Genomic DNA, 57671 nt, shown 5'->3' with positions numbered 1-57671 from the left:
AGGGTGTATCTACAAGAACAGTTGCCTTCTTATATGGTTCCTAACCATTTTGTTGTTATAGGATCAGTTCCACTAACCCCTAATGGAAAAATAAACAAAAAAGCTTTACCAGAAATTACCGAAGGAGATATTACCAGAAAAGAGTATGTAGCGCCCAGAGATCAAACAGAACAAACCTTGATTACAATTTGGGAAGAGGTAATAGGGGTTAAAAATGTAGGTGTAAAAGATCATTTTTTTGAACTAGGAGGGCATAGTTTAATGATTTCTCAAATAATTAATAGAATTCATAAACAACTAAACAAAAGTGTACCATTAAAAACTTTCTATACCAATCCTACTGTAGAAAGCTTAAGAGATGTTTTAAAAGACCAGGAATTTTTTGCTATAGATCGTGTAACCAAATCAGATTGTTATGTAACGACTCCTTCTCAACAACGATTATGGCTTTTAAGCCAATTAGAAGATAATCAAGCCTATCAAATTACAGGAGCTGTAGAAATAAATGGAAACGTTATAAAGGATGACTTTATAAAAGCTTTTGGATATGTGATTGAAAGGCATGAGATATTACGAACATATTTTAAAAACAACGAGCAAGGAGTTCTGCATCAATATATAATTTCAAAATTAGATATCGATTTCAACCTTTGTTTTGAAGACTTTTCAAAATCTCAGTTTCCAGATCAATCTGCAGAAAACTATATAAAGGAACAGCAAAACAAAGGCTTTAATTTATCTAATGCTCCTTTGTTTAGGGCAGCACTTTTAAAAGTAGAAGAAAATAAATATATTTTCTTTTTAGCAATGCATCATATTATAAGCGATGGATGGTCATTAGAGGTTTTAACATCAGAGATTATAGAAAGTTATATTCAGTTAAAGAAAAACAATACTATATCCTTACCAGACCTACAAATACAATTTAAAGATTATGCTGCATGGTTAACAAAAGCTAATCTCGAAGATTCACAAAAACTATCCAGAGAGTATTGGTTGAATACTTTTCAAGGAGAATTGCCAGTATTGGAACTACCAAGCTTTAAAAACAGACCATTAATAAAAACCTATACAGGTAAAGAATTAAATTATGAATTTCCAATAAAAGTTTTATCGCAATTAAAAGCATTTTCGCAACAACAGCAAGTAACTTTATTTATGACATTAATGTCAGCGATCAAGACTTTGCTTTACAGATACACCAACCAAACAGATATTATTATAGGTACTCCTATAGCAGGAAGAGAACACTCAGACCTGGAGTCTCAAATAGGATTATATCTTAATACATTAGCAATACGAACGCAGTTAGATAATAAGGATAATTTTATAGAGGTACTTCAAAAAGAAAAGCAGCAATTATTAGATGCCTATACACATCAAAATTTCCCTTTTGATATACTTGTAGAGCAATTGAAGCTGAAAAGAGATGTTTCTAGATCGCCTTTGTTTGATGTTATGGTTGTGTTTCAAAACCAACAACAATTATCTGGTTTTCAGAGCAAAACATTAAATTCAGACATGGCTATAAAGGATTATAAGTTAGAAAGAGAATCTTCTCAATTTGATTTATCCTTTACATTTATAGAAAAAGAAGGACTTTCTTTAGATATTTCTTATAATACAGATATTTATGAAGAAGAATTTGTTAAAGGAATTTTTACACATCTAGAAAATATATTTGATCAAATAATAGAGTATCCATCTATTCCTTTAGTAGAAATAGATTTACTTACCAATAAAGAGAGAAAATGTATTTTAGAAGAATTTAATACTACCACAACAACATATCCAGAAAATAAAACAATAGTTGACTTATTTGTAGAACAGACAGAAAGAACACCAGAATCAATAGCTCTTATTTTTGAAGATAAACAAGTAACGTATAGAGAGCTGGATAATTTATCTAGCGATCTGGCGAATTATTTACTTGCTAATTTTGATTTAGAATCAGAAGATCTGGTAGGAATAAAGTTAGATCGAACAGATTGGCTAGTTATTTCTTTACTTGCAGTATTAAAAGCTGGATGCGCATACGTGCCAATAGATCCAAATTATCCTAAAGCAAGAATAAAATACATAGAAGAAGATAGTAATTGCAAAGTTATAATAGATGACTATTTACTAAATCTATATAAAGAAACACCTTCTTTATCTCATTCAATACCTAAAACCAATATCAATCCTGATACTGTCGCTTATATAATCTATACATCAGGATCTACAGGTAATCCAAAAGGAGTAATGATAACCCATAGTAATGCAGTTTCTATGCTACATTGGGCAAAAACAGAATTTAAAAATACAGATTTTGAATATCTGTATGCCGTTACTTCTCATTGTTTTGACTTATCTGTTTATGAACTGTTTTATCCGTTAAGTATAGGTAAAAAAATAAGACTGCTAGAAAATGGATTATCCATAGGGGATTACTTGGGTAAAGACAAAAAAGTCTTAATTAATACAGTTCCTTCAGTAATACAAACACTTATAGATAAAAAAATTTCTTTTCATAATACTGTGGCAATTAATTTGGCAGGAGAACCATTTCCTTTAGTACTTGCTAGTCATTTTAAAGACTTAGAAATTGAATTAAGAAACCTTTATGGCCCATCTGAAGATACTACTTATAGTAGCTGTTTTAGAGTAGAAAAAGAATATGACCGTTCTGTGCCGATAGGCAGACCTATTTCTAATACGACCATGTATATTTTGTCCGATACTATGAAATTACAGCCTGTTGGAGTAATAGGAGAATTATATATTTCTGGAGCAGGAGTAACCAAAGGATACTTAAATAAGCCAGATTTAACACAACAAAAGTATATTCCTAATCCTTTTGTCGATGGGGATCTTATGTACAAAACTGGAGATTTAACCAGATGGCTTCCCGACGGAAATATAGAGTTTTTAGGAAGAAAGGATGATCAAGTAAAAGTAAGAGGGTATCGTATAGAATTGGGAGAGATAGAAAATGCACTAACTTCTTGTGAATATATAGAGCAAAGTGTGGTTGTAGTACAAGAGGTAGAAAATAATAACGTGATAGTATCTTATTTGGTAAGTAACAAAGATCTGGAAAAACAAAAAATACGCTCCCTGTTGAGTGAAAAATTACCAGATTATATGTTACCTAGTTATTACATACAATTAGATAAGATACCATTAACCCCAAATGGCAAAGTTGATAAAAAAGCACTGCCATTAGTATGTGATGCCGATATTATAAAAACTGAATATGTAGCTCCCACAAATACAACAGAAGAAAAAGTAATCGATATCTGGCAGAGTATTCTAGGAGTAAAAGGAGTTGGAGTTACAGATAACTTTTTTGAACTGGGGGGGCATAGTTTATTGCTAAGTAAACTAATAAATGAATATTATAGAGTTTTTGAAAAAGAAATAGACCTAAAACAAATCTATTCTAATACCATAGTAAAGAGCCACGCTAATTTACTGGCAGATACGATAACAACAAAACTGAATAAAATAGAGAAAGTTGAAGAGCAAGAATTTTATGACCTATCTCCATCACAAATTCGATTTTGGTTATTGTATAAAATACAAGGAAAATCAAAAGAGTTTAATATCTATAGTAAATTATTCTTGCCTAAGGATCTTGATGTAAATGTTTTTGAATCAGCATTTAATATAATTCTGCAAAGACACGAAGCTCTAAGAACCATATTTGTAGAAGATAATGGAAAACCAAAACAAAAAATACTTAGTTACAAAGCTATTGATGTTCCTTATTTTGAAACAAATAATGTAGCAGAAATACAAAATGCAATATTTACCCACGAATTTGATTTAGATATTTCTCCGTTGTTTAAAATTGCGGTGGTAAAAAATGACAATACATTTACATTATTTTTTAATGTACACCATATTATAAGTGATGGCTGGTCTATGGATGTTATATCCAAAGAATTGATGGAAATCTATCAAGCTAAACTTTTAAATTTAGAACCAGATCTTCCAGTATTAGAAATACATTATAAAGACTATACCTATTGGCAAAATGAAAAGTTAACGTATAGCAAAATGTTTTTGCAAGAATCCTATTGGAAAGAAAAATTATCAGGAGATATACCATATCTGCAATTACCAGCAGATTATGGAAATAAAGTAAAAAACTCAAAAACAACATCTGCATATTATACGATCTTTTTAGATGAAAAATTAAAAAAGAAAATTGATAAAGTATCCTCAAAAAGTAAAACAAGTGTTTTCTCTGTTTTTGTAGCTACCTTAAAGATATTAGTAAACAGATTGACCTCAGAAAAAGATATTGTTATAGGTATACCCGTAGCCAATCGAAATCATTATCAATTAAAAAACATAGTAGGGTGTTTTATAAATACCTTGATGTTACGAGATCAATTAGAGGATAAAGCAACATTTCAAAATTTTCTTTTAGAAGTAAATAAAACAATAATGGAGGCTTTGGCTTATCAAGATTATCCCTTTGAGCAAATACTGGAAGAACTGGATATACCTAAAGATCAAAATAGATTCCCTTTAAGTTCTATATTTTTAAATATGCTCGATTTTGATGCTAAATCAGAGGATTGTATAGATATATTTGACTATCAAGAAGGGACTTTAGAGGCTTCTCCAAAATTTGATTTTGAATGTTACTTGAAAAGTTTTATCAATGGATACGAGATAAAATGTGTATATAATAGGGATCTGTTTAAAAAAGAAACTGTAAAATATTGGATAGATACATATCTTTCTATTATAGAGCAATCTGTAGATGATACCGACAAAAAACTTAGAGAGTTTAAAGTTTTTGAAGAATTTATTTTTCAAGAAGAAGATCCTAAACCTGTAAACGAATTTAATTTCTTTGAAGCTTCTGAAATTGAACAAAGCATTATAGACAGGTTTGAAAAGCAAGTCGAAAAATATCCAGATCATATTGCGGTAACATGCAATGATAAATTGATAACATATAAAGAGCTAAATACAAAAGCAAACCACCTTGCTAATAAAATAGTATTGGCTACAAGTAACATTCCACAAAGAGTAGCTTTATTGCTACAACATGATGAAAATTCGGTAATAGCCATGCTGGCAGTCTTAAAAGCAGGTTGTTCTTATGTGCCAATAGATGCCGGAAGTCCTAATAATAGAATACAGTTTATATTAGAAGACTCCAAAAGTAGTACTCTTATTTGTAATAATAGTACCATAAAAACAGCAAGAGAAGTTAAAGAAAGCCTGTCAAACCTTACTATAATTCAAGTTTTAGAAAAAGAAATTGTTCCTGGGATTCCTAATTTAGGTATAAAAACAGATCCTAAAAGCGAGTCCTATGTTTTATACACCTCCGGATCTACAGGAAACCCTAAAGGAGTACTGCAAAATCACAGAAATGTACTGCATTTTATAAGAGTATATACCAATAATATTCATATAGCAGAAGAAGACAACCTAAGCGTATTTTCTACCTATACATTCGATGCTTCTGTAAAAGACATTTATGGAGCGTTACTAAATGGTGCTACTGTATGTATATATAACATTACAGAAAATGGATTGCATAATCTGTACAATTGGTTGTTTGATTATAATATATCTGTAATACACATGGTGCCAACGATTTACAGGTATTTTTTGAATACATTAGAAGAAAACCAAATCTTAGATACCGTTAGGATTGTAGACATGGGGGGTGAGGCTTGTTATAAATCAGACTTAGATCTGTTTAAAAAATATTTTTCTGCGGGAACCTTGTTTGTAAATGATTATGGACCTACCGAATCGACTATAGTATTACAAAAATTCTTATCCCACGATTCACAAATAACCAGAGCAAATATCCCTTTAGGAAAACCGGTAGTTGAAACAGAAGCTTTTCTTATAGACGAGAATAATCAAAAAGTAGGTATTTATGGCGAAGGAGAAATAGTTTTTAAAAGCGATTATCTTTCTCTTGGATATTTGAATAGAAAAGAATTAACCGAAAAAGTATTTGTAACAGACCCAATTAAAAACGAAGGAAGGGTCTATAAATCAGGAGATATTGGCAAGTTACTGCCTAATGGAGAAATTGAGTTTGTAAAAAGAAAAGACACACAAATAAAACTAAACGGATTACGAATAGAACTGTCTGAAATTGAAAATAAATTAGAATCTATAACATCTGTAAATAAGGCAATTGTGCTGTTGCAAGAACTCAATGAAAATAAATATTTGGTAGCATATATCCATTCTGAGTTACCAATAGAAACTAACGATATAAAATCTGAATTAATGAATAGTTTACCAAAATATATGATTCCTACCGTTTATATACCAATAGAGACTTTTCCTTTAACAAGAACAGGAAAAATAGACAGAAAACAATTACCATTACTTACTCTATCCGATATAAAAACAGACGTATATGCTGCACCAGAAAATAAAATTGAAGAGAAACTGGTAGAAATATGGGCAGAAATACTGAACTGTAATACCAACGAGATTGGAGTAAAAGATAACTTTTTTGAACTAGGCGGAAACAGCCTTAAAGTAGTTATGTTACTTAATTTGGTAAATAAAGAATTCGGGACTATGCTATCTCTGGAAAATGTATACGATACATTAAGCATAAAAGAATTTGCAGAGATATTAAACTTTTCAACACTTCAAAACAGAGAAATAACAAGCCTGGACAATGAAGAAGTAGTATTGTAATCTGCCGCTTCTTACCCACAAATCATCCATTTATACCTGTTGTTGTTTGAATTTTCTTTTCCGGTAAATTCAAAGGATAAATGGTATTAGTACAACTTTTTACTTCTGGTTTTTACCAGAGACTACTATTCTATTCTACATTTTGTAGCGGTATATATACCTCTAGAACCTTAACATCTAAAAATTATTCCTGTGAAAAAACAATTGATTCATAAACTGATTTCCTGTAATGTAAACCTGAAGGTTGTAGACGGAAAATTAAAAATTAATGCACCAAAAGGAGTATTGACTCAGGATTTATTAGAAGAAATTAAATCCAATAAAGAATATTTAATAAACCTGCTTTCTTCGCAAACAAAAATACCAAAAACACAAAACAGCGATAGTTACCCGGTAACTCCGTCTCAGGTACGTTTTTGGGTACTAAGTAAGTTCGAAGGAGGAAACGAAGCATACAGTATTTCTAACGAATTAGAATTTGAAGGTGTTTTTGAAAAAGAAATATTTTTATCCGCTTTTCATACCATAATTAAAAGGCATGAAAGTCTTAGAACTTATTTTAAAGAGAATGAAAATGGAGAATTAAGGCAATATATAATACCTTTTGAAGACGTAGATTTTACTATAAACTATCAAGACGTAAGCAGTCTGGAACCTGCTGAAAGAGAAGAGATTATTTCAAAACATCAATCTTGCTCTTTTGATCTCGAAAAAGCACCTCTTTTAAAAATCGAAGCAATAAAGATTGAAGAGAAAAAACACCTGCTTTTATTTAATTTGCATCACATAGTAGGAGATGGTTGGTCTCTAGAGATTTTATCCAGAGAAGTAATACAAGTATACAATGCGCTTTTAAATAAGCAAGAAATAGAATTAGAAGAACTACCAATACAGTATAAAGATTATACCGTTTGGCTAGAAAGCGAAGAGCAACAAAAACGTTTAGAAACTTCTAGAGAGTATTGGTTAGATAAATTACAAGGAGAGTTACCGGTTTTAGAACTTCCTGAAGTTAAAAAACGACCTAAAATAAAAACATATACAGGAGATTCTTTTGAATATTGCTTTTCAGAAAAATTCACAGAGACTTTAAGCAAGTTTAGTAAAAAAGCAGATGCCAGTATCTTTATGGCATTAACTGCAGGAATAAATGGGGTATTTTATAGATATACCAATAAGACAGATCTTGTTTTAGGTACGGCAGTTGCGGGTAGAGAACATCCAGATCTTGCTGGGCAAATAGGATTGTATTTAAATACATTACCAATTCGTACCCAATTTGATATGTCTGCAAGTTTTAAGGACTTACTATCTATTCAAAAAACAACGCTAATTGATCTTTATAAATATCAAAACTACCCTTTTAATGAATTAGTAGAACAATTAGATATAAAAAGAGACACCTCCAGATCTGCATTATTCGATGTTTTAGTACTCATGCAAAATCAGCAAGATACATTAGCATCCAATGAGTTTTCATTAGAGGATATCAAAGTACAGCCTTATGAGAATAAGAATAAAAAAACAAGTCAGTTTGATATAACATTTTCCTTTACAGAGCAAGAAAAACAGATAAAAGTTGCTGTAGAATATAATACAGATATCTATGATGAGGATTTTATATCCAGACTATTAATACATCTGGAATGCTTTATAGCAGAAGGGATTAAAAACCCAACACAACCGATAGCTACTATAGAGTATTTGTCGGCAAAAGAAAAGGAAGAATTAATTCTGGATTTTAATAATACATCTGTCGATTATTCTAAAGATGTAACCGTGTTGGATAGTTTTAATACACAAGTACAAAAAACTCCAAAAGTTACAGCACTTATATTCGAAGAAAAAGAACTTTCTTACGCAGATTTGCATAAAAAATCAGATCAGTTAGCAAATTATCTAATTTCTAAAGGAATTACTAAAGATAAAGTAGTAGGATTATGTGTAGATAGATCACATGAAATGATAATTGGTATTCTCGGTATTTTAAAAACAGGTGCAGCATACCTTCCGTTAGATCCATCCTATCCTATAGATCGTTTAGATTATGTTATTGAAGATAGCGAAGCAGCTTTAATCGTAACCAAAGAAGCAATTAAAAACTTTATTCCGAATACAAAAAATATAGTATGTTTTGAAGAAGAAACTATTTGGAATACAGAGGGTTTTACGTTGCCAAAAGTAGATTCAAGTCTTTCTGCATACATGATTTATACCTCGGGTACTACAGGAAAACCAAAAGGAGTAAGGATCTCTCACCAAAACCTATATAACTTTTTTCTGGGTTTAAATAATCAATTCGAAATTTCTGAAAAAGTTGAGGTTTGGCTGGCAGTAACCAGTATGAGTTTTGATATTTCTATATTAGAAATGATATGGACTTTAACCCGGGGTAGTAAAGTAGTTATACAATCAGATCGCCCGGTAGTGTTAAATCCTCAAAAACAAATGGATTTCAGTTTGTTTTATTTTGCGGCACAAGACGAGATAAAAACAGAAAACAAATACAATTTATTATTAAAAGGAGCAGATTATGCAGATAAAAATGAATTTAAATCTATTTGGGTCCCCGAAAGGCATTTTCATAGTTTTGGTGATCAATTCCCTAATCCTTCTATCGCTGCTGCTGCAGTAGCAGCTACCACAAAAAACATTACGATTCGTTCGGGTAGTGTGGTATTACCGTTGCATGATCCTGTTAGAGTTGCAGAAGAATGGTCTATGGTAGATAACCTGTCTAATGGTAGAGTCGAATTATCTATCGCATCAGGATGGCACCCTAATGATTTTGTTTTAGCACCACAAGATTATGAGAACCGTCACCAAATAATGAAAGATAAAATAACCACGCTTAAGAACATTTGGAAAGGAGATTCCTTAATAAGAAAAAATGGAATAGGACAAGATTTTGAATTTCAAATTCACCCAAAACCTGTTCAAAAAGACCTTAAAATATGGATTACCGCTGCCAGAAGTATAGAAACTTTTAAGTATGCAGGAACTATAGGAGCGAATATTCTAACACATTTATTAGGGCAGAATATAGAAGATCTAAAAGATAAAATCACCGCTTACCGAGAAACTCTTCAAGAAAATGGGTTTGATCCAGATGCAGGAAAAGTAGCGGTTATGCTCCATACTTTTGTAAGTAATGATACTTCGTATGTCAAAAAAGTCGTAGAAGCACCTTTCAAAAATTATTTGAAGCACTCTATAAATCTTATGAGAACGGTAGCTTCAGATGCTAATCTGGATATAGATAAAGATCTGGATATGATATTAGAAATGGGCTTTCAGCGATTCTATAAAACCAGTGGCTTATTTGGAACTCCAGAAAGTTGCCTCTCCCGAATCAAAGAATTAAACGATGTTGGCGTAAACGAGATAGCTTGTCTTTTAGATTTTGGAATAGAAACAGATACCGTTATTACTAATCTGGAGCACCTAAAAAGATTAAATATTTTAGTAGATAGAAATAAAGCACAGTATGATTTTTTATCGAATAGATTACAGAACCAAAAACCGATTGCAAAGCTTATCAAAGAAAATAAAGTAACTAATTTTCAAACCACTCCTTCTTTTATTCAGGAACTTTTAATAGACGAAGAAGGAAAAGAAGCATTGCAACAAATCGACACTCTTTTGGTAGGAGGAGAAGCATTATCCAAAACAGTAAGTAATACATTATTGGATATCAGAAAAAAATCAATCTTTAATATGTACGGACCAACAGAAACTACTATATGGTCTACTAGTAAAGAAATCACAGAAAAAGACACCATAACTATAGGTAAACCTATTGCAAATACACAGATTTATATATTAGATGAGAACAAACAATTATGCCCCGTTGGAGTGGCAGGAGAGCTTTGCATTGCAGGGGATGGTGTATCTATAGGGTATAAAGACCGAGAGTCATTAACGGCAGAAAAATTTATAGATAATCCATTTAATTCTACAGGAGAATCAAAAAAAATATACAGAACAGGAGATGTTGCCAGATGGCTTCCTAATGGAGAATTAGAATGTTTAGGTCGAATAGATAACCAAATAAAACTAAGAGGACACAGAATAGAATTAGGAGAAATAGAACATACTCTTAAAATAAAAGAAAATGTTGTAGATGCTGCTGTAGGAATTACAACCGATGCTTCCGGAGAAAAAGAATTAACAGCATATATTATATCAGAAGATCACGAAAGTACTAATGTATTAAGGGCATATTTACTCGAATACTTACCAAAATATATGATTCCTAACCGGTATGTTTATGTAAAAGAGTTTCCTCTTACCCCTAATGGTAAGTTAGATAGAAAAGCTTTAATCGAAATAAATGGAGAAGGTGCTGCCAAAAGAGAATATGTTGCTCCTAATAATGAAATAGAAACAAAATTAACTTCAATTTGGGAAGAAGTATTGGGGGTAAAGAGAATAGGAATTACGGATAATTTCTTCGAATTAGGAGGGCACAGCCTAAAAGCTGTTAGTATGCGATCTAAAGTCAATAAAGAATTTGGGCTAAATATTGAATTTACATTGATTTTCAAATCACAAAATATTTTAGAACTAGCAAAATTTATTGAATATACTTTATGGGATAAACAAGAATTGGAGGTAAATCTTGTGGTAGATAAAGTAATGATCTAATCAATAGCAATTCTTTTAATTAAAAACAGAACTAGACTTTCACTATTAATATAGCCCCAACAAAGGATTTCATTTGTATAGCATTTTCTCGTTTTAATAACTCTTTAATTATCATAGCGATATGGTTATTATAGATGAAATTAATTAAAAAATCTATACACAAATAGTATTTAATAATTAATAAATTATCAAACAATGATTAAACTAGATTATCTTATTATCGGCGCTGGTCCAGCAGGGCTTCAAATGGCTTATCATTTTGAAAAATCGAAGAAAAACTATCTTTTGATAGAAAAATCTGATAAGTCGGGAAGTTTTTTCTCTAAATTTCCCAGACATAGAAAATTGATATCAATCAATAAAGTCTATACAGGAACAGACGATCCGGAAGTAAAATTACGTTGGGATTGGAACTCTATTTTATCTGATGACCAAGATCTTCGATTAGAAAAATATTCTAAAGAATATTTTCCTGGGGCAGACTCTTTGGTAAATTATCTTAATGAGTATGCAGAAAAATTTGAGCTAAATATTTCATATAATTCAGAAGTAACAAAGGTTTCAAAAATAAATGATCAATTTATTGTTGAAATTGCTAATGGTACTGTTTATCAAACAAAAATATTAGTAGTTGGAACAGGTATATTTAAACCTTATACTCCGGATATAAAAGGAATAGAGTTATGTGAAAACTACGTAGACTGTTCTGTAGATCCTAATGATTATATAAATAAGCGGGTTCTAATAATAGGAAAAGGAAACTCTGGATTTGAAACGGCAGACAATCTGGTAGAAGTCGCTTCTACTATACATATTGCTAGTCCTAATTCTTTAAAGTTTGCTTGGCAAACCCACTTTGTAGGGCATTTACGCGCTGTAAACAATAACATGTTGGATACATATCAACTTAAGTCTCAAAATGCTGTTTTGGATGCAAAAGTTAGAAAAATTGAAAAGAGGGATGATAAATATTTTGTAACTTATGAATATGCTCATGCCAATGGGGAAATAGAAGAAATTTCGTATGATAGAGTTATAATAGCTACAGGATTTAAGTTTGATGCCTCTATTTATTTTGATGATGCAAAACCTAATTTAGCGATAGATTCGCGTTTTCCAGAACAAACTTATGAATGGGAATCTGTTAATGTTAAAAATATGTACTTTATAGGAGCTGTAACTCAACAGCGTGATTATAAGTCTACTACTTCTGCTTTTATACATGGATTTAGATATAATGTGGCTTGTCTTGCAGAAATTTTAGATTTTAAATATGAAAAGATCCCTTTTCAAACAACCAAACTTGATTTTTCTGCAAAAAATGCAACTAATTCTTTTATGACCAGAATAAACAAAACATCTTCTCTATGGCAGCAATTTGGGTTTCTTGGAGATTTGATCGTTGTGGATCCACAGGAAAAAAGTCTGGATTATTTAGAAACTATTCCGGTAGATTACATTTTACAATCCAATAACTGGAAAGACAAACACCAATTTATTTTAACCATGGAGTACGGAGAGCATAACATGGATGAGGATGTTTTTGGGGTAAACAGAATTAGAAGAGACGAAGTCGATGTTTCTCATCAAAGTAAATTTTTGCACCCTATAGTAAGACATTATCATCAAGGAGAGTTAGTTTCTGAATTTCACATGATTGAGGTATTAGAAGCACAATGGACTTCTGAGGAGATGCACACAAAACCGTTATTTGAATATATGCAAAAAGAAATGGCAGCTATTAACAAGCCTGAACTTGTAGAAGAAAACCTTATTCATTAAATTAATATAAATACACATGAATAATAATCAAATTAAAGATACTGACTTAGTATTTATCAAACCCAATCTTGCGATTGAAGCTTTAGTAGATAATTGGTATGCATGGGCGCATCTGATTTCTCCAGCAACAGCAGCTATGAATATAAGGGGAAGGCATTTAAAAATAATGAATTCCTATATTCAAAACCCAAAAATTCATGCCTCAGCTGTTAAAACGCCTAAAATGCTTGGAGGTCCTTTCATAGATTATGAAGGTAAAAGGGTTGACGAGATAAAACAACTGAAAGAAAATACTCAGGAACAATGTGCAGATTTGCTTGAAATGTGCAATGCTATTGATGATCTAAATGAGCTTTTAAAGAATGAAGCTAAAGGTTATTCTTTAAATTCATTATACGATAAAATACCTGAAATACTTAAGGGGTATGTAGAATTATTTTACGACTTAAATAATAATCCTTCCTTTAGAATTTATGAGCCGCTTTTATACAGTAGTAAATATTATAAAGAATCCTTGCAAAGTTTTAATTTGTTTTTAGTAACAGATGATGATTCGAGATCTTTTGTTTTGAGCACTCCCAAACTGGCAAATGAAGAAATTCTTCGAATTAATTTACCTCTTAAGAGCTCGAAAATTGATGACTTATTTGAGATGGCCAACCATCCTAAAGAGTATGGGTACATTAAAAATGTTTTTGATTTAACACCTAAACAAGAAGAACTTTTTCAAACATTTTTTACAAAAGAAGCTCCTTCTGTATATAAAAAATATACAGGAGAAGGAATTCTTACCAGATATTTTGGACATGCAAGCATATTTGTGGAGACTAAAGAAACAACTATTTTGGTAGACCCTGTAATAAGCTATGGATATGAATCTGATATTTCAAGATTTACGTATGCTGATCTACCAGAAACCGTAGATTATTTACTTATAACGCACAATCATCAGGATCATGTTTTGTTTGAAACATTATTAAGAATAAGGCATAAGGTAAAAAATATTGTTGTTCCCAAAAGCAATAGTGGTGCTTTACAAGATCCCAGCCTTAAATTGATGCTACGCCAGATAGGTTTTAAAAATATTATAGAATTAGAAGAAATGGAAACTCTTACTTTTAAAGATTGTTCTATTACAGGGATTCCATTTTTAGGAGAACACTCGGATTTAGATGTTAGGAGCAAATTATGTCATCTTGTTACATTCAAAGATGGATATAAAATGATGTTTGCTGCAGATTCATGTAATATACAACCTCGTATTTACCAAAAAATCCATGAAATAGTTGGGGATATAGATATGATTTTCTTAGGGATGGAATGTGAAGGAGCTCCTTTAACTTGGATTTATGGACCATTAATGTCTTATTCGTTAGAAAGAGATAAAGATGCAAGTAGAAGATTAGCAGGATGTGATTTTGAGCAATCTAAGGCGCTTATTGATATATTTAATCCAAGTACAGTCTTTATTTATGCAATGGGGATGGAACCATGGTTAAAATATATTAGTTCTATTAAATACACAGATGAATCCAAACCAATAGTAGAATCTAATAAGGTGCTAGAATATTGTACAGCCAATAATATAGATTCTGAAAGGCTTTTTGGAGAAAAAATAATTGAATATAAGCAAGAGGTCTTGCTAGCTTAAAAGTTATTGATCTCATACCATCTTAATTATTTAAAAAATAATCGGCTATATTTTTTAAATATCAGTAAATAATAAATTAAATAGGTGTATGAGGTCTTATTTGAGAACTTATACCATATACCTTTTTGGATTTGAAATCGCGCATATAAAATGGAATCTATTTTTTAAATATTCAAAGTAAAAAGCTTGTGCCAGATTTTATCTGGCATCAAGCATAATACCTTTAAAGAGCTAAACCGAAATATAGTTACGGTTATGTTTTTAATGAAGAACAAATGAAAAAGAAATAATTTATTAGCGTCATTTCAAAGTTAAAATGCAATTAATAATAAAGTAAGATATTTATCTAAAACTGCAGAAGGACTTATATAAATCAAATACCTTCCATAAATCTTAAAGTCAGACATTCAAATCAGACATTCAAAGTTAAATAGGTACTAGACTTCACTTATTCTCTAAAAATACATGTATAAAGGTTTTTTTAAGAGAAAACTTAATTAAACATTCAACAGACTTATCATCATTAGTAAATTTTAAACCAATGGAAAAAGTAAGGGAGTTACTTACAAGGCTAAGTAAACAACAAATTAAATTGATTCTAAATGGAGATGATTTAGAAATTGTTTCTTATGAAAATAAAATTCAAACAGATCAAATACAGGAAATAAAATCACTTAAAAGCGAAATCATTTCGTATTTAAAAAGTTTGGATAGAAATAAAACCTTATATACATCATCTATACCAAAGATTAAATCAAGACCATCCGGCTATTCGTTATCTAATGCACAGCGTAGATTATGGTTTGCAAGCCAATTTGATGAGGGTTCTGTCGCTTACAATATACCACATACCATATTTTTGGATGGAAATTATAATGTAACCTATTTCCAAAAAGCTATCCATTCGGTAATAGAACGGCATGAGATATTACGTACAGTATTTAGATTGGATAATGAAGGCGAAGTTCGACAGTATATTTTAACGGCTGAAGAGTTAAGTTTTTTGATTGATTATAAGGATTTTAGAGAAGAAGTGAACCCAGAAGAAGAAGCAAGATCCTATATTTCATTAGATTCTTCTAAACCTTTTGATTTGGCTGGAGGACCCTTATTAAGGGCAAGCCTACTTCAATTATCAAAAGATCGCTATATATTTTATTATAATACACATCATATTATTAGTGATGACTGGTCCAGGATGATTTTATCTAGTGATGTAATGACATATTATAATTCTTATGTATCTGGTGTACCTATAGATTTATTGCCACTAAGAATACAATATAAAGATTATGCTGCTTGGCAATTAGAACAGTTAAACAGCGATTTGTATCAAGAACATAAAGAGTTTTGGGTTTCAAATCTGCATGGATATACGGGACTTATAGATTTACCATCAGAGAAAAAAAGACCTCAAATAAAAACATACAACGGAAGAAAAATAGGAGCACGCATATCCCCAGAAACAACTTCAAAATTGAGAAGCTTTACCGCAGAAAACGGGGGAAGTTTATTCATGGGGTTATTGGCTGCATGGAAAGTGTTACTATATCGCTACACAAGAAATACAGATATTACTATAGGTAATCCTGTATCCGGTAGGGATCATGTAGATTTAGAAGATCAGATAGGTTTTTATGTTAATGTTTTGGCTTTACGTAATCATATCGACCCAGAAGATAGTTTTACAGCATTTTTTGAACAAATCAAAAATAATACTCTTTCTGCTTATGAACACCAAGTATATCCTTTTGATAAACTATTGGAAGATATTGATGTAGAAAGAACAACTAATAGAAATCCATTATTTGATATTTTGGTAGATTACCATGGTGTGTCTGAAACAGGTTTAAATTTAGATTATGAAGATGAAATAAGAGACTTAGGAAACTGCATGATAAAATTTGACATTGAATTTGATCCAACCGAAGTCTCAGATGGGATAGATATTTTGATAGGGTTCAATAAAGATGTTTATGAACAAGAAATGATAGAGAGATTTATTGTTCACTATAAAAAAATCATACAAGCATTATTAGAATATCCTCAAAAACCTATAAAGGAGATAAATTTTCTTAGCCAAGAAGAGGAAGATTTTTTACTTACCCCTTTTAAAACTACCACAGAGATTTACTCAAAAGAAGGTACTTTTATAGATTTGTTTTTGTCCCAAGTTTCTGTCACTCCAAACGCTACAGCGGTTATTTTTGAGGGTACTTCTGTTACCTATAAGGATTTAGACACATTAAGCAATCAACTTTCCAGATATTTACAAGACCACGGAGTAGGAAAAGAAACTCTGGTTCCGATCTGCACAGAAAACCCTATAGATATGATCCTGGGTATTTTGGGGGTTATTAAATCAGGAGGAGCATACGTTCCTTTAGACCCCAATAGTCCTCAACAACGATTAGATTTTATCATAGAAGATACAGCAGCATGTCAATTATTAACACACTCAGATTTACTAGGGTTGTTTGATGGTCATGGGGATAATTTAATGGTAACAGCCATAGATACACTTCAGGAGGTATTAAAAAGCTATTCTGGATCTCCTGCGGATATCAGACCAGTTTCAGAGCAGTTGGCCTATGTTATATATACCTCTGGTACAACAGGTGTTCCCAAGGGAGTTATGATAGAACATGGCAATCTGTTGGATTATATCAAAGGTTTGATAAGTACCATAGATATAACAGGTCCCTGCTCTTACGGTTTAATGTCCACGCCTTCTGCAGATTTGGGCAATACGGTTTTATTCGGGTCATTATCCACAGGAGGTGTTCTACACACTTTTTCCAGAGAGACATTAATGAGTGCTAATGAGTTGCACTCATATTTTGATATCCATGATGTGGATATTATTAAAATAGTTCCTTCTCACTGGTCTTCATTAAGTATGGATTCAGGTGTTTTATTGCCAGAAAGGGCAATTATATTTGGGGGAGAAGTTCTATCAGCAGATATTGTTAAAAAAATACAAGATTTAGCTTTATCGGTAAGAATTATCAATCATTATGGTCCAACCGAGACTACAATTGGCAAGTTATTGCATAAGGTTGATTTTTCCCGATCCTATAGCGAGATTCCATTAGGGAATACATTTTCTAATACAGGTATTTATATTTTGGATAATGATTGCAGGTTATTGCCTCAGGGAGTTGTAGGAGAGTTATGTATAGATGGTTCCGGTTTAGGTCGGGGTTACTTAAATCGGCAAGACTTAACATCAGAGAAATTTATAAGACACCCATTTAAGCCGGGAGAACGATTATACAAGACAGGGGATTTGGCACGATGGTTACCAGATGGCACCGTTGGATTTGTGGGAAGAAAGGACAACCAGATTAAGATACGGGGATATCGAGTAGAATTAGAAGAGATAGAATCAGTACTAAATAGTTTGTATAATATAGAGCAATCGGTTGTCTTGGCCAAAGAGGATAATAGCGGATCCAAACAATTGGTAGCCTATATTGTTTCTAAGGAGTTTGGGGATATTAACAGTATCAAGGAAGGATTGATGTTGGTGCTGGAAGAAAAGTTACCATCCTATATGGTTCCTAATATTTATGTAAAATTAGACACAATACCTCTTACATCTAATGGAAAAATAGATAGAAAAGCATTACCAGAGCCAAAAGAAAAAACGAATAGAAAGCAAGAATTTGTTGTTCCGTCCAATGATAAAGAAAAAGCATTGGTTGAGGTATGTGAGTCGGTATTAAATATTACGGGAATAGGAATGAAAGATAATTTCTATAATCTGGGAGGGGATTCTATTAAATCGATTCAGGTAGTTTCTCGATTGTGGCAAAAAGGTTATGCTTTAAAAGTTGGTAATGTTATGGAATATCCAATATTAAAAGATATGGTATCCATGATGAGTAAAGCCACCAGAATAATAGATCAATCTCAGGTAGAAGGAGAAGTTATTTTAACGCCTGTACAGCGATTTCTTTTTGAAGATTCTGGATTATCAATACCTAATCATTACAATCAGTCAGTTATTTTAAAAAGCCTGCAAGAAATTGATAGCGCTATTTTAAAGATCGTTGTGGAAGAACTAGTCAAACATCATGACGCTTTGAGAATGGTTTATAAAAAAGAAAATGATTCATGGAAACAATATAATCGTAAATATATTGACGAATGTTTTCGAATAGACTATCACGATCTTAGAGAAGAAAAAGAATCTGGTTTACAGAAAATGACAGATATATGCCAACATCTGCAATCTGGCTTTGATCTTTTTAAAGGGCCACTTTTTGTTATAGGGCATTTTAGATTATCAGACGGGGATCGTTTGGCTTTAATATGCCATCATTTGGTAATAGATGGGATTTCTTGGAGAATCTTATTAGAAGATCTGTCCTCTTTATATACACAGTATATATCTGGAGAGAAAATGGCGTTACCATTAAAAACAGATTCTTTTCAACGTTGGGGGATTTTGTTACAAGAATATGCACATAGCAAAGAAATAAAAAAAGAATATACGTATTGGGAAAATATGTTAGCTGGTTCTTTTTCAAAGTTTCCTGTGGATAAACAAGCTAAGAGTAACAAAAGAATTTTTGATAAACGCTTGTCTTTTACTCTAAGTAAGAAATTAACATCTGTAATGCAAACAAGTATTCATGATGTATATCATACAGAGATTAATGATTTATTACTTACAGGGTTAGGGCTTGCGATTAAAAATGCATTTGGTATTAACAAGAGTGTTGTTAATATGGAAGGTCATGGAAGAGAAGACATTATAGAAGATATTGATATAAGTAGAACATTAGGATGGTATACAGCTATATATCCTTTGGTATTAGAAGTTTTAGACTCGTCAGATTCAATCCTAAGCTTAATTAAAGTAAAGGATGATCTTAGAGCAATTCCTAAAAAAGGTATTGGTTATGGTATTATTAAATATCTGGGAGAAGGTTTCTCGTCAGAGATAGAACCAGCAATAATGTTTAATTATTTAGGGGATTTTGGAGATAAGATAAATACAGACCGGCAATCATCTGTATTCGAATATAGTTCAGAATATATTGGAGAAGCACTGGATAAAAATATCACAAAAAAAGAATTGTTAAATGTATCAGGAATATTAGTGTCGGGAGAATTAACAATTACCATTGCTTATTGCTCTGATGAGTATAACGAAGAAAGCATCCAAAAACTAATAGATTCTTATCAAAATAATATAGGTTATTTAATAGAAGAATTATCCTCTTCTAAGGATAGTTACCTTACCCCTTCTGATCTGTCATTTTCAGATTTAACTTTTAAAGAATTACAGGAAATAAACAAAGATGGCGGGATAGAAGATATATATAAGTTGTCTCCGGCACAGCAAGGAATGTATTATCACTGGTTATCTTCTGAGGACACATCTTTATATTTTAACCAATTATCATATCGGATAGAAGCTAAAAAACTAGATATAGATGCTATTAAAAAAGCTTACCATATTATGGTAGATCGATATGCGATTCTAAGAACAAGTTTTATGAATCATTCTTCAGATACTTTGTTACAAGTAGTAAGAAAATCGGTTCCAAGTAGTTTTACTTATGAAGAAATTCCTGAAGAAAAGAATGCAGATCAAATAGATATATGGATTAATGAGGTAAAATTAACAGACATGAAAAAAGGATTTAATTTGGAAGATCCTTCTCAGCTTCGTTTTAAAATTTTAGACCTTAAAAATGGAGAATATGAGTTTATATGGAGTCATCATCACATACTTATGGATGGATGGTGTAAGAGTATATTGATAAATGAATTTAACCAAATCTTAAATTCTATTACTAAAGAAACCAAACTTAACTTACCTCTGGGAAGTCCATATTCTGATTATATAAAGTGGCTGGATAAGATAGATCAAGAAAACACTTTAAATTATTGGAAAACGTATTTAGAAGATTATTCAAATACAGCAAAAGTTCCTTTTGCACGTTCTGAGCAATTAGATCAGGGTTATGAAGCACATAAAGAGAGTATTGAGTTTTCAGGCAGAATTTTTGAAAAAATAAACTCATTATGCAATAATGTAGAGGCTACACATAATACCTTAATACAAGTAGTGTGGGGATATTTATTATCTAAGTATAATAACACTAGAGATGTAGTATATGGTTCTGTAGTTTCTGGAAGACCAGCAGATCTGAAAGGAATAGAGGATATGATAGGATTGTTTATAAATACAATTCCGGTTAGAATAAAATACAAACAAGAAGATACCCCACAGGATTTACTAAAGAAAACCCAACAAGAAGCCATAGCAGGTCTTGAGCATCATTATACAAGTCTTGCTACAGTACAAGGAATAAGTGAATTAGGAACTTCATTGTTGGATCATATAGTAGTTTTTGAAAATTATCCTATACAAGAATGGATAGAAAATCAATTACAAACAGAATTAGATCAAAACTCTGATGCCTTAATACTGAAATCAGTAGATTTAAAGGAGCAAGCAAACTATGATTTTAGAGTAACCGTAGAAGTATCAGACACTTCTATTAAAGTGAATTTTAAGTACAATAAAAATCGATATGATAACGCATCTATTAAAAAAATAGCAGATCACTTTTATAACATAGTAGATTCGTTTGTTTCTAAACCAGATCAGTATCTAAGCAATATAAATTTTCTTAGCCAAGAAGAGGAGGATTTTTTACTTACCCCTTTTAAAACTACCACAGAGATTTACTCAAAAGAAGGTACTTTTATAGATTTGTTTTTGTCCCAAGTTTCTGTCACTCCAAACGCTACAGCGGTTATTTTTGAGGGTACTTCTGTTACCTATAAGGATTTAGACACATTAAGCAATCAACTTTCCAGATATTTACAAGACCACGGAGTAGGAAAAGAAACTCTGGTTCCGATCTGCACAGAAAACCCTATAGATATGATCCTGGGTATTTTGGGGGTTATTAAATCAGGAGGAGCATACGTTCCTTTAGACCCCAATAGTCCTCAACAACGATTAGATTTTATCATAGAAGATACAGCAGCATGTCAATTATTAACACACTCAGATTTACTAGGGTTGTTTGATGGTCATGGGGATAATTTAATGGTAACAGCCATAGATACACTTCAGGAGGTATTAAAAAGCTATTCTGGATCTCCTGCGGATATCAGACCAGTTTCAGAGCAGTTGGCCTATGTTATATATACCTCTGGTACAACAGGTGTTCCCAAGGGAGTTATGATAGAACATGGCAATCTGTTGGATTATATCAAAGGTTTGATAAGTACCATAGATATAACAGGTCCCTGCTCTTACGGTTTAATGTCCACGCCTTCTGCAGATTTGGGCAATACGGTTTTATTCGGGTCATTATCCACAGGAGGTGTTCTACACACTTTTTCCAGAGAGACATTAATGAGTGCTAATGAGTTGCACTCATATTTTGATATCCATGATGTGGATATTATTAAAATAGTTCCTTCTCACTGGTCTTCATTAAGTATGGATTCAGGTGTTTTATTGCCAGAAAGGGCAATTATATTTGGGGGAGAAGTTCTATCAGCAGATATTGTTAAAAAAATACAAGATTTAGCTTTATCGGTAAGAATTATCAATCATTATGGTCCAACCGAGACTACAATTGGCAAGTTATTGCATAAGGTTGATTTTTCCCGATCCTATAGCGAGATTCCATTAGGGAATACATTTTCTAATACAGGTATTTATATTTTGGATAATGATTGCAGGTTATTGCCTCAGGGAGTTGTAGGAGAGTTATGTATAGATGGTTCCGGTTTAGGTCGGGGTTACTTAAATCGGCAAGACTTAACATCAGAGAAATTTATAAGACACCCATTTAAGCCGGGAGAACGATTATACAAGACAGGGGATTTGGCACGATGGTTACCAGATGGCACCGTTGGATTTGTGGGAAGAAAGGACAACCAGATTAAGATACGGGGATATCGAGTAGAATTAGAAGAGATAGAATCAGTACTAAATAGTTTGTATAATATAGAGCAATCGGTTGTCTTGGCCAAAGAGGATAATAGCGGATCCAAACAATTGGTAGCCTATATTGTTTCTAAGGAGTTTGGGGATATTAACAGTATCAAGGAAGGATTGATGTTGGTGCTGGAAGAAAAGTTACCATCCTATATGGTTCCTAATATTTATGTAAAATTAGACACAATACCTCTTACATCTAATGGAAAAATAGATAGAAAAGCATTACCAGTGCCAGATACTTTAAGCAGACAAAAAGAATATATACCTCCATCTACCGAAACAGAAAAACAACTAGCAGAGATATGGCAAGAAGTATTAGGAATAGAAAAAATAGGAATTCAGGACGATTTTTTCGAATTAGGAGGCAATAGCTTAAATGCAATTAAAATTAATTCCAGAATTAAAAAGAAATTAGATCTGGATATGGAAATAAAAACCCTGTTTCTTTTCAATTCTATTGGGGATCTGGCATTTCAAATAGACTTCTCTAAAAAACAAAAAGAAATTAAATCAGATAATCAAGAACTAAAAATGATAGAATTATGATTGAGTTATTGAAAAAGATATCCAATGAAGGAATTGTAATAGATATAAACAATGGGGAATTACAATTATTCTCTTCTCAAACAAATGTAGATAGTAATCTTTTGTCAGAGATTAAAGCTCATAAAGATGAACTTATAGAATACTTGAGCAAAAACAAGGATTTGTCATTTCAGGAAAAAGAATATCAGGAAATTCCAAATTGTACAAATAGCATTAGCTATTCTCTGTCTAATGCGCAACGTAGACTATGGTTAGCAAGTCAGTTTGCATCGGGATCTAATACATTTAATATGCCAAACACTATTGTTTTGGATGGGGTATATGATGTCGATTATTTTCAGAAAGCAGTATATTCTGTTATAGAACGTCATGAGATATTGCGTACAGTCTTCAAATCAGACGATAAAGGAGATGTACAACAATATATACGGACTCCTAAGGAACTTAATTTTGGTATTGATTACCAGGATTATAGAGAAAAAGAAAACCCGGAAACAGAAGCAGGATTATATATAAAGCAAGATTCTTATAAATCATTTGATTTAACAGAAGGGCCTTTGATTAGAGCATGTTTACTCCGGTTATCCGAAACTAAATACATGTTTTATTATAACCTGCACCACATTATTAGTGATGGATGGTCTATGGAGGTTTTAGCCAGAGATGTAATGCAATATTATAAAGCTTATGTTTCTAACCAAACTCCAGAAATTCCTTTATTAAGGATACAATATAAAGATTATGCAGCATGGCAATTGGACCAATTAAAAACCAAAACATATCAAGGCCATAAAACGCATTGGCTCAATCGATTGTCAGGAGAACTTCCGGTAATAGATTTACCATCATATAAACGCAGACCTAAGATTAAAACTAATAATGGAAAACGATTAAACAGTTTTATAGCTCAAGATCTTACAGTAAAAGTAAATCAATTTATTAAAGAACACGACGGTAGCCTTTTTATGTTTATCCTGTCTGCAATAAATGTCCTTATTCATAAATATACTTCTGCAGAAGATATTATTATAGGAAGCCCTTTTGCAGGCAGGACACATCCTGATTTAGAAGATCAAATAGGTTTTTATGTAAATATATTAGCATTTCGTAACAAGGTAGACCCAAAGGAGAGTTTTATAGATTTTTATGAAAAAGTTAAAGAAATAGTTTTAAACGATTTTAGCCATCAAGAATATGCTTTTGATAAACTAATAGAAGATTTAGAATTAAAATATGATCAAAGCAGATCCCCTTTATCAGATATTTCATTTACTCTTCATAGCAGTAATCAACATGTATCTTCAAAAGATATAGACAAAGATGTACTTAATAAAATAAACAACAAAGGAGAAACAGTAAGCAAAAATGATATAGAATTTCATGCAACACAATTGGGAGATATAATTGCGTTTGATGTCATTTTTAATAAGGATGTTTATGACGAAAAAATGATGTCAAATATGATACATCATTTTAAGCAAATATTATCTGATTTATTTTCCTCCCCAAACAAACAAATCTGTGATATAAGTTATTTGACAACAGAGGAACAGTACGAAATGCTAGAAGCATTTAATTCAAATAAAGTTGCATATCCCCGGGATAAAACAATAGTGGATATATTTGTAGAACAAGCAAATAAGACACCAGATTCTATTGCAATAGTATTCCAGAAAAAGTCCCTTACCTATAAAGAGTTAGAAGAAAGATCTAATCAATTGGCAAACTGCTTGATAAATGAATACGGTATTAAAAAAGGAGACTTTGTAGGGGTACATTTAGATAGGAGCGAACAGTATATAGTTTGTTTATTAGGGATCTTAAAATCAGGTGCGGTATATGTTCCTATAGATACTGGATATCCTGCAAATCGTAAAGAGTATATTGTAGAAGATGCAAATATAAACCTGCTTATAACAGATACTAACTACATGTTTGATCTGCCTTATTTTAAAGGATCTTTATTAGCAATAGATGTAGAATTTGAAAATTCAGACTATAGCTCAGACAATAAAAATTTTACTACACCTAATGAGGTTGCGTATGTTATTTATACTTCTGGATCTACAGGGAATCCAAAAGGAGTAATGATAGAACATAAAGCAGTTTTAAATGCAGTTTTAGCACAAATAGATACTTATGATATAACAAACAATTGTAAAGCAGTACAGTTTACCTCTTTTTCTTTTGATGTTTCTATTTCTGAAATTTTTAATATTCTTTTAACCGGTTCCAGCCTATTTATAGCAACTGAAGAAATGCGTAATGACCCTGTACTGTTAGAAAAATATATAGAAGAAAATACTATTAATTTGGCGACATTACCTCCATCTTATTTTCAGGTTATGAAACCAGAAAAACTGAAAAGTTTAAATAAGCTCATTACAGGTGGAGAAGCATCCGATTATGAAAAAGTAGTTCCTTTACTATCCGATGGGTTTAATTTCTATAATTCTTACGGACCTACAGAAACAAGTATTTGTGTTACAGTGTTCAAGATGACCAATACTACTTTGTTAGGGTCTCAAGTTATTCCTATTGGTAAACCAACGCCAAATACACAAATTTTAATCCTCTCAGAAAGTTTAGAATTAATGCCAGTAGGATCTATAGGAGAAATATGTATTGGTGGATCACAACTTGCTCTTGGATATTTGAACAGGCCAGATTTAACATCTGAAAAATTTATAGAAAACCCATTTAAAAAAGGGGAGAAATTATATAGAACAGGAGATTTAGCACGTTGGCTGCCAGATGGTAATATAGAGTTTATAGGAAGAAAAGATCATCAGGTTAAAATAAGAGGGCATCGTATTGAATTAGGAGAAATTGAATTAGTAATAGATCAAAATGAAAATGTAAAACAATCTGTAGTAGTAGCAAGAGAAGATATTGGGGGGTCAAAACAATTAGTGGCCTATATAGTATCTGATACAGCATTAGATCATAGGAAAATACAAGAAGATTTAGAAGAGAAACTTCCAGAATACATGGTTCCAAAAATCTATGTTTCATTAGATAAAATGCCACTATCCCATAATGGAAAAGTGGATCGAAAAGCATTACCAATTCCTGATGAAGAATCGTATAATAAACAAGAATATATTGCGCCTACAAATGAAAAAGAAAAAGCATTAATTTCTGTTTGGGAATCTGTACTAGGGGTAAAAGGAATTAGTATTAAAGATAACTTTTATAACCTTGGTGGGGATTCTATAAAATCAATACAAATAGTTGCCAGATCCAGAGAGTATGGTTATACTCTTAAAGTAGGAGATGTTTTATCTATGCCTGTGTTAGAAAACATGGCAGATTTGATGAAAAAAGCAAGCAAAATAATAGATCAATCCGAAGTTGAAGGAGAGGTAGCATTAACACCTATACAGCATATTTTGTTTGAGCATCCATCAATATTAAATCCAAGTCATTTTAATCAATCAGTTCTGTTAAAAAGCGATGAAAACTTAAATAGTGAGTTTCTGAAATTAAGTGTAATAGAATTAGTAAAACATCATGATGTTTTACGAATGGTATATCATAAAGAAAAAGATATATGGAAACAATATAACCGTAGATATACCGAAGAGTGTTATAGAATAGATGTTCATGACCTAAGGGATGAAAAAGATAGTGTAAGGATAATGGGAGATCTTTGTCAAAATATACAATCTAATCTGGATCTTTCAAGTGGGCCTTTATTCGTTGTTGGTCATTTTAAACTATCAGATGGTGATCGCTTAGCATTGATATGTCACCACTTATTAATAGATGGAGTATCCTGGAGAATCCTACTAGAAGATTTATCTTCATTATACAAGCAATATCAGTCTGGAAAAGAAATATCTGTTCCTTTAAAAACGGATTCTTTTAAGCAATGGGCATTTTTACAACAAGAATACGCCCAAAGTAAAGAGTTAAGTAGAGAATATGATTATTGGAATAATTTACACACATCTTTAATTCCGGATTTCCCCGTAGAAAAAGGAATAAAGAATGATAAAATGCGCATGGACAAACGTGTGTCTTTTACATTAAACAAAGAATTAACATCTATAATGCAAACAAGTATTCATGATGTTTACCACACAGAAATTAATGATATATTACTTGCAGGACTTGGACTAGCATTAAAAGATACTTTTGGTATATGTAAGAGTATTGTTGAAATGGAAGGGCATGGAAGAGAAGATATCATAGAAGATATTGATATAAGTAGAACTGTAGGTTGGTTTACTTCGATCTATCCTCTGGTATTAGAAGTTTCGCAATCTCCAGAAAGATCTAAGAGTTTGATAAAAGTAAAAGATGACCTTCGCAAAATCCCTAATAAAGGCATCGGTTATGGAATCATAAAACATATCAAAAAAGGATTTTCTTCAGATCTTACACCTTCAATTCAATTTAATTATTTAGGAGAATTTAATAAAAAAATATCCGAAGATAAAGAAACAAATGAGGCAATATTTGAATATGGCTCAGAATATATAGGAGAAGCAATAGATCCAGAAAACATCATGGATGCCTTAATTGGCGTATCAGGATCCGTAAGTTCAGGAGAGTTAAGTATGGCTGTTTCGTACAGATCAGACATGTATGATGATAAAACCATGCAAACTTTGATTGAAGCTTATAAAAATAATTTAACTATATTAATAAAAGAACTGTCACTTGTAAATGAAAGCTATCTTACCCTATCCGATTTAACATATTCAGATTTAACATTTGAAGAACTACAGGATTTAAACGCTGATGATTTATTAGAGGATGTGTATCAACTTTCTTCTGCGCAACAAGGAATGTACTATCATTGGTTCTCCTCAGAAAATTCTTATTTTGAGCAAGCATCCTATAAAGTAAAAGGAGCAGGTCTTAACATGGCATATTTTAAAGAGGCTTATGATACTCTGGTAGATCGTTATGCCATATTAAGAACAAGTTTTACCAACCAATATGCAGATACTATATTACAAGTAGTTAAAAAAATAGTTCCTAGTGGTTTTACTTACATCGAAGCTCCGGAGCATATTGAATCAAATAATATACAGAGTTGGGTAGAAAAAATGAAATCTGAGGATAGAGATAAAGGATTTAATTTGGAAGAACCTTCTCAGATGCGATTAACTATATTAGGCTTAGGTAATCAAGAATATGAATTTATTTGGAGTCATCATCATATTTTGATGGATGGATGGTGTACAAGTATACTGATCAATGATTTTTATAGAATCCTGCAATCTATAGAAAAAGGAGTACAACCAAATCTCCCTGTAGTTAATCCTTATTCCGATTATATAAAATGGTTAGATAAACTAGATTATGAAGATACTTTAGTATATTGGAAAAATTATCTGTTTGAATACAACAGTACAGCAAAAGTGCCTTATGAGTATTCTAAACGTTCCATACAGAATTATGATTTTCATAATGAAACGATACAATTAACAGGAGATGTTTATGAAAAAATAAATGTGCTATGTAATGAGCTAGGAGTAACTCATAATACATTTATACAAGTGGTTTGGGGATATTTGTTGTCCAGATATAATAATACTCAAGATGTAGTATTTGGGTCAGTAGTTTCTGGTAGACCAGCAGACTTAAATGGAGCAGAAGAAATGGTCGGGCTGTTTTTAAATACCATACCAGTTAGGATACGCTACTCAGGAAAAGATACACCAAAAAACGTATTAGTAAATATCCAAAAAGAAGCAATAGCTAGTCTTCCGCATCATTATACAAGTTTATCATCTGTGCAGGCTCAAAGTGAATTAGGAATGTCTTTATTGGATCATATAATGATTTTTGAGAATTACCCGATACAAGAGTTAATAGAAGAACAATTGGAAGAAAAATCAGACCAGGGATCCAGTACTTTAGAGTTTGAGTCTGTAGATATTAACGGCAGAACTAATTATGACTTTAATATTGCGGTAGCTATATCTGAAACTTATCTTAAAGTGCATTTTCAATATAATAAAAATAGATATGAAGAAGTATCGATCAAGAAATTAGCAACTCATTTTTTAAACATAGTACAGTCTTTTATAGAACAACCTGATCAATATCTAAAAGAAATTAATTATTTAACAAAAGAAGAAGAAAATGAATTACTGCATGTTTTTAACCCAAAAAAGGTAGAGTATCCTATAGATAAAACGATTGTAGATATATTTAATGAACAGGTAAATAAAACTCCAGATGCAATTGCAGTTGTATTTGAAGAAGAAATATTAACATATACACAATTGGATGTTAAATCCAATCAATTAGCACGTTATTTACAAAGAAAAGGAGTTAAAAGAGAAGATTTGATAGGTATTTGTCTGGACAAATCTTTAGAAATGATAGTAGCTGTATTAGCAGTTCTAAAATCAGGAGGAACATATATCCCTATAGATCCTGATTATCCAGAAGAGCGCATCAATTATATTATAGAAGATAGTAGTATCTCCTTTTTTATTACAAAGCAAAATTATAATTACTTTGTAAAAGACAATTATTTTACAGAAACTATTCTCATTGACAAAGATTATTTTGCAATAAGTAAAGAATCTACAGAAAAAATAGATTGTAATTTATCTTCAGAACAAGCTGTTTATGTAATATATACATCCGGATCAACAGGAAAACCAAAAGGAGTTGTAGTTTCTCATTCTGGGTTATTAAACATAGCACTTTCATGGGAAAAAGAATATGAGCTTGATAATCAAACCAGTTTATTACAAATGGCAAGCTTTTCTTTTGATGTTTTCTCAGGTGATTTATGTAGAGGGATACTTTTTGGAGGTAAAATAGTACTATGTCCACCAAAGATAAAACTTGATCTTGTGGCTCTTTACAAAATAATATCTAAATGGAATATTAATATAGTAGAAATGACCCCGGCTCTTGCCATAGAGTTAATGGATTATATCTATGAAAATGACTTGGATATTTCTTGGATGAAAATTTTAATTCTGGGATCAGATATACTTCAAACTTCAGATTATCAAAGGTTAGTTAGCCGTTTTGGAAAAAGCATGCGAATTATTAATAGTTATGGCACAACAGAAACCACTATAGATAGCTCTTGTTTTGAAACCAATTCACCAGATGTTCTTAATGATTTACCCTACGTACCTATTGGTAAACCAATGCAGAACACTAGCTTTTATGTTCTGGATATATATCAAAAACCCTTACCGGCAGGAGTAGAGGGAGAGCTTTATATTAGTGGAGCAGGATTAGCAAAAGGATATTTGAATCAAGAAATTTTAACAGCACAAAAATTTGTAGAAAATCCCTTCAACAAAGAAGAACGCATCTATAAAACAGGGGATTTTGCACGATGGTTGCCAGATGGGAACATGGATTTTATAGGAAGAAAAGATCATCAGGTTAAAGTAAGGGGATATCGGGTAGAATTAGGCGAAATAGAATCTGTATTAGAAGAAATAAAAGAAATTAGAAAAGCAGTAGTCATAACAAAAGAGAATAGTAGGGGCATACACCAATTGGTAGCATATACTATTCTGGATAAACCTATAGACAGTCTGACAATACAGCAAAAACTAAGAAAAAACCTTCCTGAATATATGATTCCAAGGATATATATACCCTTGGATGCAATGCCAATAACAGTAAATGGTAAAATAGACAGAAAAGCATTATCAGCGATAAATCCAGATAATAACCAAGAGTATGTAGAACCATCTAGTGAAACAGAAATTAAATTGGGACAAATCTGGAAAGAAGTATTAAAAACAGAAAAAATAGGGGTAACAGATAACTTTTTTGAGCTAGGAGGAAATAGTATAAGTGCTATCAAGATCATTCTTGGGATAAGAAGAGAATTAGATGTAGAAATAGATATTAAAAGTTTATTCGAGTTTAATACCATTGCTGATTTAGCATTGCATATAGATTTTTCTGTTCAACAAGAACAACTAATATCAAGAGGTAAAATCATAAAACAAATAATGTAATGAAAGATATACTAAACAAAATTTCGGAAGGAGGTCTTGTATTAGACGTAAAAGATGGAGAATTACAGATATTTTCCACCAAAGAAAAAATAAATGATGATTTGGTTTTTGAGATAAAAAGCAAAAAAAAAGAACTTATAGCATATCTTCTTAAACATAAAAAATCATCGATTCAGAATAAAAAGTATGAGGAAATACCCAGGTTTGATAAAAAAGATAGTTACCCTGTTTCTAATTCCCAGCTAAGATTATGGTTAGCAAGCCAAACTGAAGAAGGTTCTATAGCATATAATATGCCTAATTCTGTCACTCTGGATGGAACACATGATGTTGCATGTTTTCAAAAAGCAATACACTCTGTAATAGAACGTCACGAAATATTACGCACTGTATTTAGAGTAGATAATAATGGAGAAGTGAGACAACATGTTCTTTCTTCGGAAGAGTTAGGTTTTAAGATAATTTTTAAGGATTTCAGTAAAGAAAAAGATCAAAAATCTACTTGGAAAGAATATGTGAAATTAGATTCGTATAAACTATTTGATTTGGAAAACGGACCCCTTTTGCGAGCAGGATTACTAAAATTAGCAAAAGATCAATTTGTTTTTTATTATAACATGCACCATATTATTAGTGATGAATGGTCTATGAAAGTTTTGGTGCAGGATGTGATGAAGTGCTATGAAGCTCATTTATCCGAAACCTCTTCAGGTTTATTACCGTTAAAAATCAATTATAAAGATTATACACTTTGGCAATTAGAAGAACAAAGTAAACCAGCCTTTCAAGAACATAAAAACTATTGGATTTCTCAATTCACAGAAGAAGTAGAAATAGTAGATCTGCCATCCCAAAAGAAAAGACCAACAAATAGAAGTTATAATGGCAAAGGTGTTTGCACCCAACTTTCTGTAGAAGAAACCTTGAAATTAAAAAACTTTACTAAAGAAAGAGAAGGGAGTTTATTTTCAGGATTATTTGCCGCCTGGAATGTTTTATTATATCGATACACAGGACAAACAGATTTAACTATAGGCAATCCGGTAGGAGGTAGAGATCATCCGGATTTAGAAAATCAAATAGGGTATTATCTTCATACATTAGCATTAAGGAATAAAATTGATCCAGAGCAAACTTTCGAAAAAATATACGATCAAATAAAGACAAATATCCTTGAAGCATATAAGCATCAAACATACCCATTTGATAAACTCATAGAAGATTTAAGTATAAAAAGAGACCCTGGCAGAAACCCTTTGTTTGATATATTGGTAGACTACCACGGTGTTTCAGAAACAAGTAAAAATTTTAAACAAGATAAAGAAATACAAGATCTTGGTAATGGTGTGGTAAAATTTGATTTGGAACTACATCTTACAGAAGTAGACCAGGAAGTAAATATTATGGTTAACTATAATCAGGATATATATGAACAGGAGATGATAGAACGCTTGTTGATCCATTATAAAAAGATAATAAAAGCGCTATTAGAAGAATCAGAAAAAAGTATAAGTACAATCAACTTTTTAACAATAGAAGAACAACAACAATTATTGTATAAATTTAATGACACCAAAGACCACAGTAAGGATAAAAGTAAAAGCATTATAGACCTGTTTGTAAAAAAAGCAAAAGAGATACCCCATGAAATAGCAGTAGTATATGAGAACACGACCATTACGTATCAGGAATTAGACGAAAGATCTAATCAATTGGCAAATTGTTTGATAGATGAATATAAGATCACAAAAGGAGATTTTGTAGGAATACATTTGGATAGAAGCGAATCGTATATTATATCTGTTTTAGGAATTTTAAAAGCAGGCGGGGTGTATGTACCAATAGACACCAATTACCCCAGAGAACGTAAAAAGTATATTGTAGAAAATGCAAGTATCAGCTTATTGTTATCAGACACTTCTTATATGTTGGATATCGATTATTATGATGGAGCACTATTAGCAATCGATGTAAATTTTGACCAAACTTTGTATAGTAAAGAAAATACATTTTTTGGACTACCCGATGACTTAGCGTATGTGATTTATACATCCGGATCTACAGGTAATCCAAAAGGAGTAATGATTGAACATCACTCGTTGGTGAACTATATAGAGTGGTGCAGTACAAACTACTTAAAAGAAACCCTTTCTAATTATAATTTTGGGTTATTTACATCACCTTCTTTCGATTTAACAATAACAAGCATTTTTCTTCCATTGGTAAAAGGAGGTGTTTTAAAAGTATTCAATGAAAATTTAAACATATCAGAACTGCTTAAAGAATATTTGACAAGTGATATTTCCTGTATTAAGATTACTCCATCCCATATTAATTTGCTAAAAGAACTGAAAATTAAAAACTCTAACCTTGAGTTAGTTATAGTTGGGGGGGAAGAGTTGAAAAAAAACCATATTAAAATATTACAACAGATAAATCCGGATATAAAAATCTATAATGAATATGGGCCAACAGAAACTACAGTTGGGTGTGTTGTCTGTAAAATTGAAAACTCAGAAGCCCCCATACATATAGGTAAACCTATTAGTAATACAAATATCTGTATACTGGATAGCTCCGGACAGTTAGTGCCATTAGGAGTAATAGGAGAAATTTGTATAGGAGGGGAAGGAGTATCCAAAGGCTACTTAAACCAATTAGAACTTACCCAAGAAAAATTTATAAAACATCCTTATGATCAAAAAGAACGATTATATAAAACAGGAGATATGGGATGTTGGCTGCCAGATGGAAATATCGATTTTAAAGGAAGAAAAGATGATCAGGTAAAGATCAGGGGATATCGTATAGAATTACAAGAAATCGAGACTACATTAAATCAATTAGACTATATAGAACAATCCATTGTTTTGGTAAAAAAAGATAATAACGATTATGAACAATTAGTAGCGTATGTGGTATGCAATGAAGAAATAGATTTTATGTCATTACAAAGGGAATTAGAAAAAAAACTTCCTGAGTATATGGTTCCTAAAATATATGTCCCAATTGATAAAATACCACTAACACATAATGGTAAAATTAACCGTAAAATATTACCAACTCCAAATGATAGTGGTTATAACCAGAAAAAAGTTGTAGAACCATCCAATGATACCGAAAGAAAACTGGTGACAGTATGGCAAGATATTTTAGAACTTGAAAAAGTAAGCGTTTTGGATGATTTTTTCGATTTGGGAGGGCACTCTTTATTAGCGGTAAAGTTATCTTTTGCAATAACAAAAGCATGTAATGTAAAATTTGAAATTAATACAATATTCAAATACCCAACGCTTCAAGCACAAGCACAATTTATAGATATTATTACAACAAATAGTGATAAGAAAGAATCTGTAGATCAGGAAGTATTACATATATAAAATTAAATCTTTCTGCCATAAATATTATGAACACAAAAATAATATTTATTTAATCCCACATTGAGAGAGTTAATTCCCCCCGAGGCTTACCTCAAAAACAAGATGTATTTTAAAGAAATAAACCTTATAAACTTGTTCTGATGTTATTGGTTTGCTATATAGCTTTTCAGGCTTTTTTGATCCCAAGAAAGTTTTGGCTTTACGTTAATTTACTACATAACCTTTCATCACTTATAAGTAAACAATCAATCTTATATCGCTCTTATTTAATACATAAGTATTCTTGGCTAAGAAAGTAGTGTTTTTTATAGAGAGATGTTTTTAAGATACCCTTAAACTAACTATGTATAATTTAAAAAGATATAATGGAAAAAGAAATAGTAAAGCACAATGAAATAGAAATGATTTCTAATAGTGCAAAAGGAGAATGTTCTATATTAGAAGTAAAAGAAAAACAGGATTTTCCTTTTATAAAAGAGGCTGATACAGGTAATACTAACCTAAACGATTGGATTTTTAATAATAAATCTGAATTTGATAGTAAGCTTTGTAAACATGGAGCAATATTATTTCGTGGTTTTAATATAAATACAATCGCAAAGTTTGAAGAGATAAGTAAATTGTTTGAGACAAACTCATTAGAATATGCATTTAGATCCTCACCAAGGTTTTCTGTAGGTAAAAATGTATATACCAGTACGAGTTATCCAAAAGATTTTAGTATCAATATGCATAGCGAAGCATCGTATATGCCAAATGGACACCCAAGTTATATCATATTTTGTTGTATCCATCCTGCCACAGAAAGAGGAGAAACACCAATAGCAGACAATCGATTAGTGTTGAGCTATTTAAGCAAAGAAACCAAAGCAAAATTTTTAGAAAAAGGAGTTAAGTATATAAGAAATCTAAATAAAAACATAGGTCTGTCATGGCAAGAGGTATTTCAGTCTAATGACAAAGATTATGTAGAATCAGAATGTAACAGAACAGGTATGCAGTTTAGATGGAAAAGCGAAGATGATTTAGAATTAACATGGGTTAAAAAAGCTATTTGGGAGCATCCGCAAACAGAAGAACTTATCTGGTTTAACCATGCTTCTTTCTTTAATAAGTATACCTTGGAAAAAGACTATTATGGTTCTGTTGAAAATGAAAACCAACTTCCTAATAACACATTTTATGGCGACGGGACAGAAATAACGAAACAAGAAATCGAAGAAATTATAAACGCATATAAAAAATCCACTATAGAATTTCCCTGGAAAAAAGGAGATGTTCTGTTTCTGGATAATATGCTAAGCTCACATGGAAGAAATCCATACGAAGGAAATAGAAAAATAGTTACTTCCCTATTCTAATAGAATACTCTTTTATTGAAAAAAATAATTTTAAATAACAAGCTTTTAAGACAAAGATTTGACTCATAATATAAATTTATAAACCAACCATCATGATGCAGAATAATATTAAGCCAATAGAAATTGTTTATGCAGCACAATTAAAAGGAATTAATTTGTTTGTTGATAATGGTAAACTCGCAATAAAGAAAGATAAAAGCACTGTATTGTCTCCAGATCTCATAAGTATGATTGAAGAAAACAGAACAGAGCTTATAGATTTTTTAGAAAAGGAAGTGCAATCTTCCTCAAAATTGGATTTTGCAGACATAAAAAAGATTCCAGAATCAGATAGCTATAAGATTTCTAATGCGCAACGTAGATTATGGTTGGTAAGTCAATTAGAAGAAGCCTCTATTGCATGTAATATACCAAGTACTATTGTTCTTGACAATATATATGATGTTTCCTGTTTTCAAAAAGCGATACATGCAGTTATAGAGAGACATGAAATATTGAGGACCGTATTTAAAGTAAATAGTTCAGGAGAAATAAGGCAATTTGTCTTAACCCCAAAAGAATTGAATTTTTCTATTGATAATAAGGATTGTAGAGGAAAAAACGCAGAGTTTGTCGCAGAGGAATATATTAAAAATGATTCATACAAACCATTTGATCTGGAACAAGGACCTTTGTTACGGGTTTGTTTACTTCAGCTATCACAAGATCAATATATATTTTATTATAATCTGCATCATATTATTAGTGATGGGTGGTCAGCAGATGTTTTGTCAAGAGACATTATGCAATATTATAAAGCGTATGTATCTGGTGTTTCTCCAGATATTTCACCTTTACGAATACAGTACAAGGATTATACTGTTTGGCAATTAGATCAATTAAATAGTGATGTTCAAAAAAAGCACAAAGATTATTGGATAAAAAGGCTATCGGGAGAGCTGCCTATAATTGATTTGCCTTCTTATAAACCCCGCCCTAAGATTAAAACATACAAGGGTAAATGTTTAGGAGGCTATTTATCTAAAGATGTAACACATAGATTAGAGGAGTTTATCAAAAAAAACGAAAGTAATCTATTTATGTTTATGTTATCTGCTATCAATATTCTTGTACATAAATATACTTCTGCCGAAGATATTATTATAGGAAGTCCCTTTGCTGGTAGAACGCATCCTGATTTAGAAGACCAAATAGGGTTTTATGTCAATATTTTGGCTTTTCGAAATTCTATAGATCCAACAGATAGTTTTATAGAATACTACCAAAAAATCAAAAAAAATATATTAGAAGACTTTAGACATCAGGAATATGCTTTTGATAGATTGGTAGAAGATTTAGAAATAAAATATGATAAAAGTAGAACAGCTCTTTTCGATATTTCCTGGGAACTCCACAATAGTATAGAAAAGACTACCTGTGTAAAAGATCATTTGCTAGACGAGATTAAAGACAGAGGGGCTGCTATTTGTAAAAATGATATAGAATTTCATGCCACACAATTAGGAGATGTAATTGCCATAGATGTTATTTATAATACAGATATATATGATAAGGATATGGTATCGAATATGATACAACATTTTAAGCAATTAATATTTAATCTATTATCCTCTCCAAAAGCAGCATTAAGTACTATTGAATATTTGACCAAAAAAGACCGTCATAAAGTATTAGAAGTATTTAATACTACAAACGTAGAATATCCATTGGATAAAACAGTTGTGGATTTATTTGCAGAACAAGCAAATAATACTCCAGAGACAATTGCAGTAGTATTTGAAAAAAAATCTCTTACATATCGAGAATTAGAAGAAAAATCTAATCAGCTCGCAAATTGTTTAATCACAAAATATAATATTAAAAACGAAGATTTTATTGGCGTTCATTTAGATAAAAGTGAGCAGTATATCATTTGTCTCCTGGCAATTTTAAAGGCAGGAGCAGTATATGTACCTATAGATATAAATTACCCGTCAAATCGTAAACAATACATACTAAATGATGCCAGTATTAAGGTTTTGATATCTAACAAATCATATATTTCAGATATAGAATGTTTTAATGGCTCACTTTTAAGCATAGACACAGCGTTTGAAACAGAACAATATAGTTTAGATCATATAAACTTTGCCCAACCAGATGATTTGGCGTATGTGATATATACTTCAGGATCTACAGGCAACCCAAAAGGAGTAATGATTGAGCATAAAGCTGTTTTAAATGCAATTTTAACACATATCGATGTCTTTAATATCACCCAAAACCTTAGAATATTACAATTCATGTCCTTTTCTTTTGATGTTTCTATTTCTGAAATTTTTAATACTTTATTATCAGGCTCCAGTCTTTTTATGGCGAATAAAGAAGTACGAAATGATCCCTTTTTATTAGGACAATATATTCAAGAAAATACAATTGATGTAGTAACATTACCAGCTTCTTTTTTTCATATAATGAAATCAGAAAGCTTTAAAAATGTAAAAACGCTTATAACAGGAGGAGAAACATCTGATTATAAAAAAGTTATGTCCTGTTTGCGTTATGGCGGGACATATTACAATGCTTATGGACCAACAGAAACAAGTATTTGCACTTCTGTTTTTAAAATGATAAATACAACAGTAATAGATTCTAAGAATATTCCTATAGGAACACCTTTGGCAAACACACAATTTTTGGTACTTTCCAAGGACATGCAATTAATGCCCGTAGGAGCTATAGGAGAACTATGCATAGGTGGGGTACAGCTTGCCCGAGGATATTTGAATCGTCCGAATTTAACATTAGATAAATTTATAGACAACCCTTTTAAAGATGGAGAAAAATTGTACAAGACAGGGGATTTGGCACGTTGGCTGCCAGATGGTAATATAGAATTTATAGGAAGAAAGGATCATCAAGTTAAAATACGCGGGTATCGTATAGAATTAGGTGAGATAGAATCAGCTATAGAACAATTTCAAGGTATAGAACAATCGGTTGTGGTTGTTAAAGAGGATATAAATAAATCAAAACAACTAGTGGCTTATATAGTTGGGGATAAAGAACTGGATTTTGTTGAGGTACAACGAGCCGTAGAAGAAAAGTTGCCAGAATATATGGTTCCTAAAATATACGTCCCAATAAAAAAAATACCATTAACAAACAATGGAAAAATAGATAATGAAGCACTGCCAAATCCAGATCAAAATTCTTATAACAAAAAAGAATATGTTAAACCAGTTACCAAAGAAGAAAAAGAATTAGCAATCATTTGGGAATCTGTATTAGGAATAAAAGAAATAGGATGTAAAGATAACTTTTATGATTTAGGAGGAAACTCTATAAAAGCTATACAATTAATGAGCCTTTTAAAAAAGGAAGGATATGATCTGAATATTAGGGACAGCATAGAGAATCCAATATTAGAAAATATGGCTGAAACAATCCAAAAAACACAAATAAAAGAGGATACATTACTGAACCTTCCAGAATTAAAAATACAAATAAAAGAGCTTAATGATATCACTCATCAAAAGACTGCTAAAAAAATATTCCCAGCAGATGGATATAATTTAGTTTCAGAAAATCAAAAATATTTTATAAAAAAACCTTCTGCAATAATATCGTCAAATACAATATTGATACCTGATTTTTCTGAAAACAATTTTGAAGAGAAATTCCGTAACCTTCTGACTTTGTATCCGTCATTGATGGTAGACTTTGAAAAAAGAGAGTTTGAAGAGTATATTTCACAAAGACAAATATCAAAAAATAACGTAAAGTTAGATATAAATATTGTAAGAGAATTTATTTCAGAAGATTTAATAAAGATAGAGGAAAAGGCAAACTCTTTTCTGAAAAAACCATTCAATTATTTTAATCAAACACCATTAATTCGTGTTTTTATAGTAGTAGACAAAAATAATTCAGATACTGCTTATTTACGTTTTTGTGTAGCACATGCCCTTATAGATCTTGACACTTTTGGAGATTTGCTTGAAAATTTAAGAGATAATTTAGAACAACCAAAAATAAAAGAAACTACTATTTCTAACCATTCTTTTGCTTTATGGCAAAGAAATTTTTTAAGCTCAAAAAGTGGCGTTATACAAAGAGAATGGTGGATGGATTATCTTAAAAAGCTTTATCTAACAGACAATAGAGCACTTATAAAAAAAGAGCCGGTAGAATATATTGTACAGCGTATAACGATAGTCGGGGAACAATTCGAAACAATAAATAAGATAGTAAAAAAAATAGGGCTGCCTGTTACTGCATTGTTTTTGGGAGCTCACCAAAGCCTATTAGAAAAATTAGAGGATTCTTATATGCAAATAATAGCAGTAAATGGAAAAGAAGAATCTTATGAAGAAATTGACATAACAAAAGTATCAGGAGTTACTACTAATTTCTTGCCCTTGCCAATAATTTCATCTACAGGTAGCTCTTTCAAAAAACACATTTATGATGTGTATGAACAATACATTAAAGTTAGGGTACACCAAAAAATACCATACGAAATCATTAGAAAGGATTTTTCAGACTTAACAAACATTGACATTGACAATCATATTAAAGGGTATTTTAATTTTAGTTTTCAAAAAAACAGAGAGATAGAAGAAAACCTTTCAAATCAAAGAACATTAGTTAGTTCTGAAAAATTTCAATGGGATGATTTTTATGGATTAGGACTGGTGTGTGTAGTATTTAAAAATGGAATATCATTACGATTAATATGCCAAAAAAAGATGTACAAAAATAATCAACATAATCTTTGCTTGAGTTCTTTTATAGATCAAATAATTCTTAGACATAACGATTCAATATTCGTGTAACAAACATTTTAAGGGAATCTGCATTTTGTGGATAAAAAATAATATAAAAATAAATTAAAGCTATGATAATAAATCAGTTTAAACTCATCTTTTTGATGTCTTTTATCTCGTACTCAAGTATTTCTCAGATTGAAATAAAAGGAGTCGTAAAAGATATCAATCAACCAGTTTCTTTTGCTAGTGTTGTATTAAAAGATTCAATGAATAATATTAAAACCTATGATATAACTGATGAAAATGGAGCTTATACTTTAGAAACAGATAAAGGGACGTATATTCTGGAGGTAAGTATTCTTGGTTATAAAGAATTAAAAACACAAGTTGTTTTTGAAAATACCCAAACTCTTGATGATTTATTACTAGAACGATCAACAGAAAATTTAGATGAGGTAGTAATTAAAAATAAAAAGAGATTGATCGAGCGTAAACCAGATAGATTAGTATTTAATGTAGAAAATAGTATAGCAGCTAGTGGAGGCAATGCTTTAGATGCCCTTCGTGTTGCCCCTGGAGTTAATGTAGAAAATGATGCAATTAGTATGTTGGGGAGAGGAGCATCTAGAGTTATGATAGATGGTCGTATTTTGCAATTATCAGGACAAGAGTTAGTGAATTTTTTAAGCTCTATTGTATCCTCAGACATTAAAAAAATAGAAATTATCACAAATCCACCTGCAAAATATGAAGCAGCAGGAAGCGGTGGGCTAATTAATATAATCTATAAAAAAGGAATTGGAAACTCTTGGAAAAACTCAACTACAGTAGCTTATAATCAAAATACATATAACTTTTTTAATTTGACAAATAATTTTTTGTACAGTAAAGAGAAAGTTAAATTAAGCATGAGTGTCAATGGAAATGCTGGAGCAATAAGAGAAACTGAAGATTTTGTCACAAAATATCCAAATGGCCCATGGGATGCCAGAATAAATGGGAAACAACAAAAAGATAATTTATCAGGTCGTTTTTCGTTGGATTACGATATTTCAAAAATGACATCTATTGGAGCTCAGTATTTAGGTAGCTTTGACAGACCAGATAGAAAAGATAAAATCGTAAGTAATATCTTTAGTGCGACTAATAAACTGGATTCTATATTTGATAGTTCAGGTAAAAATTATAGTGAGATAAATAGTCATTTATACAATGTACATTTAATATCAAAAATAGATACTTTAGGTAGAAGTATTTCATTAGATTTCGATTATTTCGATTACGATAATAAATTAAAAAGGGATTATATTGTTAATACATTATCACCAAATAATGATTTTTTGAATATAAACCAAGCAGCTATCAACTCTTCTAATCAAGCGATTGATAATTTTAGTGGAAAAATAGATGTGGAACACCCTTTTAAATTGATAAATCTATCGTATGGAGCTAAATTAAGTTTTATAAGAACAGTAAATGATCTTGTAAGCCTTAACACAATTACTGGTACTCCAGTATTTGATCCAATACTATCTAACGAGTTTGAATATAAAGAGGATGTGCAGGCCTTGTATTTAAACGCTTCAAAAGAAATAAAAAGAAAATGGAGAATGCAAGCAGGTCTAAGAGTAGAAAACACGATTATCGAAGGATTTTCTAAAACTTTAAATCAAACCAATAAAAGTGATTATTTAAAGTTTTTTCCAACATTTTATATTGCTTATCAAAAAAATGAAAACAATAATTTTTCTTTTAATTATGGAAAAAGAATCAAAAGACCTGGTTTTAGAATTTTAAACCCATTTAGAACATATACAAATAGTAGTACTTATTCAGAAGGGAATCCTTTTATACAACCTTCTTTTATTGATAATTTCGAGTTTAATTATACCTATAAAGAGGTATTAACCACAAATATTTTCTTTAATACAACATCTGATGGTTTTGGAACAGTTTTTACAGCAGACAAAGAAAACAATATACAAGCCGTGATTAGACGTAATTACTATACTGGGTATCAAGTGGGGATAGGTGAAATTTATTCGTTTAATAAAATTTCATGGTGGGAAAGTCAAAATCAAGTATTTTTAATACGATACGAATCAGACTTTGATAAAGATCTGGATGCAAAGCCAAAAAATGGATTTCAGTTGTATTTAGATACTTATAATACATTTTCCTTAAGTCAATCTACCAAATTACAAGTGGACTTTTTTTATAGTTCACCCTACAAAGATAAATTATTAGATTACGGAGAAAGGTATGGTTTGGATATGGGAATAAAACAAGGTTTTCTTAAAAATGACCTACAATTATCAGTGTATATTAAAGACATATTCGATACAGGAAGTATGAATGATATAGTTTCTGAAGTTGATGGAGTAGAAGTAAACTACTCAAGTAATTACAGCAGAAGATCCCTTAGACTCTCATTATCATATAATTTTGGAAATAAAAAGATAAGAGTTAGGGATAGAAAATTCGGGAGTGATGAAGAGAGAAAAAGAACAGATCAATAAAAGCAATTTTAAAAAATGATATTACAAAATAAAATTCAGCTGTTTTTATTGCATTTTGCAGGCGGTAGCTGTTATTCTTTTGATTTTTTAAGAAGCTATATCAATGCAGATATAGATTTTATACCTCTTGAAATACCAGGTAGAGGTAAAAGGTTTAAAGAAAGCGCCCTTAAAGACAAAAACGAAGCAATACAAGACTATGTACATCAAATAAAGTCGTTAAGAAATGATCAGCCGTATGTAATTTATGGGCACAGTATGGGAGCTACACTTGCATTATCTGTAGCTAACGAAATGCAAAAAAAAGGGGATCTGCCATTACATCTGATTGTTTCAGGAAATCCTGGACCGGGGATAAAAGAACCAGGCTCGAAGAGAAAAAGATACCTGATGAATGATGTAGATTTTAAAAATGAATTGAGAAAATTAGGGGGAGTTCCTGAAGAAGTTTTAGAATCTGAGGATCTGTATGGCTTTTTTGGACCGATTATGCGAGCAGATTTTGAAATTCTGGAAAAGGATAATTTTTCTGAAGAAGGAATTAAAATTGAGACACCTATTCTTGCATTAATGGGATCTGAAGAAGAGCAGGAAGATAAAATTAATAACTGGAAAAATTTTACTTCCAATAGTTTTGCTTCACAGATTTTTAAAGGAAACCACTTTTTTATTCATGAGTATCCCAAAGAATTAGCGCAGATCATTGTAGACAGATGTCCTGTAGCTATTGCACCTTAATATTTTCGGTTATGCATTTCTTTACATACAGGACGCTTAGTAGTTGTAAATGGTAATAATCGTTGTAGCATAGCCAAAGAAATTACATAGAGAGCAGTAAGAAATATACCACCAAAAAACACTAAATGCAAAAGTCAAAAGTGCAATAAGTATAGTTAACTATATCAACCCATAACAACAACAGCTAAAATTTAGGGTCTAAAAAGACAAAATCACAGGATAGATAGCAAAAAACAGGGGTACACTATCTTTTTTGGTAAGCTGTATCCCTAAAAAGACAGGATGGATAGCAAAAAAGACAGGCTCTACCCCAAAATTTGTAAGATGGATAGCAAAGTTACCTGTCGCTCCCGGTAATGTAGTGGGTACACTCACTAATTTACATAGGTGTACTGACAAAATTACCTGCTCCTCCCGGTTTTGAAGTACCCCACCCTTCCAAAGTAAGTGGGTAAACTGACAAAGTTACCGCAAGCTTTAACAGTTATAGTACCCGGGGGTACTAACGAAGTGGGTAGGGGTACTTGCCAAGTGGGTAGTGCCTAAAATTATAAAGTTAGAAGTACTAAATGAGAACCTTAAAGAAGAACACCCGTCTTATCATTTTGGATAAGTTCTAAAAAGGATATGTTTAGTAAACCTTCAAGGTTTGCGAAACCTTGAAGGTTTGGGAAACCTTGAAGGTTTGTGTCGAAAGCATAACGGTTTTTGAGTAAACAATCAACTTTGGGTGCCAAAATGGATGATAATCGATTAAATAATTAGTAGTTCAGTTGTTTTGTAGAACAAAGCTGTCATTTTAATAGTATAACCAAACACTTCTTGTATTAAAAACCTCTGTAACGGTTTATGAACAAATAACCTTACTACTCTGGTAAAATTAAAAACTAACCTGAGTTCGATGTAAGAAAATTTACGTCAGTCAGAGTGATTTTTGATAGAAAATTGTATCGAAGACAAGTAAATTTTCAAGCAAAAGCCTTGTCATCTTGAGCTTGTCGAAAGAGCGATACAATTTTTCTCCGTTGCACTATGAAAAATCACTCAATTTGACGTCTTTTTAAAACTAAGTCCTTACGTCGAACTCACGTTAAACTATATCGAAATTCTGTTATGTATCAAAATAATACATTTCATACAGCTTACCATAACAAATCCGGTACAATGAAATTACATACCTATAAAAATATTTTTATAATACTATAAAAACACACCATCATTATGTTAAAATTAAAATTAAAAGACATCGTTCTTTTATTACTATATGCGATACCAAACACCATATTAAGTTTTGGTATCATATATATAATAAACAATGTTCTTGCAGGTAATGAAGCTTTTTTAAAAGATTATATGATTATTGTCTTTTTATCTGCTGTAGTGTATACATATCTGTTAAATATCGTATTCCAGAAAGGGCTCAATAAATACGCATTTAAGATATTATACGAAAATGAAAAGAATCTATTCAATCAAATTTTAAGAGCACCTTTACTAACCTTAGAAAAATTTGGAAGTCAGCGTTTCTATACCGCAATGGAAGATTTGCGCCTGTTTTCAAGTTTACCATATACAGTAACCCATACAGTAAGCTCTTTATTGATGTTATTACTAGGAGTAGTTTATATGTTTACCCTATCTACAGTTTCGGCAATAGTAATTGTTGTTTTAATTGTTTTAGTAGCAGTGTGTTATTTTATAGTCATGAATTCGATGTCTAAAGAAGTATCTGTGCTAAGAGGATATAACGAGCATTATTATAACTATGTCGAAGATTTGATTAATGGTTTTAAAGAATTAAAAATTAGTACGTCCAGAAGAAAAAATATAATGCAAAAACACTTAGGGCCAAATCGAGATCAGTCTGAAGGTCTGGATTTTAAGATAAATTATGTGTTTTTGTCCATCAATATGATTAGCCAATATGGGTTATATGCAGTAATAGCAGCTATTTTATTTGGGTTACCTGCTCTGGGTTTGTTAGACAGAGAAGGGGTGATCGCCTATGTAGTAGTAATACTTTTTATATCTGGTCCTATAAATAATTTGATAAACTTACAACAACTGTATACCAGATTTATGGTTTCTAACAAGAGGATAAAAAACTTTATGAAAGATTTCCAGATAGAAGAGGAGAGCACAAACCTTGTACAAAATGCAAACTATCAATTTCAGTCCCTAAATTTCAAAGATGTTTATTTTGACTATAAAAGTGAAAATCAAGAAAAGTCATTTAAGTTAGGACCGGTTAATCTTGAGATTAACAAAGGAGAAGTATTGTTCATCGTTGGGGGTAATGGATCAGGTAAAAGTACTTTTATTAATATCTTAACAGGATTGTATGAGCCAACTAGTGGTGATATTATTTTAAATAAAGATCCAAAAGCAAGCATAAAAGAAAACTTGCAAGACTCGATGACAGCCATTTTTACAAACAACCACATTTTTTCTCACAATTATGATGATTACTCTTTAGAAAATAATGAAGAGTATATGAGATTGTTAAAAATGATGCAACTGGAAGGGGTAGTTACAGATGATAAAGAAGAATCTGCAAGAAGAAATTTTTCTAAAGGACAAAGCAAAAGGATGTCCATGATTTTTGCACTTCTGGAAAAGAAACCAATCTTGGTTTTAGACGAGTGGGCAGCAGATCAGGATCCGCATTTTAGAAAATACTTTTATGAAGAATTGATCCCGCGATTAAAGGAGCAAGGAAAGACCATTATAGCCGTAACCCATGATGATGCTTATTTTAAGCATGCAGATCGAATAATCAAATTCGATTACGGAAAAATTGTAAAAGACGTAGTTGCAAATAATGAAGAAGAACTGGTTGAAAATTTTTGGGCTTAAACCCATTTTATCAATGTCGTTAAATTAAGGATTTAAACTATTGATTTAAAATTTGTTAATGGTGGATTCTTGCCTGCATCGAAATGACAAAATAACCAAAACACAATGCTTTTTGCTTGTCATTCCAGCGTAGGCTGGAATCCATGATGGAAGTAAAGAAGTATTTTGTTTTTACAGATGTTTAATCCTCAAAAAGATACAACTTAACTAAACGACATTGATAAAGCGGGTTAAACATCAGTAAAATACGTATCGTATAAAACTCTCTAATACTAGGAGAGAATATTCACTAACCTTAAAGAATACATGGATATGAAATTGACACTTCCACAACAAGATGTCTATTTTGAGCAATTGTTATACCCTAACGATCCTATTTATAATATAGGTGCCAAGATAGCAATCGAAGGTAATATGATATATGAAACACTCAATAAAGCATATATAATGCTTATTGATCAACATGATGCATACAGAAGTATTGTTATAGAAAACCAAGAAGATGTACAAATTGAAATGTTACCAAATCATGATTCTTCTTTAGGCTTTGTTGATTTTTCTAAGGAAATTGATGCAGATAAAAAAGCAAATATGTATATGCAGGAAACCTTTAAGGAACCGTTTAACTTAAAGACGAAACAAGTATTACATCGATTTACTTTAATAAAAGTATCCGGGGAGTATTACTATCTGTTTTCAATGTATCATCATATTATTACAGACGGTTGGGGTACATCCCTGATGTTTCAAAGATTAGTAGCTAATTATAATGAACTTACCAGATTTGGAGAAGTAAATACCCAATATCCATACAGCTATAATAATTTTGTTTTAGAAGACGAAATCTATTATAAATCAGAGTCTTTTATAAAGGATAAAGCATATTGGGTCGAAAAATATAAAAACCTGCCAGAGCGTTTATTTGAAAAGATAAAGGAAACAGAGACTGTAAACAAAAGTGATCGTAAAGAACTTATAATTAAAAGATCGGTATATAATCAACTTTCGGGTATTGCAACAAACTGTAATAGTTCTACTTTTCATATAATACTTGCTGTTTTATACCTTTATTTTGGGCGTAAGTATCAAAATGATGATTTTGCAATAGGGCTTCCCGTATTAAACAGAAGTAAATCTGTTTTTAAAAAAACAGTAGGGCTTTTTATGGGAGTTTCAGCTCTGCGTATTAACCTTGACTTTGAAGATACTTTTGAAAAACTGGTGTATACCATAAAACAGCAATTGCGACAGGATTACAGATATCAACGTTTCCCTTTAGGAAAACTAATAAAAGAATTAGACCTTTTTAGAGAAAAAGACAGGCTTTTTAATATCACGTTATCCTATGAGAAACAAAATTATGCAGATCATTTTGAAAATACAAAAACTAGCGTAATCCCATTAACACACCAATCAGAACGGGTAGCATTGGCTGTATATATAAGGGAATTTGATGATAAGGAAGATGTAAAAATTGATTTTGATTACAATATTAATTATTTTGAAGAAAGTGAGATTACCCGGGTAGTGTCACATTTTGAAAAACTTATTTCTAATGTATGTGTTGATAGTAAGAAAAAACTAACAGAATACCAATATATAACCAAACAAGAACAAACAAGGTTGTTATATGATTTTAACCAAACAAGTTTTGGTTATCCAAAAGAAGCTACGTTACTGGATTTTTTTAATAAGCAAGTAAAAGAAAAATCCGATAAAACAGCGGTAAAAGATGATAACACCACCTACTCCTATAAAGAGCTGGATATAGTATCTAATAATATAGCAGAGTATTTACATCAAAATTTTGACAATAAAGATAGATCTCCCATTGCTGTTTTAATGGATCGTTCTGCAAATCTGGTTGCAATATTATTAGGGATATTCAAATCAGGAAGAGCATATATCCCCTTAGATCCGGGTTTTCCAAAAGAGCGACTAAATTATATAATAGAGCATAGTGAAGTAGGCTGTATTATTGGAGCAAAAGAATGCAAAGCACTCATAACCTCCAAGGCGCAATTCGTAGACGTAAACTCTGCGTTATATGCCGATAACAAAATTTCTTTAAGAAACAGCTTAAATATAAGCTCTACAGGTACTGCATATATAATTTACACATCAGGATCCACAGGCAACCCCAAAGGCGTTGCAATCCAACACCAATCCCTGTTAAATTTTTTATTAAGTATACAGCAACAACCAAAGATGGACAGTAAGGATGTATTGTTCTCTGTAACCACACAATCTTTTGATATTTCCATATTAGAGTTTTTTGCTCCCTTAATATCAGGAGCTACATTGTATATAGCAGATACAAATACAGTAACAGATCCCTTTGCTTTAATAAAAAAGTTACAACAAATACAACCAACCATATTACAGGCAACCCCTAGCTTTTACCAAATGTTGTATACTATTGGGTGGAGTGGAGACTCAAAATTAAAAGTTCTATGCGGAGGAGATCTTTTAAGTGAATCCTTAGCAGAAAAATTAATAAATACTTGTGCCGAAGTATGGAATATGTATGGTCCTACCGAAACAACAATTTGGTCTGGTTGCAAACAAATAACAAAACCAAAAGAAGCCTCAAACATAGGAAAACCAATACATAACACAAAGTTTTATATTCTGGATAAGTATAAGAAGTTGTTACCTGTAGGAACTGCCGGAACTATTTATATCGCAGGAGATGGATTAGCAAAAGGATACTTTAAAAATGAAGAGCTAACATCGGTTAAGTTTACAGAAAACCCTTTTGAAGAAGGACAAAAAATGTACGATACAGGGGATATTGGCAAATGGAATAGGGAAGGCGAAATAGAGTTTTTGGGGCGTAATGATAACCAGGTTAAAATTAGAGGATATCGTATCGAGTTAGGAGAGATAGAAACAAAGCTTAACCAATTAAGTTCTGTCAAGAACTCTGTTGTTGTTGCAAAAAAAGGAGACCAACAAGAAGCAGTTTTAATTGCTTATATAATCTTTAAGGAAGCAAATATAGATTCAACAGAAATCATAAACAAGTTGCGTAAAGAGCTTCCTGAGTATATGATACCACATACGATTATACCACTAGAAAGTTTTCCGCTTACACCAAATAAAAAGGTAGACAGAAAATCACTGTCCCTAAGAAAAATAGAAATAGAGCAAAAACAACAGGTACCAGATCAACTACCAACAACAGACCTGGAAATTAAACTTAGTAAATACTATCAGGAAGTTCTGGAGTTACAAAAGCCAGTAAATGTAACAGAAAGTTTTTTTGAATTGGGAGGACATTCCTTAAATGCAGTAAAACTTATTAGTCGTATTGAAGAATATCTAAATTATAGAGTTTCGTTAAGGACAATTTTTGACTTTCCTACTATAAAAACGCTGTCAAAATACTTGCAAAACGAAAAAAAACAAGAATATAGTTCGATACAACCAGTAGAGAAAAAAAGTTTTTATAGCGTTTTATCCTCTCAATATTCTATTTGGTTAGCTTCTCAAGAAAGAAAAAGATCTATAGCATATAACATGTCTGAAGCATTTACAATAAATGGAGATATAGACGAATCATTATTAGAAAAAGCCTTTCAAAAGGTGGTGAAGAAATATGAAATACTGAGAACCAATTTTATGGAAATTAATGGGGTTCCTTATCAAAAAGTTAATCCTAAAAATACCGTTTCTTTTAAAATAGATACATTTCTTATAGAAAATGATACACAACAAAGACCTGAAGATTATATAGATCAAGAATTTGATTTAGAAAATCAGTTACTATTGCGGGTCGGAATATTTCAAAAAACCAATGGAGATAAGATACTACTGTTTGTTACACATCATATCATAATGGATGGATGGTCTTTAGAGATTTTAATAAAAGAAGTACTGGCTAACTACGCATCTTTAAATACTAAGCCAACCCTGGAGGAACAAACACTGCGCTTTCAATTTAAAGACTATACAGAATGGCAAGAAAAAGCAAAGAAAAGAAGTGAAAAAGTAAATTATCAATTCTGGCAACAGTATCTGTCTGGTTACGAATGGAAAAATTTGATTCAATTTGATCAAGATCCTTGGATAGAAAATTATACGGCAGCTTTTAAGGTTTTTGATTTAGAAGCAGAAACCCTTGAAAAATTAAATGAAATTACAGTAAAACAAAAAATAACATTACATACACTTCTGGTTTCTGTATTTAATGTATTGGTTTATAAGATGCAAGGTCACAAAGATATTTGTTTGGCAACAATAAACTCGGGGCGACAATTTCCCGATTTACATTCTCAAATAGGAATGTTTGCAAAAACATTACCATTGCGATCCAAAATAAATCCGGATCAATCATTTTCAAAATATCTGGAAAACGTACAGTTAGATTTATTGGCTTTAGATATACATCAGGATATCCCGGATACTATTAATGATAATCTGCGATTAGAAGCATTACTGGTTTTACAAAACCCAACATTTAGTTATAATCAAATAGATGTTAATGAAAATCTAAGCTTAAAATCTAGCCCCATAGATTCTAAATATAGCAGACTGCCATTACTGATTAATTTTTCTGTACAAAAACAACAATTAGAAGGAAGGATTCAATATGATACCGATAAATATGAAAAAGAAACCATTGAGATTTTAGTTTTAAAATACAAAAAAGTCATAGAACAAATCATAAACAATATCAATATTCCAATAAATAGTATAGACACAGACTTAGAATTTGAAAAAGAAAAAATTATAGAAATAGACTTTAGTTTTTAAACTAATGTCGTTTAGTTCAACTTTTAGTTGTCAATCTGAGCCTGTCGAAGATATTATAAAATGTAAATTAAAAAGCACTCAGATATGCTTAGTGTAACAAGGGTTTTTAATATCTCCTTAAATAAACGATATCGGTTTTTAAACCTAAATAACAACATCAAAAATAGTCGCACAATCATGAAATTTTATAACAAAATGAAATATATATCAATACTGTTAATCACTTTATTTTGCCACAATGTAAAAGCGCAGAATATAAAATTTGAAAAAGCAGAATCTTTTTATCCAAATTCAGAAAGCCTGAAACAAGAAAATATAGTGTGGGGACATCTTATTGTGCCCGAGGATTGGAAAGATTTTGGAAGCAATAAAATTAAAGTAGCTGTTGCGGTATTTAAAAACTCATCAAATAAGCCTGATGCAAATGCAGTAGTTTTTATTCAGGGTGGCCCCGGAGCTAGTGGAATTCAAAATATTAGATCATGGCGCGACCATCCATTACGAAAAAAAAATGATATAGTATTACTAGATGTAAGAGGAACAGGGTTTTCAGAACCAAGACTATGTCCCGATTTAGGAGATAAATTCTTAGAAATTTTAGCAAAAAACCAATCCAAGGAAGAAGATGAAAAACAAAAAACAATTGCAGCATTATCCTGCAAACAAGACCTTATTAATAAAGGAATAGATATAGAAGCATATAACAGTCTGTCTATATCAAAGGATATAAACGCTTTAAAAAAGCAATTAGGGTATAAGAATTGGAATGTTTACGGAGTATCTTACGGGACTTATGTTGCACAAGTATATGCAAGTATATTTCCTGAGGATATAAAAACACTAGTATTAGATTCATCTGTCTCAGACATTACTACTTATTATAGTAAAAATACCAGCAACTATATAACCAGTCTATCTAAAGTATTTGAAAAATGTAAAAATGATCCAGAATGTAATAGTAGTTATCCGGAGCTGGAAAAGGTGTATTATGAAACAATAGCAAATTTAGAAAAAGATCCTGTTACGGTTTCTGTAGACAAAAAGTTAATAAAAGCAGGAGAGTTTACTTATAATTCTGAAGATTTTAAAGTAGCCATTCAACAAGCACTATATAACAAGCAGCTTGTTGAAATAATACCATTGCTAATTTATCAATTTCAGAAAAAAAACAAAAACGCTTTAGGTAATTTGGTAAGCGCATTCTCCAATCTTCTTGGTATGGATTACGGAGTGTATTATTGTGTGAGTTGTAATGAAGTTCTGCCAAATAACAATATTTCAGAATATCAAAAAGATGTATCCAAATATGAAAAAATAAAAGGAGGAGTGTCCTTTTATAAATCCGATTTTAGAGTATGCGATCAATGGAATCTAAATCGTAAAGACTCTATTCAAAAATTCGATCTTTCAAGACTAACAGAGCTGTCTTTTCCAGTATTAGTATTTGCAGGAGAGTATGATCCAATTACACCATCGGATAATGGCAAAGAAGTAGCTAAAAGATTTAAAAATGCTTATGTAATAAATGGATATACGTATGGGCATGTTCCAAGTTTTACAAAAATAGGGGATCAAGTAGTGTATTCATTTGTAAATGATCCTTTTCAGAAACCAAATTTTAAAGCTTATGAAAGTGCCAAAAAAGTTAGTTTCGTTAATAATATTGCACTCAATGCAGGAGTTGCCAAAGTAGGGAATAGCCTTAACCAGTTTGATCCTGTTTTTATGGCCCCTTTATTCATCGCATTAATTGTTATGATTGTTTTTGTATTTGCTCATGTAATAAAATTGGTAAAAAGAAAATACAATACAAATCCTGATAAAATTATAAGAAGTTTTAGTATCATAACCTCTATTGCAGGGATTATAGGTCTAATTAGTCTCGTTTTGGCGTTGATTAATGTTTCAGATAATAACTACTTTGTTTTAGCTTTTGGGCTAACCAATAATTTTAGTTACGTATTTACCCTAATAATTATCTTTGTTATATTACTGGTACTTACGATACTCTATTTTATTATTAGATTAAGAAAAATAAATGACAGGAGCATTGTTTTTTCTGTGCTATTCTCCAATATTTTACTGGTTACCTATATGTTCTATTGGGGGATTATCTAGCCTTTGTTTATTTAATGCTTTATAGTCCTATTAACAAATAATAAATAATAATAATAATAATGGAAAAAGTAGTTGAAAAAAAACAGGTAAATAAAAACGTGGTTTTGCCCAAAAAAATAGAGGTATGGGATAGTAATAATATATATAAGATTCCATCAAGATTAGTGATAAAAGAAGGGGAGTTGCCAGATGTATTAAAAGGTTTTGATTACCCCATAAGTTCCAGGCCTATAGTTATCCATAAAGATTTGGTAATAGATCTAAATAAAATAAGTACAACTATATCGACCCTGTTACAACAAATACCATCATTGTATTTTGAGGATGATATTAAAAAAGTAGCAGATTTTTATTTTAAAGGAGATGAAATGATCGCTCAATTCTCTTTAATGTGCAACAGTAAAAATGTAGAAACAAGCTCTCGTTTAGATTTGGTACTTACAGAAAAAGGATTTAAAGTTTTAGAAGTAAATATGGGATCCTCTATAGGAGGAATAGAATTTGAAAATTTTGAACCTCTAATTAGAAAAATGCACCCGGAGTTAATAGATCCCCCAAATAAAGGCTCTTATACATCTGTCCCAACACAATCCCTCTATATTAAATTTATTATAGATAAGATAGAACAATATGTCACAGGATATAAAGACGAAATAAATATATTTTTCCCGATAGGAAAATATCAAAAAGACCAAGGAGAAGAGGATAGATCCTTTTTTAATAGTCTGTTGAATAAAGAATTAAAAAAGCATAATAAAAAAGGGAATGTATTTTCTGGCAATATATCAGAACTAAAATTCAGCAATGGTCAGTTGTATTTTAATAATAAAATTATCCATTCGGTTTTAATACTGGATTATTCACTTAAAGATGTTTCTCCAGATCTTTTGCGAGCCTTTATGATGGATAAAGTATACTTTCCGGATCATTTGGGGACACCTTTATTAGGAGATAAAAGAAATCTGGCATTGTTAAGAAAGTTGGCAATAGATAAAAAATTTGAACCCGTTTATAATGATATGATCTTAGATTATATTCCGTGGACAGAAATTGTAGAAGAAAGCAGAGTGATCTATGAAGGTGAAGAATATAATATGATCGAATTATTACAAAAAAAGAAAGACCATTTTGTAATAAAAATAGCAAACGGGCTTCAGGGTAAAGATGTATATGTAGGTAAGTTTTTGACCAGAGATGCTTGGAATGAAACTATTAAAAATGCGTTAGAAAATAAAATATTTATAGCTCAGGAATTTAGTGACTCTATAGACATACAAGCTCCGGATATAGCCAATCAATGGAAGCCACATAAGCTTGTTTGGGGAGCATTTGGTTTTGGGAATACTTATGGAGGAGTTTGGGTAAGAATGTCTCCTGCAAAAACAGACACAGGAGTTATCAACTCTGCTACTGGAGCTGTTGAAGCTATTGTTTATGAACGTAATATGTAATTATATCTACACTATAATAGCTTTTCAAGTCTTTTAAAAATAACCTTTTATTTTAATTAAAATGGAAAAATTGTTAACGGTTTGTGCCAAAAATACAATCCTGTCAGATATGTATGAAGATTTTGTAGCAGATAGCTCCAAAAAAATACCAGCATGTATAGATACTTTAGAAAATGATGTCCCCCTTGTATTTAAAAACTATGAATACCCGGTAAGCTCGTGGCCAGTTATAATTAATACAAAAACCGCAAATAGATTAAGTGAGTTAAGTATAAAGTTACCAGAGTTACTTTACCAGGTTTTGGCACTATATTTTAAGAATGATATTAAAAAAATAGCAGATTTTTACTTTAAGGGCAATGAAATGATTGCAGAGTTTGCTTTAATGTGTAATAACAAACAAGTAGATGTAGGATGTCGCTTAGATTTAACCTATACCAATGAAGGGTTTAAAATTTTAGAAGTTAATATGGGGTCTTCTATAGGTGGATGGCAAGTTCAGAGTTTTGAATCTATAATCAGAAAGTCACACCCTTTGTTGTCCGATATGGATAATAATTTTAAATCTCAAAATACTCAATTAATCTATATTGAATTTCTGGTAGATAAAATAGTGGAGGACGTACCATCTGTTACTAAAGAAATTAATGTATTTGTAAGCTTAAAAAATACATTGAGTGATGACCTGAAAAAAGACGGGATTGCTTTTTTTAATGATTTATTACAAGCCGAATTACAAAAAAGAGGACTAAAAGGAGGAGCTTGCTCCGGGGATATCACTTCTCTTAAATTGGTCAATGAAAAACTTACTTTAGGAACTAAAGAAATACATAGTGTTTTGTTTTTTAGCTTAGATAGCACTCAAGAAGTTCCTAGGGATGTTTTTAGGGCATTTATAATGGATAAAATTTATTTTCCGGATCATTTAGGAGTATCAATTTTGAGAGATAAAAAAAATCTTGCATTATTAAGGGAACTTGCAGAAAATCAAAAATTTTCTACAGAGGATAATAAATTAATACTAGAAAGTATTCCCTGGACCTCGATAATAAAAGATAGTTTAACTACATATAAAAATGAAGAATATAGCCTTTTGGATTTATTAAAAGAAAGAAAAGATCAATTTGTAATTAAGGCAGCAAACGGCTCTCAAGGAGAAGATGTCTTTATAGGTAAATTTTCAAGTGAGACAAAATGGAATCAAATCATACATAATGCATTAGAAAAAAATAATTTTATAGCACAAGAGTTTAGTGATTCAATAAGCTTTTTGGCACCAGATGTATCTAATGAATGGACACCCCACAAATTAATTTGGGGCTCTTTTGGCTTTGGAAAAAGATATGGTGGTGTTTGGGTTCGAATGTCTGCGGTAAAAACAGATATAGGAGTCATAAATTCTGCTACCGGAGCAGTAGAAGCAATTGTTTATGAAAACACATCCTCATTTAATTCCTTGTTAAATATCTAATTTGAAGATACTTGCTGTATAGCAAAATGTGCTGTCTAAAGCATACCTCGTGAGCTTGCTCTGGGGGCGTTGATTTAACTAATAATTCAAAAAAATGACTCAAATACTTTATACCTATATAAGTGAGGAGCATCATTCATATCTGCTAAAAAAGGTAGCTCCTAAGTTTTCTTATGATTTTCAAAAGAAAATTTTAAAGTACAGGCGATGGCAAGATGCTCAATTGTCCCTGCTGGGACGTATGCTCTTATGGAGTAGTTTAAAAAAATTAAGCAAAGACCTTTGTATAGAAGATGTACGCTATAACTCATATAAAAAACCATACTTTGAAAATGAAAATATCAAATTCAATATATCACATTCAGGAAATATGGTTGTATGTGTAACAACAGAAAACAGCGAAATAGGAGTAGATGTAGAATTTTTGCAAGATATTAATATAGAAGATTTTAAGGCTCAGATGACACCATTAGAGTGGCAGAACATTATTTCTTCAAATAATATTAAGGACGCTTTTTTTAATTATTGGACCCAAAAAGAAGCAGTAATAAAAGCACATGGTATGGGGTTGTCGATCCCATTAAACTCTTTTGAAGTTATAGAAAACAGAACTAAAATCAAAGAAAACAACTTTTTTTTAACCGAAATAGACCTGGATGTTAATTATAAATGTCATTTAGCATCAAGTGATAAAATTAATAACTCTTTGATAGACATAAAAAAAGTAGATTTGGCAATGTCGTTAAGTTAAGAATTTAAACTATGGATTAAAAATTTGTTATACCAATTACACTTTGAATTTACCGTAAAAGAAAATAATGATTTTTTTCTTTTTATGAATTAGAAAATTAAAGCATAGCCTTAGTTACGATTTCATTTTATGATGAAATAGAAAGGAAAAAAGGGTGTTTTATTGCGGTAAATTCAAAGTGTAATTGGTATTAAAATGGTATTCATGGTGGATTCCAGTCCCGTTCTTCATGGGGATGACAAATTGCCGGAATGATAAA

Annotated in this window: 18 protein-coding genes (1 of these 18 running past the window's edge); 17 read left to right on the top strand and 1 reads right to left on the bottom strand. The window is 31.3% G+C overall.

Annotated elements, in window-relative coordinates:
* From ACZIYX_RS13985 to ACZIYX_RS13935, 11 genes are all read left to right on the top strand, one after another.
* Positions 1 to 6684, top strand: the 3' portion of a protein-coding gene (locus tag ACZIYX_RS13985; RefSeq protein WP_462682869.1) for a non-ribosomal peptide synthetase. It extends 2007 nt beyond the left edge of the window; 6684 of the gene's 8691 nt are visible here — the last part of the coding sequence; its start codon lies beyond the left edge, outside the window; the stop codon is at positions 6682 to 6684.
* A gap of 192 nt (positions 6685 to 6876) precedes the next feature.
* Positions 6877 to 11331 carry a MupA/Atu3671 family FMN-dependent luciferase-like monooxygenase gene (locus ACZIYX_RS13980; RefSeq protein ID WP_462682868.1) on the top strand — a complete coding sequence of 1485 codons (4455 nt, stop codon included), beginning with the start codon at positions 6877 to 6879 and terminating at the stop codon, positions 11329 to 11331.
* 195 nt (positions 11332 to 11526) lie between these two features.
* Positions 11527 to 13113 carry an NAD(P)-binding domain-containing protein gene (locus ACZIYX_RS13975; RefSeq protein ID WP_462682867.1) on the top strand — a complete coding sequence of 529 codons (1587 nt, stop codon included), beginning with the start codon at positions 11527 to 11529 and terminating at the stop codon, positions 13111 to 13113.
* Between the two features lie 16 nt (positions 13114 to 13129).
* Positions 13130 to 14764, top strand: a complete 1635-nt coding sequence (locus tag ACZIYX_RS13970) for an MBL fold metallo-hydrolase (protein WP_462682866.1) — start codon at positions 13130 to 13132, stop codon at positions 14762 to 14764.
* Positions 14765 to 15305: 541 nt separating this feature from the next.
* Positions 15306 to 23294, top strand: a complete 7989-nt coding sequence (locus tag ACZIYX_RS13965) for an amino acid adenylation domain-containing protein (RefSeq protein ID WP_462682865.1) — start codon at positions 15306 to 15308, stop codon at positions 23292 to 23294.
* Complete coding sequence (locus ACZIYX_RS13960; protein ID WP_462682864.1) at positions 23291 to 31258, top strand: amino acid adenylation domain-containing protein; 7968 nt, start codon at positions 23291 to 23293, stop codon at positions 31256 to 31258. Before ACZIYX_RS13965 ends, ACZIYX_RS13960 begins: the two co-directional genes overlap by 4 nt.
* The gene (locus tag ACZIYX_RS13955) at positions 31258 to 34638 is read left to right on the top strand and encodes a non-ribosomal peptide synthetase (protein ID WP_462682863.1); all 3381 of its coding nucleotides are present in this window, start codon (positions 31258 to 31260) and stop codon (positions 34636 to 34638) included. The genes ACZIYX_RS13960 and ACZIYX_RS13955 overlap by 1 nt, the downstream gene beginning before the upstream one ends.
* 365 nt (positions 34639 to 35003) lie before the next feature.
* On the top strand, positions 35004 to 35999 hold the full coding sequence (locus ACZIYX_RS13950) for a TauD/TfdA family dioxygenase (RefSeq protein ID WP_462682862.1): 996 nt from the start codon (positions 35004 to 35006) through the stop codon (positions 35997 to 35999).
* Positions 36000 to 36091: 92 nt separating this feature from the next.
* Entirely contained in the window at positions 36092 to 40816 is a 4725-nt protein-coding gene (locus ACZIYX_RS13945; RefSeq protein ID WP_462682861.1) for an amino acid adenylation domain-containing protein, read from the top strand.
* 62 nt (positions 40817 to 40878) lie between these two features.
* Positions 40879 to 43269, top strand: a complete 2391-nt coding sequence (locus ACZIYX_RS13940) for a TonB-dependent receptor domain-containing protein (RefSeq protein ID WP_462682860.1) — start codon at positions 40879 to 40881, stop codon at positions 43267 to 43269.
* A gap of 15 nt (positions 43270 to 43284) precedes the next feature.
* Positions 43285 to 44007, top strand: coding sequence for a thioesterase II family protein (locus tag ACZIYX_RS13935; protein WP_462682859.1), 723 nt, complete (start codon positions 43285 to 43287; stop codon positions 44005 to 44007).
* 198 nt (positions 44008 to 44205) lie between these two features.
* Here the strand turns inward: ACZIYX_RS13935 and ACZIYX_RS13930 are convergent, their stop codons facing one another.
* Positions 44206 to 44382: a hypothetical protein gene (locus tag ACZIYX_RS13930; RefSeq protein WP_462682858.1), complete on the bottom strand. Its 177-nt coding sequence runs from the start codon at positions 44380 to 44382 to the stop codon at positions 44206 to 44208.
* An 846-nt stretch (positions 44383 to 45228) separates the two neighbouring features.
* Here ACZIYX_RS13930 and ACZIYX_RS13925 point away from each other — a divergent pair.
* The 6 genes from ACZIYX_RS13925 (at position 45229) to ACZIYX_RS13900 (ending at position 57412) form a co-directional block, all read left to right on the top strand.
* Entirely contained in the window at positions 45229 to 46863 is a 1635-nt protein-coding gene (locus ACZIYX_RS13925; protein WP_462682857.1) for a cyclic peptide export ABC transporter, read from the top strand.
* Positions 46864 to 47175: 312 nt separating this feature from the next.
* Positions 47176 to 51621 (top strand): amino acid adenylation domain-containing protein, encoded by a 4446-nt coding sequence (locus ACZIYX_RS13920; RefSeq protein ID WP_462682856.1) that lies wholly within the window; start codon positions 47176 to 47178, stop codon positions 51619 to 51621.
* Between the two features lie 195 nt (positions 51622 to 51816).
* A complete protein-coding gene (locus tag ACZIYX_RS13915; protein WP_462682855.1) occupies positions 51817 to 53739 on the top strand; it encodes an alpha/beta fold hydrolase in 1923 nt (640 codons plus the stop codon).
* Between the two features lie 59 nt (positions 53740 to 53798).
* Positions 53799 to 55190 (top strand): hypothetical protein, encoded by a 1392-nt coding sequence (locus ACZIYX_RS13910; protein WP_462682854.1) that lies wholly within the window; start codon positions 53799 to 53801, stop codon positions 55188 to 55190.
* A 61-nt stretch (positions 55191 to 55251) separates the two neighbouring features.
* Entirely contained in the window at positions 55252 to 56661 is a 1410-nt protein-coding gene (locus ACZIYX_RS13905; protein WP_462682853.1) for an ATP-grasp domain-containing protein, read from the top strand.
* Positions 56662 to 56755: 94 nt separating this feature from the next.
* Complete coding sequence (locus ACZIYX_RS13900) at positions 56756 to 57412, top strand: 4'-phosphopantetheinyl transferase family protein (RefSeq protein ID WP_462682852.1); 657 nt, start codon at positions 56756 to 56758, stop codon at positions 57410 to 57412.
* The last annotated feature ends 259 nt before the right edge of the window (positions 57413 to 57671 follow it).

The sequence above is a fragment of the Aquimarina sp. genome (assembly GCF_977115655.1).
Note: the sequence above shows the minus strand (reverse complement) of the source record. Positions and strands in the feature narration are given on the sequence as shown.

Coding starts and splice junctions, on each gene's coding strand:
- ACZIYX_RS13940 (WP_462682860.1), top strand. CDS start 40,879: ATGATAATAAATCAGTTTAAACTCATCTTTTTGATGTCTTTTATCTCG.
- ACZIYX_RS13950 (WP_462682862.1), top strand. CDS start 35,004: ATGGAAAAAGAAATAGTAAAGCACAATGAAATAGAAATGATTTCTAAT.
- ACZIYX_RS13970 (WP_462682866.1), top strand. CDS start 13,130: ATGAATAATAATCAAATTAAAGATACTGACTTAGTATTTATCAAACCC.
- ACZIYX_RS13900 (WP_462682852.1), top strand. CDS start 56,756: ATGACTCAAATACTTTATACCTATATAAGTGAGGAGCATCATTCATAT.
- ACZIYX_RS13955 (WP_462682863.1), top strand. CDS start 31,258: ATGAAAGATATACTAAACAAAATTTCGGAAGGAGGTCTTGTATTAGAC.
- ACZIYX_RS13925 (WP_462682857.1), top strand. CDS start 45,229: ATGTTAAAATTAAAATTAAAAGACATCGTTCTTTTATTACTATATGCG.
- ACZIYX_RS13905 (WP_462682853.1), top strand. CDS start 55,252: ATGGAAAAATTGTTAACGGTTTGTGCCAAAAATACAATCCTGTCAGAT.
- ACZIYX_RS13965 (WP_462682865.1), top strand. CDS start 15,306: ATGGAAAAAGTAAGGGAGTTACTTACAAGGCTAAGTAAACAACAAATT.
- ACZIYX_RS13975 (WP_462682867.1), top strand. CDS start 11,527: ATGATTAAACTAGATTATCTTATTATCGGCGCTGGTCCAGCAGGGCTT.
- ACZIYX_RS13910 (WP_462682854.1), top strand. CDS start 53,799: ATGGAAAAAGTAGTTGAAAAAAAACAGGTAAATAAAAACGTGGTTTTG.
- ACZIYX_RS13915 (WP_462682855.1), top strand. CDS start 51,817: ATGAAATATATATCAATACTGTTAATCACTTTATTTTGCCACAATGTA.
- ACZIYX_RS13945 (WP_462682861.1), top strand. CDS start 36,092: ATGATGCAGAATAATATTAAGCCAATAGAAATTGTTTATGCAGCACAA.
- ACZIYX_RS13935 (WP_462682859.1), top strand. CDS start 43,285: ATGATATTACAAAATAAAATTCAGCTGTTTTTATTGCATTTTGCAGGC.
- ACZIYX_RS13920 (WP_462682856.1), top strand. CDS start 47,176: ATGAAATTGACACTTCCACAACAAGATGTCTATTTTGAGCAATTGTTA.
- ACZIYX_RS13960 (WP_462682864.1), top strand. CDS start 23,291: ATGATTGAGTTATTGAAAAAGATATCCAATGAAGGAATTGTAATAGAT.